General features: G+C 57.0%; 51 protein-coding genes and 2 tRNA genes (1 of these 53 cut by a window edge). 23 read left to right on the plus strand and 30 right to left on the minus strand.

The features are described from left to right. Nucleotides 1-212: the start of an NAD(P)/FAD-dependent oxidoreductase gene (locus tag GS636_RS11355; protein WP_171669525.1), read on the minus strand. It extends 1,105 nt beyond the left edge of the window; only the first 212 of its 1,317 coding nucleotides appear in the window; its start codon is at nt 210-212; its stop codon lies off the left edge, out of view. A gap of 65 nt (nt 213-277) precedes the next feature. On the opposite strand from GS636_RS11355, the gene GS636_RS11360 reads away from it, so the two are divergent. Further along, nucleotides 278-940 (plus strand): TetR/AcrR family transcriptional regulator, encoded by a 663-nt coding sequence (locus tag GS636_RS11360; RefSeq protein ID WP_171669526.1) that lies wholly within the window; start codon nt 278-280, stop codon nt 938-940. 215 nt (nt 941-1,155) lie between these two features. On the opposite strand, the gene GS636_RS11365 is transcribed toward GS636_RS11360, so the two are convergent. Continuing rightward, nucleotides 1,156-1,776, minus strand: coding sequence for a pyridoxamine 5'-phosphate oxidase family protein (locus GS636_RS11365; RefSeq protein ID WP_171669527.1), 621 nt, complete (start codon nt 1,774-1,776; stop codon nt 1,156-1,158). 11 nt (nt 1,777-1,787) lie between these two features. Further along, the gene (locus tag GS636_RS11370) at nt 1,788-2,252 is read right to left on the minus strand and encodes a nuclear transport factor 2 family protein (RefSeq protein ID WP_171091529.1); all 465 of its coding nucleotides are present in this window, start codon (nt 2,250-2,252) and stop codon (nt 1,788-1,790) included. Nucleotides 2,253-2,556: 304 nt separating this feature from the next. Here GS636_RS11370 and GS636_RS11375 point away from each other — a divergent pair, with 304 nt between their 5' ends. From GS636_RS11375 to GS636_RS11385, 3 genes are all read left to right on the plus strand, one after another. Then, nucleotides 2,557-3,120, plus strand: coding sequence for a TetR/AcrR family transcriptional regulator (locus GS636_RS11375; RefSeq protein WP_171186290.1), 564 nt, complete (start codon nt 2,557-2,559; stop codon nt 3,118-3,120). A 140-nt stretch (nt 3,121-3,260) separates the two neighbouring features. Continuing rightward, nucleotides 3,261-4,418: an acyl-CoA dehydrogenase family protein gene (locus tag GS636_RS11380; RefSeq protein WP_171091526.1), complete on the plus strand. Its 1,158-nt coding sequence runs from the start codon at nt 3,261-3,263 to the stop codon at nt 4,416-4,418. Between the two features lie 165 nt (nt 4,419-4,583). Then, nucleotides 4,584-5,855 carry an FAD-dependent oxidoreductase gene (locus tag GS636_RS11385; protein WP_171669528.1) on the plus strand — a complete coding sequence of 424 codons (1,272 nt, stop codon included), beginning with the start codon at nt 4,584-4,586 and terminating at the stop codon, nt 5,853-5,855. A gap of 2 nt (nt 5,856-5,857) precedes the next feature. Here the strand turns inward: GS636_RS11385 and GS636_RS11390 are convergent, their stop codons facing one another. Further along, nucleotides 5,858-6,559 carry an SDR family oxidoreductase gene (locus GS636_RS11390; protein ID WP_171669529.1) on the minus strand — a complete coding sequence of 234 codons (702 nt, stop codon included), beginning with the start codon at nt 6,557-6,559 and terminating at the stop codon, nt 5,858-5,860. A 103-nt stretch (nt 6,560-6,662) separates the two neighbouring features. Here GS636_RS11390 and GS636_RS11395 point away from each other — a divergent pair, with 103 nt between their 5' ends. Beyond that, the gene (locus GS636_RS11395; protein WP_171669530.1) at nt 6,663-7,514 is read left to right on the plus strand and encodes a LysR substrate-binding domain-containing protein; all 852 of its coding nucleotides are present in this window, start codon (nt 6,663-6,665) and stop codon (nt 7,512-7,514) included. Here the strand turns inward: GS636_RS11395 and GS636_RS11400 are convergent. Further along, nucleotides 7,505-8,407, minus strand: coding sequence for a LysR family transcriptional regulator (locus tag GS636_RS11400; RefSeq protein ID WP_171669531.1), 903 nt, complete (start codon nt 8,405-8,407; stop codon nt 7,505-7,507). The two genes, GS636_RS11395 and GS636_RS11400, sit on opposite strands and share 10 nt — an antisense overlap. 75 nt (nt 8,408-8,482) lie before the next feature. Between GS636_RS11400 and GS636_RS11405 the strand changes: the two genes are divergently transcribed. From GS636_RS11405 to GS636_RS11425, 5 genes are all read left to right on the plus strand, one after another. Then, a complete protein-coding gene (locus GS636_RS11405; protein WP_171669532.1) occupies nt 8,483-11,695 on the plus strand; it encodes a reductive dehalogenase in 3,213 nt (1,070 codons plus the stop codon). 125 nt (nt 11,696-11,820) lie between these two features. Then, nucleotides 11,821-12,687, plus strand: coding sequence for a xanthine dehydrogenase family protein subunit M (locus GS636_RS11410; RefSeq protein WP_171647826.1), 867 nt, complete (start codon nt 11,821-11,823; stop codon nt 12,685-12,687). Further along, complete coding sequence (locus GS636_RS11415) at nt 12,684-13,163, plus strand: (2Fe-2S)-binding protein (RefSeq protein WP_171091513.1); 480 nt, start codon at nt 12,684-12,686, stop codon at nt 13,161-13,163. The genes GS636_RS11410 and GS636_RS11415 overlap by 4 nt, the downstream gene beginning before the upstream one ends. Continuing rightward, entirely contained in the window at nt 13,163-15,418 is a 2,256-nt protein-coding gene (locus GS636_RS11420; protein WP_171669533.1) for a xanthine dehydrogenase family protein molybdopterin-binding subunit, read from the plus strand. The genes GS636_RS11415 and GS636_RS11420 overlap by 1 nt, the downstream gene beginning before the upstream one ends. Continuing rightward, nucleotides 15,411-15,656, plus strand: coding sequence for a MoaD/ThiS family protein (locus GS636_RS11425; RefSeq protein WP_171105585.1), 246 nt, complete (start codon nt 15,411-15,413; stop codon nt 15,654-15,656). The genes GS636_RS11420 and GS636_RS11425 overlap by 8 nt, the downstream gene beginning before the upstream one ends. Here the strand turns inward: GS636_RS11425 and GS636_RS11430 are convergent. Beyond that, entirely contained in the window at nt 15,653-16,357 is a 705-nt protein-coding gene (locus tag GS636_RS11430; RefSeq protein WP_171091507.1) for a DUF374 domain-containing protein, read from the minus strand. The genes GS636_RS11425 and GS636_RS11430 overlap by 4 nt on opposite strands. Nucleotides 16,358-16,499: 142 nt before the next feature. Here GS636_RS11430 and GS636_RS11435 point away from each other — a divergent pair. Continuing rightward, nucleotides 16,500-16,575 (plus strand) — tRNA-Trp (locus GS636_RS11435). 128 nt (nt 16,576-16,703) lie between these two features. Here GS636_RS11435 and GS636_RS11440 read toward each other — a convergent pair. Further along, a complete protein-coding gene (locus GS636_RS11440; protein WP_171669534.1) occupies nt 16,704-17,027 on the minus strand; it encodes a hypothetical protein in 324 nt (107 codons plus the stop codon). 58 nt (nt 17,028-17,085) lie between these two features. Further along, nucleotides 17,086-18,012 (minus strand): alpha/beta fold hydrolase, encoded by a 927-nt coding sequence (locus GS636_RS11445; RefSeq protein WP_171188489.1) that lies wholly within the window; start codon nt 18,010-18,012, stop codon nt 17,086-17,088. A 209-nt stretch (nt 18,013-18,221) separates the two neighbouring features. Between GS636_RS11445 and lptF the strand changes: the two genes are divergently transcribed. Next, nucleotides 18,222-19,361: an LPS export ABC transporter permease LptF gene (gene lptF, locus GS636_RS11450; protein ID WP_171669535.1), complete on the plus strand. Its 1,140-nt coding sequence runs from the start codon at nt 18,222-18,224 to the stop codon at nt 19,359-19,361. On the opposite strand, the gene GS636_RS11455 is transcribed toward lptF, so the two are convergent. After that, complete coding sequence (locus GS636_RS11455; RefSeq protein ID WP_171669536.1) at nt 19,358-20,191, minus strand: LysR family transcriptional regulator; 834 nt, start codon at nt 20,189-20,191, stop codon at nt 19,358-19,360. The two genes, lptF and GS636_RS11455, sit on opposite strands and share 4 nt — an antisense overlap. 101 nt (nt 20,192-20,292) lie before the next feature. On the opposite strand from GS636_RS11455, the gene GS636_RS11460 reads away from it, so the two are divergent. Then, complete coding sequence (locus GS636_RS11460; RefSeq protein WP_171669537.1) at nt 20,293-20,883, plus strand: HD domain-containing protein; 591 nt, start codon at nt 20,293-20,295, stop codon at nt 20,881-20,883. Here the strand turns inward: GS636_RS11460 and speB are convergent. The 10 genes from speB to GS636_RS11510 form a co-directional block, all read right to left on the minus strand. Then, nucleotides 20,880-21,722, minus strand: coding sequence for an agmatinase (speB, locus tag GS636_RS11465; RefSeq protein ID WP_171669538.1), 843 nt, complete (start codon nt 21,720-21,722; stop codon nt 20,880-20,882). The two genes, GS636_RS11460 and speB, sit on opposite strands and share 4 nt — an antisense overlap. Beyond that, nucleotides 21,719-22,888, minus strand: coding sequence for a carboxynorspermidine decarboxylase (gene nspC, locus GS636_RS11470; protein ID WP_171669539.1), 1,170 nt, complete (start codon nt 22,886-22,888; stop codon nt 21,719-21,721). The genes speB and nspC overlap by 4 nt, the downstream gene beginning before the upstream one ends. Before the next feature lie 75 nt (nt 22,889-22,963). After that, nucleotides 22,964-24,187 carry a saccharopine dehydrogenase family protein gene (locus GS636_RS11475; RefSeq protein WP_171669540.1) on the minus strand — a complete coding sequence of 408 codons (1,224 nt, stop codon included), beginning with the start codon at nt 24,185-24,187 and terminating at the stop codon, nt 22,964-22,966. Nucleotides 24,188-24,212: 25 nt separating this feature from the next. Continuing rightward, a complete protein-coding gene (gene speA, locus GS636_RS11480) occupies nt 24,213-26,102 on the minus strand; it encodes a biosynthetic arginine decarboxylase (RefSeq protein ID WP_171669541.1) in 1,890 nt (629 codons plus the stop codon). Between the two features lie 101 nt (nt 26,103-26,203). Beyond that, complete coding sequence (locus tag GS636_RS11485; protein ID WP_171669542.1) at nt 26,204-27,289, minus strand: DUF1513 domain-containing protein; 1,086 nt, start codon at nt 27,287-27,289, stop codon at nt 26,204-26,206. A 3-nt stretch (nt 27,290-27,292) separates the two neighbouring features. Next, nucleotides 27,293-28,303 (minus strand): imelysin family protein, encoded by a 1,011-nt coding sequence (locus tag GS636_RS11490; RefSeq protein WP_171669543.1) that lies wholly within the window; start codon nt 28,301-28,303, stop codon nt 27,293-27,295. A 3-nt stretch (nt 28,304-28,306) separates the two neighbouring features. Further along, nucleotides 28,307-29,800 carry a di-heme oxidoredictase family protein gene (locus GS636_RS11495; protein WP_171669571.1) on the minus strand — a complete coding sequence of 498 codons (1,494 nt, stop codon included), beginning with the start codon at nt 29,798-29,800 and terminating at the stop codon, nt 28,307-28,309. A gap of 13 nt (nt 29,801-29,813) precedes the next feature. Further along, a complete protein-coding gene (gene bfr, locus GS636_RS11500; protein WP_171669544.1) occupies nt 29,814-30,299 on the minus strand; it encodes a bacterioferritin in 486 nt (161 codons plus the stop codon). Then, complete coding sequence (locus GS636_RS11505) at nt 30,247-30,540, minus strand: bacterioferritin-associated ferredoxin (protein ID WP_171669545.1); 294 nt, start codon at nt 30,538-30,540, stop codon at nt 30,247-30,249. Before GS636_RS11505 ends, bfr begins: the two co-directional genes overlap by 53 nt. A 78-nt stretch (nt 30,541-30,618) precedes the next feature. Next, nucleotides 30,619-31,890: an imelysin family protein gene (locus GS636_RS11510; protein WP_171669546.1), complete on the minus strand. Its 1,272-nt coding sequence runs from the start codon at nt 31,888-31,890 to the stop codon at nt 30,619-30,621. Between the two features lie 234 nt (nt 31,891-32,124). Here GS636_RS11510 and GS636_RS11515 point away from each other — a divergent pair, with 234 nt between their 5' ends. Beyond that, entirely contained in the window at nt 32,125-32,664 is a 540-nt protein-coding gene (locus GS636_RS11515) for a DUF2796 domain-containing protein (RefSeq protein ID WP_171669547.1), read from the plus strand. A gap of 147 nt (nt 32,665-32,811) precedes the next feature. On the opposite strand, the gene GS636_RS11520 is transcribed toward GS636_RS11515, so the two are convergent. From GS636_RS11520 to GS636_RS11535, 4 genes are all read right to left on the minus strand, one after another. Further along, entirely contained in the window at nt 32,812-33,834 is a 1,023-nt protein-coding gene (locus GS636_RS11520) for a HupE/UreJ family protein (protein WP_171669548.1), read from the minus strand. Beyond that, a complete protein-coding gene (locus GS636_RS11525) occupies nt 33,834-34,658 on the minus strand; it encodes a peptidyl-prolyl cis-trans isomerase (protein WP_171669549.1) in 825 nt (274 codons plus the stop codon). Before GS636_RS11525 ends, GS636_RS11520 begins: the two co-directional genes overlap by 1 nt. A gap of 604 nt (nt 34,659-35,262) precedes the next feature. Beyond that, the gene (locus GS636_RS11530) at nt 35,263-35,727 is read right to left on the minus strand and encodes an NUDIX domain-containing protein (protein ID WP_171669550.1); all 465 of its coding nucleotides are present in this window, start codon (nt 35,725-35,727) and stop codon (nt 35,263-35,265) included. 232 nt (nt 35,728-35,959) lie between these two features. Then, nucleotides 35,960-37,159, minus strand: a complete 1,200-nt coding sequence (locus tag GS636_RS11535; protein ID WP_171669572.1) for an ROK family transcriptional regulator — start codon at nt 37,157-37,159, stop codon at nt 35,960-35,962. A 186-nt stretch (nt 37,160-37,345) separates the two neighbouring features. Between GS636_RS11535 and GS636_RS11540 the strand changes: the two genes are divergently transcribed. From GS636_RS11540 to GS636_RS11550, 3 genes are all read left to right on the plus strand, one after another. Then, on the plus strand, nt 37,346-38,365 hold the full coding sequence (locus tag GS636_RS11540; protein WP_171093906.1) for a sugar ABC transporter substrate-binding protein: 1,020 nt from the start codon (nt 37,346-37,348) through the stop codon (nt 38,363-38,365). Between the two features lie 116 nt (nt 38,366-38,481). Continuing rightward, complete coding sequence (locus GS636_RS11545; protein ID WP_171188454.1) at nt 38,482-39,552, plus strand: ABC transporter permease; 1,071 nt, start codon at nt 38,482-38,484, stop codon at nt 39,550-39,552. Further along, a complete protein-coding gene (locus GS636_RS11550) occupies nt 39,552-40,334 on the plus strand; it encodes an ATP-binding cassette domain-containing protein (RefSeq protein WP_171093903.1) in 783 nt (260 codons plus the stop codon). The genes GS636_RS11545 and GS636_RS11550 overlap by 1 nt, the downstream gene beginning before the upstream one ends. Nucleotides 40,335-40,697: 363 nt before the next feature. Here GS636_RS11550 and GS636_RS11555 read toward each other — a convergent pair. The 3 genes from GS636_RS11555 to GS636_RS11565 form a co-directional block, all read right to left on the minus strand. Further along, nucleotides 40,698-40,774: transfer RNA gene (locus GS636_RS11555), tRNA-Met, on the minus strand. Nucleotides 40,775-40,829: 55 nt separating this feature from the next. Next, on the minus strand, nt 40,830-41,831 hold the full coding sequence (locus tag GS636_RS11560) for an alpha/beta fold hydrolase (RefSeq protein WP_171669551.1): 1,002 nt from the start codon (nt 41,829-41,831) through the stop codon (nt 40,830-40,832). Continuing rightward, nucleotides 41,832-43,298: an NAD(P)/FAD-dependent oxidoreductase gene (locus tag GS636_RS11565; protein WP_171669552.1), complete on the minus strand. Its 1,467-nt coding sequence runs from the start codon at nt 43,296-43,298 to the stop codon at nt 41,832-41,834. A 229-nt stretch (nt 43,299-43,527) separates the two neighbouring features. Between GS636_RS11565 and GS636_RS11570 the strand changes: the two genes are divergently transcribed. The 4 genes from GS636_RS11570 (at nt 43,528) to GS636_RS11585 (ending at nt 47,726) form a co-directional block, all read left to right on the plus strand. Further along, nucleotides 43,528-45,075, plus strand: a complete 1,548-nt coding sequence (locus tag GS636_RS11570; RefSeq protein WP_171091364.1) for a trimethylamine methyltransferase family protein — start codon at nt 43,528-43,530, stop codon at nt 45,073-45,075. Nucleotides 45,076-45,145: 70 nt separating this feature from the next. Further along, on the plus strand, nt 45,146-46,249 hold the full coding sequence (locus tag GS636_RS11575; protein WP_171669553.1) for a mandelate racemase/muconate lactonizing enzyme family protein: 1,104 nt from the start codon (nt 45,146-45,148) through the stop codon (nt 46,247-46,249). A gap of 14 nt (nt 46,250-46,263) precedes the next feature. Continuing rightward, entirely contained in the window at nt 46,264-46,995 is a 732-nt protein-coding gene (locus GS636_RS11580) for an SDR family NAD(P)-dependent oxidoreductase (protein ID WP_171669554.1), read from the plus strand. Then, nucleotides 46,992-47,726, plus strand: a complete 735-nt coding sequence (locus tag GS636_RS11585) for an SDR family NAD(P)-dependent oxidoreductase (RefSeq protein WP_171669555.1) — start codon at nt 46,992-46,994, stop codon at nt 47,724-47,726. The genes GS636_RS11580 and GS636_RS11585 overlap by 4 nt, the downstream gene beginning before the upstream one ends. 10 nt (nt 47,727-47,736) lie before the next feature. Here GS636_RS11585 and GS636_RS11590 read toward each other — a convergent pair whose 3' ends face one another. Genes GS636_RS11590 through GS636_RS11605 form a run of 4 tightly spaced genes read right to left on the minus strand, consistent with a single transcriptional unit; the run spans nt 47,737 to nt 52,211 of the window. Further along, on the minus strand, nt 47,737-49,077 hold the full coding sequence (locus tag GS636_RS11590) for an FAD-binding oxidoreductase (RefSeq protein WP_171669556.1): 1,341 nt from the start codon (nt 49,075-49,077) through the stop codon (nt 47,737-47,739). Next, complete coding sequence (locus GS636_RS11595) at nt 49,074-50,570, minus strand: aldehyde dehydrogenase (RefSeq protein WP_171669557.1); 1,497 nt, start codon at nt 50,568-50,570, stop codon at nt 49,074-49,076. The genes GS636_RS11590 and GS636_RS11595 overlap by 4 nt, the downstream gene beginning before the upstream one ends. 5 nt (nt 50,571-50,575) lie before the next feature. Beyond that, complete coding sequence (locus GS636_RS11600; protein ID WP_171669558.1) at nt 50,576-51,493, minus strand: dihydrodipicolinate synthase family protein; 918 nt, start codon at nt 51,491-51,493, stop codon at nt 50,576-50,578. 7 nt (nt 51,494-51,500) lie between these two features. Further along, a complete protein-coding gene (locus GS636_RS11605) occupies nt 51,501-52,211 on the minus strand; it encodes a GntR family transcriptional regulator (RefSeq protein WP_171669559.1) in 711 nt (236 codons plus the stop codon). Nucleotides 52,212-52,373: 162 nt separating this feature from the next. On the opposite strand from GS636_RS11605, the gene GS636_RS11610 reads away from it, so the two are divergent. After that, complete coding sequence (locus GS636_RS11610) at nt 52,374-53,324, plus strand: GlxA family transcriptional regulator (protein WP_171669560.1); 951 nt, start codon at nt 52,374-52,376, stop codon at nt 53,322-53,324. A gap of 727 nt (nt 53,325-54,051) precedes the next feature. Next, the gene (locus GS636_RS22905; RefSeq protein WP_371808724.1) at nt 54,052-54,300 is read left to right on the plus strand and encodes a DUF6629 family protein; all 249 of its coding nucleotides are present in this window, start codon (nt 54,052-54,054) and stop codon (nt 54,298-54,300) included. Nucleotides 54,301-54,481: the final 181 nt, after the last annotated feature.

Below are 54,481 nucleotides of genomic sequence, written 5' to 3' on the forward strand. Positions count from 1 at the left end.
AAGTCTTCGAACTCGGTCATGCGCTTGGACGAGATCAGATGCGCTGTCTCGTACATGGTTGATCTGGGGGCGTCGATGTCCCACAGACCGCCCACATCCGAATGCAGCTCGAACCCTTGAAATGCGATGCCCTGTTCTTTCAGCACCTTGGCCGCGGCCAATCCCATCGGTCCCGCTCCGATCAGGGCGAATGCGTCGCGCGTTTCTTCCATGAACCCTCCCAAAGTTCGCGAAGCTTAACTTGAACGAACGACCAAAATAAGGCAAGGTGAAAATCATGAGTCTAAAAAACATAGAAAAACCAAGGCAAAGAGCGCCTTCCAAGCGGTCCTTGGAGACGCGGGCGCGGATCATGGATGCAGCGGAATTGGTCTTTGCCGAACGGGGATTCGAAGGTGCCTCGATCCGCGATATTGCCGCTTTGGCGGGTGTGCAGATCGGCCTGGTGCACCATCACGGCGGCGGAAAAGAAGAACTTTTCTATCGCACCGTCGCGCGCCGCGCGGATGAACTGGCGCAGTTACGGGTCGAGACGCTGAACAAAGCCAGGGCAGAGGGGTCGCTGACATTGCACAGCATTCTGGACAGCTTTATCCGCCCTTATGTAGAGCTGGCTGAAACGGGTGGTCCAGGCTGGATGGCCTATGGCCGACTGGTTGCGCATGTGTCCGTCGATCCACGGTGGAGCGACATTGCCGCCGAGTGTTTCGATCCGACAGCCCAGCACTTTATCGCAGAGATTGCTACGCTTTACCCCGATGTTGATCCGGCAGTGTTGGCCAGTGGTCAGGTGTACTCGGTTTCAGCCATGTTGGCGCATCTCAACAGCGGCTGGCGCGTTAGGGCGCTGTCGCAAGGTGGTAATCAGCCTGACATAGAGCCCTTGGTCGAGTTTTGCGCCGCAGGTATTGCAGCAATGGTCAAAGCCAGTCGAGGCTGATCGCCTTTCACTCCTGCTGCAGGTGATCAAATAGCATTGTGCTGAACACAGAAGGCGATGTGCGCACGGCGCTGGGTGACGCGAAAAACCCAAGCATCAGGATCAATAGTATCAAGGCCGCTGCCGCTACACAGGCTGCCGAGAGTTGAACGACTGAACGAACCATTGCGCAAATTCCTTTCCTGTAAATCGAAAACCCGGCATCGCCCGACGCGTTAGCCTGACTTGGCCAACTCTTGTTTCAGCCGCTCATTTTCTGCCTGCAACTGGGCTAGTTGCTGTCCAAGCGTGTTGAGATGGGGGCGCAACTCGGCCTCGGTGAAGCGAGGGGTGATGTGGCGCGGGCAGTTCCAGTCCAGTGCCTCGACGCGGATGATCACGGCACGTTCCGCCGGGGCCTCGGCCCCTTCGGGATACAAACTGGCTGCAGCGGCTTCGCCTTCTGTAAATTCGACACGCCCAAGGATCTTCAGGCGGCGCTGATTGGCGTAATCCATCAAGATCATCGCAATCCGATCATTCCCATCCAGATTGCCGCGCGAGATATACTGCTTGTTGCCGGAAAAATCCGCATAGCCGATGGTCTGCGGCCCCAGCACTTTCAAAAACCCAACAGGCCCACCGCGATACTGCACATAGGGCCAGCCGGTTTCAGACACCGTCGAATGATAGAACCCGTCACGTGCCTGAATGAACTCTTTTTCGGGCTCGCCGATCAAGTGGCCCTGCTGTGGCCCACTTTCGATGAACTTGGCATAGGTTTTTGCCGATCCCATCCGCTCTTGATGGGCGCGGACGGCTGGGGTGAAGGCGCGTTCGGAAAAGGCACGGGGCATGGTGATTCCTTTCAAAGACCTAAATCTGACAGTCCGGGATGATCTTCGGGGCGTTCACCTTGCGGCCAGTGAAACAGACGGTCCTCTTCGGTGATCGGCAGATCGTTCAGCGAGGCGTGGCGGTACGACATGCGCCCGTCTTCGGCAAATTCCCAGTTCTCGTTGCCATAAGAGCGGAACCACTGGCCGCTGTCGTCTCGCCATTCATAAGCATAGCGTACAGCAATGCGATGTCCGGCAAAGGCCCAGAGTTCCTTGATCAGGCGATAGTCCAGTTCCTTGCGCCATTTGCGCGTAAGGAAGGCGTGGATGTCGGCATGGCCTGACAGAAACTCAGCCCGGTTTCGCCATTGACTGTCCTCAGTGTAGGCGGGCGTCACCCGGTCGGGGTCGCGACTGTTCCAGGCGTTTTCCGCCATCCGCACTTTTTGAGTTGCGGTTTCGAACGTGAATGGGGGCAGAGGAGGGCGAGACATGAGGCAAGGGCTTTCAGGTGAGTGATGCGGCCAGAAGGGCCATGGTCAGAAGGAACGGAACGTACTGAGGTGGGAAAATGCTGGCGCGACGTTTCATCGGTCAAATCCTCTGGTGTACAGATCGGTTAACTTTCGAATTCAAAGTGTACCGATCTGTTAACTTTTGCAAGAGTAAACTTCGAAAAATTTCAGATCGAGACTGTTGGGTCTAATAAAATTTTTAAAATCAGGTATTTGATTTGGTGTTATTGTACTTCGCGTTTCGGGCTAATATGTACAGAACGGTACACTATGGAGCCGAATCATGCGCCCAAACAAACGGGACGAACTGGTGAGCAAGGCCCTGAAGGTCTTTTACCGCGATGGGTTTCACGCGACTGGCATGGACAAGCTGGTGGTGGAAACGGGTGTGTCCAAAACGTCGATGTACAAGCACTTCCGCACCAAGGAAGAGCTGATCCTTGCGGCTCTGCGTTTGCGGGACGAAAGCTTTCGTGATTGGTTTCTAAAGCGAATTGACGAGATGGCGGAAACGCCAGCCGAGCAAATCCTCGCCAGTTTCGATGCGCTGAAAGAATGGTTCGAAGAAGATGAGTTCCGGGGGTGCATGTTCATCAAGGCAGGCGCTGAATTCCAGGACCCGGATCACCCGATCCATGTACAGGCTGCCGAACACAAGCAATTCCTGCTGGACCATTTCACTTCGGTTGCCGAGCAAGCCGGTGCTTCAGACCCGCATAAACTGGCCTGTCAGATCGTACTGTTGCAAGAAGGGGCTATTGTCTCGGCCGTTCTGCTTCAACAATGCGATCCGGCGCAAGACGCCAAGGATGCAGCGGCAAATCTGCTGGATGCGGCATTGTCCTGAACCTGCTCAAGAAAAAGTGGTTCTTTCAGTTTTGGGCATGAGACGTTGCGTTGTTCGACGGCAGGACGCGGCGTCACATGCATTGGCGTGAATCAGGCGGAACGCTAGGCTTACTGGAAAGATTGTCTGGAGAGCGTTCGATGCCACTTTTCACTTCCACCGCAGCGTGGGTCACCGACGAACACCGCATGTTTGCGGATATGGCAGGCCGGTTCATGGATGATGAACTGTCGCCGAATATCGAAACCTGGGTCGAAAACGGCGTGGTGGATCGCGGCTTTTGGCGCAAGGCGGGTGAAACCGGGCTGATGGCGGGTGCAATCCCCGAAGAGTATGGTGGTGTCGGCGGCGGCATGGGGTTCGATGCAATCACCGCCTACGAACAGGGCGCGCGTGGCGATGCCGGTTGGGGCTATGGCATTCAGTCGATTGTGACGCATTACCTCACCGCCTATGGCAGCGAAGATCAAAAGCACAAATGGCTGCCGAAACTTGCTTCGGGCGAGATGGTTGGCGCGTTGGCGATGACGGAACCCAGCACCGGGTCAGACGTACAGGCGGTGCGGACGACGGCTGAAAAAGACGGAAACTCTTATCGGCTGAATGGATCCAAGATTTTCATCACAAATGGGCAGTCAGCTGACCTGATTATCGTAGCGGCCAAGACAGACAAATCCGAAGGCGCGCGTGGTGTGTCTTTGATCGTGGTCGAAACCGAAGGGGCCGATGGCTTTCGCCGGGGGCGGAACCTTAAAAAACTGGGCATGAAGGGCAACGATACGGCGGAGTTGTTCTTTGAAGATGTCAAAGTGCCGATGACCAACCTGCTGGGGGATGAAGAAGGGCAGGGCTTTTACCAGCTTATGAAACAACTGCCGTGGGAGCGGCTGAACATCGCGATCATGGCGCTGGGCGCGATTGATTTCGCCATCGCTGAAACGGTCAAATACGTGCAGGAGCGTAAAGCGTTTGGACAGCGGGTGATGGACTTCCAAAACACCCGGTTCAAGCTGGCGGAATGCAAGACCAAAGCCGAGGTTCTGCGCAGCTTCATCAACGATTGTGTTGCCAAGCTGGAAGCCGGCGAGCTGGACGCTGCCACCGCTTCGATGGCCAAATATTGGGGTTCAGAGGTGCAGAACGAGATCATGCATGAGTGTCTGCAGCTGTTCGGCGGCTACGGCTTCATGATGGAATACCCGATTGCGCGTCTTTATGCGGATGCGCGGGTTCAAATGATCTACGGTGGGACCAATGAAGTGATGAAAGAGTTGATCGCACGCTCGATCGACGTTTGAAAGTTTCCGGGCGGCGTCCCGCCCGTTTGCGTCATTTCTTAAAAAAGACCTCTTCGGTGCGTATGCATCAAGAGGTCTTTTTCGTTCCGACTGCACCTGAACAAGTCCGCTTGCAAAGCGTTGTTTTCGGTAAGATGATCCGCGCAAAAGACTCAGAGGCCAGATGTGAACGATCCCGAAAATGCTCTTTGGCGCAGCACCTGCTCCGAGACGGTCTCAGCCCTACCCCTGAACGCAGACACCGAAGTTGATCTGGCGGTCATTGGGGGCGGATATACCGGATGCTCAGCGGCATTGACGGCAGCCCGCAGTGGCGCGTCGGTATGTCTGCTTGAGGCACAAGAGATCGGCTTTGGCGGATCGGGTCGCAATGTCGGTTTGGCCAATGCTGGCCTCTGGCTTCCGCCTGAAGAAATCCGTGCTCATATCGGAAATGTGGCGGGTGACCGCCTTATTGATCTGCTGGCCCAAGCGCCCTCAGACGTGTTCGCGTTGATCGAGAAGCACGGCATCGCCTGTGAACCTGTGCGCAACGGAACCTTGCATTGCGCGCATTCCGCCGCCGGACTGAAAGACCTGCAAACGCGCCACGCACAGCTGAGCGCGTCAGGTGCGCCGGTTGAACTGCTGTCGGCGGATCAGGCACGGGAAAGAACCGGTAGTGATGCGTTCCATGGGGCTTTGTTCGATCCTCGCGCCGGAACCATACAGCCGCTGGCTTATGCGGTCGGGTTGGCGCGAGCGGCGGCGCAGACCGGGGCGCAGATACATGGGCAAAGCCCGGTGCAGACCATGCGCCATGAAAACGGCCAATGGGTGCTGAATACACCGAAAGGGGTGGTGCGGGCCAAGTCCCTCATTCAGGCGACCAACGCCTATCACCTTGGTTTGCCAAATACCGCGACCGCCTATGTGCCGGTTTATTACTTCCAATACGCGACCGCTCCGCTGTCGCATAACTTGCGCGCCAGTATTCTGCCGCAAGAAGAAGGGTGCTGGGATACCGGTTTGATCATGACGTCGTTTCGCCTGGATCAGGCAGGCCGCATGATTATTGGCGGCATGGGCGACCTTGGCAATGCAGGTCGGAGTGCACACACCGCCTGGGTCCGACGCAAACTGGCAGAGCTTTACCCTCAACTCGCCGACCAGCCGTTTGAGCAAGGATGGCACGGCCGGATCGCCATGACGTCCGACCATATCCCGAAGATCACGCAGATCGGCCCGAACGCTTTGGCCGCCCACGGGTACTCCGGTCGCGGCATCGGACCCGGCACGGTGTTTGGTCGCATGATGGCCGAAAGCCTTCTTGCCGAAGATCCCACACGTTTACCTGTGCCCGCCGTGCCCGAGCATCGCGAAAGCTGGACACGCGTGCGCCGCGCTTTTTTTGAATCCGGCGCGGCGCTGACACACCTGATAAAGGCACGGTTCTGAGGTCAGACAGACCGGGTGATGCCGCCATCCACCCGGATATTCTGCCCGGTGATGTAGCCGCCCCCTTCAGATGCCAAAAGGGCCACGACCGAAGCGATCTCGTCATAGCTGTGCCCATAACGCCCCATTGGAATGCGACTGCGGAATTCTTCTTTCTCGGGCAGACTGTCGATGAAGCCCGGCAGGACGTTGTTCATGCGGATGTTCTCGGAGGCATATTTGTCCGAGAACAGCTTGGTGAATGCGGCCAAACCAGCCCGCAACACACCCGAAGTTGGAAACACCGGATCAGGTTCGAATGCGGCAAAGGTTGAGATATTGATGATCGCCCCACTACCCTGCGCCTGCATGATCGGCGTCACCAGCCGGGTCGGACGGACCGCGTTCAGGAAATAGACATCCATGCCGGTGTGCCAATCCTCATCCGTCAGCTCAAGGATCGGGGCGCGGGGGCCGTGACCAGCGGAATTCACCAGTACGTCAATACGCCCCCAATGGGCCATCGCAGCATCGACAAGCTTTTGCAAATCCACGGTGGACTGGTTCGAGCCGGTCACACCGACGCCACCCAGCTCGTGGGCCAAGGCTTCGCCTTTGCCAGAGGCCGACAAAATACCAACCTTGAACCCATCTGCTGCCAGTCTGCGTGCGGAATCTGCACCCATGCCGCTACCGCCGGCTGTTATAAGAGCTACTTTTTCCATCTGACATCTCCGTTTTCATTTGATCCCAAGATGGCGATCAAGGCCTAGTTTGACCAATCAGTTATGCTGACTCTATGCTGTAGAAAATCTACAGGACCATTTCATGGTAGCTCTTCCTCCTCTGAATGCTTTGCGAGCCTTTGAAGCCTCTGCGCGACATTTGAATTTTCGACTGGCCGCCGAAGAACTGGGCGTGACGCAAGGCGCGGTTGCACAACAAGTGAGGGGGCTAGAGGCCAGGCTGGGTGATGTTCTGTTCGACCGCTTGCCGCGTGGTTTGCGGCTGACTGAAGCCGGACGCAAGTTTCATGCGCCTTTACGAAGGGCCTTCAGGTTAATTGAAGAGGCTGTAGAGGAGTTATCGCAGGACCGCCAGATCATATTGTCGGTCACGCCTAGCTTTGCCTCAAAATGGCTGGTGCCACGACTATCGGATTTCATCGACTCGTATCCGGATATCTCGGTTCAGGTGGACGCGCGCGAACGTCTGGCGGATTTCAAATCGGATGGCGTGGATCTGGCGGTCAGGCAGGGCAGGGCGCCCTTTGCGTCCGACCTGGATGCCGTGCCGTTGTTCTCAACAGAATTCGTCCCGGTGTGCAGCCCATCCATTGCCGGGCAAGTGACCCATCCCTCTGATCTGCTTGGGCAAGTATTGCTCAATGACACTCACGGGTTGTGGCCTTTGTTTCTTGATAGGGTGGGCGTAAGCGGCAAGCCACGGATGATGAGCTTCAGCCAGACCAGTCTTGCGATTGATGCCGCACTGTCCGGGCAAGGGATCGCACTTGCCAATGCGCCGCTGGTTGCGTCCGAGCTTGCTTCGGGCCGTCTTGTCCAGCCACTTGAGGATGTCTTGATCGAAGATCTGGGGTTTTACATTGTCGCGCCGCGCAAGCCACGGCAGCCGCAAATGGTTGAGATCATTCGCAACTGGCTGTTGTCTCAGGTCTGAAGGGTGGCTGCGATGGCTTCGATCCGGGCGCGCAGCCAACGGTGTGCGGGATCATTTGCGGATCGCTGATGCCAGACCATGTAGATGGACACAGGCGGGCATTCGAAAGGCAGCGGTGCGCAATCCAGCGCGGCAAGCGGCCCCTGTTTCATCAGCGCCGTATCGGTCGAGATCAGGTCGCTGCCCCGTACGAAGGCCGGAATTGCATTGAAGTGCGGCAAGGTCACAACGGCAGGTCTGATCTGGCTTTGATCGACGCCGCGCATGACAGCGCGGGCGTTGCGGCCATCGGCAAAGCGCACTTCGACGTGATCGCTGTCGCAATATGCCTGCCAACTGTCCGGCGGATTGCGTTGTGCGGCGTCGTAGAACATCATCAGCGGGCTGGTCATCAGGCGTTTCTGAAAGATATCCGGCCCATCGGGTGGCAGCGGGGTAAGCATCAACTGGCACCGGTCACTGCGCAGCAGGTCAGGATCTGGAACGCCCGAGGGGATGAATTCCAACTTCAGGCGCACTTTTTCGGCGCGGGTTTCGCGAAGGAGTGGCGGAAAGATCGACTCACGCGGCATGTCGTTGGTGGCGATGCGTATGTCGATCTGTTCGGACAAGGGGTTGAACGGTCTGCCCTCGGTCAGTGCGCGCATCCCGTCCAACACCCTTTGGGCCGGGTCTTTCAGGGACAGAGCGCGCTCGGTCGGAATCAGGCCCTGACCGGAACGGACAAACAGCGGATCACCCAACACCTGCCGCAGCTTGGCCAAGGTATGGCTGATCGCGGATTGTGTGACGCCCAGTCGGTCCGCAGCTTTCGAGACCGAGCTTTCCTCGAGTATGGTCAAAAATGTGCGCAGGACTTTGCCGTCGAGGTCTGTGAAATTGATTTTGCTCATACTGTTTATGATTATGCATGAATGGTTTTGCTGTCCATGTCGGGATAGGAGATGGTAAGCAACAGGAGGCGCATAATGGGAATCCGCTTTTTCTCGGATAAAAACCGGCCCGTTCACATGGGGCGTTACCCGCTGGAGCGTTTGGCCCGGACGGACGAAGGGCCGGACCTGTCGCTTGTTCCTTCGATGGCTGAACTGAGTTTTTACCGACCGGAACATCCAGGCAGCATCGTCAACGCGATGGGCGAATTTCAGGCGATGATGGACGCCATTCGCGACGGGCTGGTAAACCCGGTTGCGTCAGAGATACCTTCCGACCCGCAGGAACGTGCCAACCATCTGAAAGCGTTTGGGTATTTCAACGATGCGTCAATGATGGGCTGCGGGCCTTTGCCGTCGGCTGCTTTGCTGGCGCAGCCGCGCCGCAACCCGGATATTGACCGGCTTGCCCATGCGTTGCGCACACGCCAGACCAAGACCCTGGCCTCAGGGATCGACGTCATCATGGCGGATCTGAAAGACAGTATGGAGGCTGCGCCCAAGCCGATCGACAGCCACCGGAACAGCATTGTTTTTCTGTACGAATACAATCGCGACCCAGACCCATCAGAACCCGGCGCAGACTGGATCACAGATGCGCAGGATCATCGTGCCTGTCTGCTGGCCACCGAAAATGCCGTGGTCATCGCCAACTATATCCGTCTGCTGGGTTTTGACGCGCGGGCGCACAGCGTGATGTCGTCAGAAGTTGATTTGGGCAAGTTGGCCGTGGCCGCCGGGCTTGCCACGGTCGAAGACGGGGAACTGATTGCTCCGTGGCTGGGGACACGATTTGGTCTGGCTGCCGTCACGACCGAGATGCCCATTGCCCATGACCGACCGCTCAAGCCCATGGCGCAACAGCCCTGGTTTCACACACAAGGGCCGGCATGGTGGCTGGGAACTGGCTTTGCCAAAAATGCCCTGAACCGTGATCCGTATTCCAAACGGCGCTATGTGGACGGGGCGCATCCGTTCGAGAAACTCAAACGGGTCGAGACGCCGACCACGTATATCGACGAAGAAAACGTCGCCCGTGTACCCAAACGTGCCGACATGTTTGCCCGTGCTCAGTTCGGCGATATGGGCAAGTCGCTGCAGGACGCTGCGAAAGGCGGGTACTACGTTCGCAAGGCCGCGCCCAGCTTCGCGCAACGCCGCGCGTTGGGGGCCTTCGTCCTGTTACAGGATGGGGAAAGCGCTGAGGCTATAAAACCAACTGACGCCCAAAGGAATGCGGCGAATATAAAAGCGGCGACCTATTTCCTCGGGGTCGATGCGGTGGGCCTTAGCCGCTGCCCAGAATGGGCGTGGTATTCTCATGATGCGACGGGTGAAGAAATCGTACCGCCCCATGATCAGGCGATCAGCATGATCATCGATCAGGGCTATGAAACGATGGAAGGCGCCAGCGGTGATGACTGGATCAGCGTTGCCCAGTCCATGCGTGCCTATCTGCGCTTTTCGCTGCTGGGCGGCGTGATTGCACAGCAAATCCGCAACCTCGGCTACAAGGCCAAAGCGCATACGGTGATGGATGGCGAGGTGCTGCAACCTCCGTTGCTGTTGCTATCTGGTCTGGGTGAGGTCAGTCGGATCGGAGAAGTGATCCTGAACCCTTATCTCGGCCCGCGACTGAAGTCCGGGGCTGTGACCACCGATATGCCGATGGAACACGACAAACCGATTGATTTCGGCCTGCAGAGCTTTTGCGAGTCTTGCAACAAATGCGCGCGCGAATGTCCGTCGGGCGCGATCACGGCCGGGCCGAAGCTGATGTTCAACGGCTATGAAATCTGGAAATCCGACAGTCAGAAATGTGCGACCTATCGGGTAACAACACCAGGAGGGGCGATGTGCGGGCGGTGCATGAAAACATGCCCGTGGAACCTTGAAGGCATCTTCAAGGAACGCCCGTTCCGCTGGGCCGCGATGAACATCCCCTCTGCCGCGCCCGCACTGGCCAAGCTGGACGATGCGGTCGGCAATGGCGGTCTGAATGACATCAAGAAATGGTGGTGGGATATTGAGCTGCAGCCGGACGGTTCCTATCGCCCCACAACGCATCCGTTGAACCGGCGTGATCTGCAAACGGATCTGGACCTGAAATACGAAGATCAGACGCTGGCCGTCTATCCCGCCTATCTGGCCCCACACCCGTGGCCCTATCCCTTTGCCATGGATCGCGAGGCCGGGATTGCGGCCTACGAGGCCATGGTGACAGCCGATGAATACAAGTCCCGCAAGGCCAGCGGGGATATGTCGGTCATCCACCGCTATCAGATCGCCGGTGACGCACCGGTGATGCGGGTTGCCGTGACCAAGGTCGATAAGATGACCGCCGATGTAACGAAGTATGAATTCTCAACGCTGGACGGTGCGCCCCTGCCGGGATGGGCGGCGGGCGCACATCTGGACGTATTGGTCGCGCCGGAATTCTTGCGGCAATACTCCATGTCCGGCAACCCGTCAGACAGGTCGACCTATCAGATCGGTGTGCTGCGCGAAGATGAAGGGCGCGGTGGCTCGGCGCTTTTGCATCGCATCTTCAACGAGGGGCGCAAAGTCTTCATCTCGAAGCCGATCAACCATTTCGAACTGGATGAAACGGCAACCAAGACCTTCCTGATGGGCGGTGGTATCGGCATCACTCCGATGATAGCCTTTGCCCATCGCCTGCACGCCTTGGGTCGAGAGTTCGAGTTGCATTACTCGGCTAGCACGCGGGGCGGGGCCGGGTATCTGGCGGATCTGGCCGCGATGCCCTGGGCAGATCGCGTGCATTATCATTTCTCAGATGAAGATACCCGCGCCGATTTGGGTGCGATCCTGTCTGGCTATCAGGACGGATGGCATGTCTACACCTGCGGACCGGATCGCTACATGGACGGGGTGATGCAAGCGGCTGAGCGCCAAGGTTTCCCGGAAGAGACGCGACATTTGGAATATTTCTCGGTTCCCGAAACGCCCGAATACGAAAACCATCCATTTACAATCAAGCTTACCCGCTCGGGGAAAACGCTGTCTGTGCCCGCAGAAAAGGACGCCGCTCAGGTCTTGAATGAAGCTGGGTTTCACGTGGATGTGAAATGTGCTGACGGCATCTGCGGCGTGTGCAAATGCGGTGTCGTTTCAGGTACGGTCGAGCATCGGGATTTCGTTTTGTCCAAGAAACAGCGCGAAGGCGCGATGATCCTGTGCCAAAGCCGAGCGGCGGAACCCGACGGCGTGATTGAAATCGATCTCTGAACCCTTCCTAAAAGCGACATCTGGAATTTGAATTTTGGTCGCTCGGCCCATGGACGCCGGACGAGGGGTGAATTAACGTCGCCCCGAACCCAGATATCCCTGATCAACAGGTACGAGGTAGCTTCATGGATTATCACAGCCCCGCCAGCTTTGCCGAAGCTTCGGCTCTGGCTTCAAATGCGACGGGTATTACACGGTTTCTGGCGGGTGGCACCGATGTTTTGGTGCAGTTACGCTCGGAACTGGTGACACCCGATACGCTGATCGACATCAAGAAAATCAACGGTGTACACGACATCACCCGCAATGCCGATGGCAGCTGGACGCTTGGTGTGGCCGCAACCGGTGCCGAGATGAGCGAGCATCCTGATCTGGGCAAAGATTGGCCCGGCGTGGTTGAGGCGATGGACCTGATCGGATCCACCCAGGTGCAGGGGCGCGCAACTTTGACCGGCAATTTGTGCAACGGGTCTCCGGCGGCTGATTCCGTGCCAGCGATGGTTGCAGCGGGTGTGACGGTCACGGTCACCGGCCCGGATGGCACCCGTGAGGTTGCAGTCGAGGATATCCCCACTGGCCCTGGCAAAACCGCACTGACGAAGGGCGAGGTCATCTCGGCCGTCCATATTCCTGCTCGGGGCGACAGCGCAGGTGATGCCTATCTTCGATTCATCCCGCGTACGGAAATGGACATCGCCGTTGTTGGCGTCGGCGTAAGCTTGCGTCTGGACGGAGACACCATCGTCGAAGCTCGGGTGTCTTTGGGGGCGGTTGCCCCCACGGTTCTGCTGGTGGAAGATTGCGCGAAAGCCCTGATCGGCAGCACGCTGGACGATGCCGCGCTGGATGCGCTGGCTGCCGCCGCCTCTGCCGCCTGCAATCCGATCGACGACAAACGCGGCACGATCGCATTCCGAACCGAGGTGGCTGGCGTTCTGGCCAAGCGCGCCGCGAAAATCGCCTATACCCGCGCAAAGGGAGAAAACGCATGAGCAAGCTCCACGTATCCACTACCGTGAACGGGGACACGGTTGAATACCTTTGTGACCCGCGCGAAACTTTGCTGGATTGTCTGCGCGACAAGCTGAACCTGACCGGCGCGAAAGAGGGCTGCGGCACCGGGGATTGCGGTGCGTGTTCCGTCACCGTTGATGGCCGTCTGGTCTGTTCTTGCCTGATGCTGGGCGTCGAGGCCGAGGGTAGGCAAATCGAAACCGTCGAAGGCATTGCAGACGGCGACGTTCTGCATCCGCTGCAAAAGAAGATGATCGAATATGCTGCTTTGCAGTGTGGTATCTGTACTCCGGGTATTCTGGTGGCGGCCAAGTCGCTGCTGGAGAAAAACCCGAACCCGACCGAAGAGGAAACCCGGTATTGGCTGGCAGGCAACCTGTGCCGCTGCACCGGTTATGACAAGATCATTCGCGCCGTGATGGATACGGCGGCTGAGATGCGGGAGGCGTCGTAATGGCTCTGGACGATCGTAAATCAGGTTTCACATTTGTGGGCACTCGCCCAAACCGCCCTGACGGTCTGGACAAGGTTACAGGCCGTGCCAAGTTCGGCGCGGATATTTCGGCACCTGGAATGTTGCACGGCGCTGTTCTGCGCTCTCCTCACGCCCATGCACGGATTGTGAAGATCGATACGTCAAAGGCCGAGGCTCATAAGGATGTCAAAGCCGTTGTGACCCGTGCGGATTTTGCGGACGTGCCCTTCAAGCCGGGGCTGGAAGGCGAGTTCTGGAATGTTCTGGAAAACGTCATGGCTGGTGAGAAGGCGCTTTATGACGGTCACGCGGTAGCTGCCGTGGCGGCGACATCTGCGCTGGCGGCCCGTGATGCGCTCAAGCTGATCGAGGTCGAATACGAAGTACTGCCCCATGTCACCGACGTGGACAAGGCAATGGCTTCGGACGCACCTATCATCCGCGAAGGCGCGGCAGACTATTCCGTACCCGAAGGGATGCACCCCAACGTGGTCCGCTACCATGAAAGCGGTCACGGCGATGTCGAGGCCGGATTTGCCGAGGCCGATCTGGTGATCGAAGACAGCTTTGTGACCGAGGCGACCCACCAGGGTTATATCGAACCGCACGCTTGTCTGGGCATGTTGGGTAATGACGGCAAGGGCGAACTGTGGTGCACAACGCAAGGCCACTGGATTGCGCAGAAAACCTGTGCCGCGTTGCTGGGCATCGAAACCTCGCAACTGCGTGTAACCGCGTCTGAAATTGGCGGGGGGTTTGGTGGCAAAACCACAGTTTTCATTGAACCTGTTGCACTGGCGCTGAGCCGCAAGGCCAATCGTCCAGTTAAGATCGTCATGACGCGATCCGAGGTATTCCGAGCAACCGGTCCGACGTCTTCCGCATCGATGGACGTAAAGATCGGGATGAAGAAGGACGGTACGATTTCGGCAGCACAAGGCGTGTTCCGCCTGCAGGGTGGGGCGTTCCCCGGCGCACCGGGCGACATGACCGCTATGTGCGCCTTCGCGCCTTATAACCTGACCAACGTCAAGCAAATTGGCTATGACGTGATGTCGAACCGGCCCAAGCAGGCGGCCTACCGGGCACCGGGCGCGCCAATGGGGGCTTTTGCGGTTGAATCGGTCATCGATGAGCTGTGCAACAAGCTGGGTCTCGACCCCGTCGACGTGCGCCTGAAAAACGCCGCCCATGAGGGTACCAAGGCCAGCTATGGCCCGACCTATGAACGCATCGGTCTGGTCGAAACGCTTGAGGCTGCCAAGGCGCATCCGCATTACGCAGCACCGCTGAAACCGGGGCAGGGGCGGGGGATTTCCTGCGGGTTCTGGTTCAACCATGGTGGTGAGACCAGCGTATCCTTGGCCCTGTCCGAAGATGGCTCGGCCCAGCTGATGGTCGGAACGCCTGACATTGGCGGTTCGCGCGCGTCGATGGCGCTGATGGCGGCCGAGGTTCTGGGTATTGCCTATGAGAACATCCGTGTCACCGTCGCCGACACCGCGACACTGGGTTACAACGACGTGAGCCACGGCTCGCGCGTGACCTATGCAAGCGGTCTGGCGACGATCAAAGCCGCAAAACATGCGGTCGAGAAACTATGCGAACGCGCGGCGGCCAAGTGGGGCATCCCGGTTGATGCAGTGAAGTGGGAAGACGGCTGCGCGGTGCCTTCGGGCCCCAATGCAGGCGATTTCGATCCGATGCCGCTGGCCGACATCACTGCGGATATGGGGTCAACCGGCGGCCCGATCTCGGGCCACTTTGAAGCCACCCCGGAAGGTGCGGGCGTGTCTTTTGGCACTCATATTGTCGATGCCGAAGTCGATCCTGCAACCGGCAAGACCTCGATCACCCGTTACACGGTCATTCAGGACGCCGGTAAAGCGATCCACCCGACCTATGTTGAGGGTCAATTCCAGGGTGGAGCCGCCCAAGGCATCGGTTGGGCTCTGAACGAGGAATACATCTATGGCGAGGACGGGCGCTTGCAGAACTCGATCTTCCTCGACTATCGCATTCCCGTTGCCAGCGACCTGCCGATGATTGACACGGTGATTGTCGAAGTACCCAACCCCGGCCACCCATTTGGTGTGCGCGGCGTGGGTGAGACAGGCATCGTGCCGCCATTGGCTGCTATCGCGAACGCTGTGTCCAACGCGGCGGGCGTGCGGTTGAAGCAACTGCCCATGTCGCCACCGCGCATTCTGGCTGCGCTCAAGGACAATGGTTGAAGTCCACCTTTGGTCCGGCCTCCGGTCATTGACCGGGGGCCAACAAGTGGTGGAGGTTGAGGCCAAAACCACTGGCGAACTTTTGCGGGCGTTGGTTCAGGCCCACCCGCAATTGCAGGCCCCCATCGATGCGGGGGTCTCTATCGCGATTGACGGGCGCGTCATTGCCACCGGGCTTACGGAACCAATCCCCGAGGGCAGCGAAGTCTATTTGATGCAACGCCTCAGGGGCGGTTAGGCATCAGGCGACCAAGGCTCACGCCCCACCATTCGGTCGGCTTCGGCTGTGATATCGTTCATGTGCTGTTCAAGGCTCAGGCGCAGGGTCTCGAACTCTTCTTCACTGGCTTTGCGTGGCACCGTTTCCGTCCATTCGCGGCACAAAAACACACCTTCATTGCGCCAGGGGCGTGGCATCAGCAGGCGGTCCCATGTACCGGCCTCGCGCCCGTGTTTCGCAGAAAAGGTGATGCCAAATACCCGTTTGCCCGATGTACGCGCCCAGACCAGAGGTACAGTCGACAGCACCCGTTCTGGTCCGCGTGGCCCATCCGCAGCAATGCCGATGGAAATGCCCTGCTTCATCTTACCAAGCACTTCACGCGACAGGGCCACGTGCCGCTTGTGGCTGGACATGGCGATTGTGTCCATACCGAACTGTTCCTGCACCCGGCCCACCATGCTGCCGGCGCGGGCTGCGGACGTGATCGAACAGATCCTGCCTTTGTCCAGTGGAAAGAAATACGGGGACTGCGCCAACCGCTGGTGCCACAGTACAACGATTACCGGCTCTCCCTGTTCGGCCAATTGGTCCAGTTCTTCGTACCCGATGCGTTGCCAGCGCGTGTTGCGGTTAACCCATCTAATATAGCTGGCGATCCGTCGTGCCACCCAGTTCAGCACAACTTCGCTGTCTGCGATCTTCTTGCGGAGGTTCACACGGGCTTCCTTTTGCTGGCCGGACCTTGTCTTAGCGCACTGCACATTTTGCGCAACTTGTTTGTCGGATCAGATAGTGGTGTGGAATCTGAAAAAGCCTCTTGAGTCCGCCGCGCGGCTGGCATATCTGAGTGCTCACCACAGGGGTATAGCTCAGTTGGTAGAGCGACGGTCTCCAAAACCGTAGGTCGCGGGTTCGAACCCTGCTGCCCCTGCCATTTTAATCCCAAGCGAGAACCTGACCGGGATGTGTATGCAGCCCACGCGAGTTCTGTGCGCGTGACATAGGCATAAACACCGTCGGCGGTCTTGGGAGAGTTTCAGAACTTTTCCGCAGAGTTTGAAGTCAATCCGATTTCTCGGGCTGAGACACGACCCCCAGTTTCTCTTCCCAAATTTGCCGATAATCCTGAAACAAATCAGTTCTTTTCATATGAAGTGCCGCCAAGGCACACGCGGCCCACATTGCGATATCGTATTCCGCGTCGCTCTTCTTCAGTATATGGGCGTGTAGTGCCGCAGCTTCTGGTGTTGAAGGTTTATGCATGGGCGTCAATGCTCCGCTAGCAGTCAAAACCGTTTCGCAAAAGGACGTGGCAAGCGAATTGGCCACCTCCGCATAGAACATTATGCAGTGGCCATGTGAACGCGCAGCAAATATGTCGTTCATCTCCAGTTAACTTTGCGACAGCGCTTCAGCCCCAAAGAGAGGTTGGGCAACCGAGTGATCAGACCACCAATGCCTGATCTCCGATATTGGTCTTTTGCCGGGTTGGCATCGTTTTCGCCGGATGACCGTCGATCGTCAGGGCGAGGTCCTTATAAAACCCGTTGCTGTCGAACCACCAGCGATGAGATTTCATCAACTTGCGTTGACCTTTGGGAACCTCTCGCAAATATTGATGGTCGCAAAAAACATCCCAATGACCTTTCGAGGTCAGTTTGGGCATCCCGATGCGCCCCGCCCGCTGACGCCCGCCATGTACAATCCCCCCGGCCAGGGCCAGAACCTGGTCTTTGCCGCTGTAATAGTTGGTGAACCGCTTGCTGCGCTTCTTCAGAACCAGATCACCCCAGGCGCCTTTTTCTAACCACTTTTCATCGACATCACCAGACGCGAACACGACCTGATCCGCCGACCAGACCTTGTTTCCCGGTCCGGCGGCATCCCCGAAGTCCGAGAATGCGCGCAGGACAACCAAAGCCCCCATGGAATGCGCGATGAGGTGTACTTTAGGGCGAGGAGACATTCCCAGTAGCGGCAAAATCCCGTCCCCGACCAGATGTGGGGCTACAGCCTTGGCATCGTTACGATCCGAGTCGTAGGCGTGAACCGATCCGTCGCTGGGCCAGTCAAAGGCGACGACCGCCCCCTTATACCCGTCGGCCCTGAGATTGCTTTCAATTTTTGCCAGCCGGTCCAGCATACTCTTCTGGCTTGTATTGAACCCGTGGACATAGATCAGGACGTCAGTGTCTCCGCCTTCCTGGCGGACCAGATCCAGCCATTTGGCTTTTTTGATGATGCTGCCTTTGCGAATTTTACCCCCCGGGCTTTGTTGGGTGATGTGTACGTATCTGGTCTTTGCGGCAGGCTTTAAGGTGAATTTCTTCTTTTGTGCATTGTATGTACGGCGGGAAAAAAACAGGGCCATGCTTCAAACTCCATTCCAAGTAATCTGTGAAATCTGCCACGAAGTGTCATTTTTTCAAAATTCCTCGCCTTTCCAAAAGAAGGACAGTTGTCGCTGACAGTAAATTGCAACACGCGTATCCCGCGATGCAGGCTGCCGATCCCTGTTCCCTCTGCCGACGGAATGCCCTAGTGTCCGCTGCAATTACACAAACACATGCACGAGGGCCCATGTCGCGTTTTGACGGATATTTCCTGCGGCAATTGCTGATACTGTTCGGCTTTTTCACCCTTGTGCTGGTGGGCGTATTCTGGATCACCCGCTCTGTCAGCCTGTTCGACCGTGTGATCAGCGGTGGGCAATCGGCAATGGTCTTTCTCGAATTTACCGCACTGACGTTGCCAACTCTGATCCGCACGGTCATGCCCATGGCAGTGTTCGCCGCTGCCGTTTACGCCACCAACCGTCTTAGCCGCGAAAGTGAATTGGCGGTAATGCTTGCCACAGGCTCCAGCCCACGCAGGTTGGCGCGTGCCGTTGTGCTGTTTGGGGCGATTACCGGGCTTATGATGGCGGCCATCAGTGTTTTCCTGCGTCCTGCCTCGGTCGAGCAGTTGGAAATCCGACAGGCCGAAGTCGCGGGGGATGTGACGGCCCAGCTGTTGAACGAAGGCGAATTTCTGCACCCCGCTGAAGGTGTCACCGTATATATCGGTCAGATTGATCTGGACGGTACACTGCATGAGGTATTCGTTTCGGACCGACGTGACCTGGAAAACGCCGTCAGCTATTCCAGTGCCACAGCTTATCTGGTCAACAATGACACGGGCATTCATCTTGTTATGGTCGACGGCATAGCACTGCGCCTGACCAAAGAGGGGAGGCGGTTGTCTTCGACCCTGTTTCAGGATGCGTCTTATGACATATCAGAGTTAACCAACTCCAGCCCGATGGCCCAACGCAGCCTGGAAGCCATTCCAACGCATGAGCTTATCCAAAACCGGGCTGAGATTTCCGCCGCCGAAGGGTATAGCGAAGGCAAGTTGGTCGAAGAACTGCACCAGCGGTTTTCCTGGATTGCTATCTGTGTCGCCGTTGCCTTGGCTGGGTATTCAACACTGATGCTGGGCAGTTTTTCCCGGTTCGGGCTTTGGCCGCAAATCCTGGGTGCGTTCACCATTCTGGTGCTGCTTGAAGGTGTTCGCGGTTTTGTTTCACCGGTCGTCATAGATGATCCCAAGCTTTGGATTCTGCTCTATCTGCCCGCCATAATGGGGGTGCTGATTTCGGGCGTCTTCCTGCTGATTGCGGGGCGTCCTATTCTGCGCAAGCAAGCGCGTTCAGACAAAGCGATGTCGACACCCGCTTAGGCACGCAGATCCGCCAGACAACTGCGAAGTTCGTCAAACTCGGGCTGTTCACTGCGCGTAACCAGATACATCGGTAATGGCAAGGCGACGCTGTTTTTGACTAGTTCCAGTTCGCCTGAGATGAGGTGGTCCGAAATGACGTAGTCAGGGAAATAGCCACATCCCCCACGCTTCAGGACATACCGCAGCGCCATCATGCAATTGCCCAGAAACAGCGTTTGCCCAGACGCTCGTCGTGCGGCGGATCTCACGTGATCCTGATAAACCTCGCCCAGCTCAAGGTTGACGAAAACCAGGTCATCTTCAGCGTCGTCTTTCTTCGGCGTTTGTACCAATGACAAAACCTCAGGCTCCAATTCGCACCAAGTGACACGCCGGTCCGTGGGTTTTTCATGGGTGACGGTTGCATCCAACACATGAGTTGCAACTGCTTCAACCATGTCGAGATCGTGATCGTAGTTCAGCGTCAACAACAGTTTGTCAAAACGCTGTTCAAAGCGCACCACGAGGTCCACCAGCAATGGGTCCCAAATGCTGAGTTGCCCCCCCAAGCGCAGCGCCGGGCGGCTTTGCGCCTGCATCGGTAAATCGTGCGAAGCAAAAGCCCACAGAGAAAGCATCTGTTCCGCATAAGGTTTGAATTGCCGGCCGAATTCAGTCAGAGCCGTACCCCCGGCACCGCGTGTGAACAACGGCCTGCCGGTTTCTTCTTCGATCAGGCGAATGCGCGCGCTGACAGCTGTCTGAGTGACGTTCAACTTACGGGCCGCCGCATGGAAACCACCGGTTTCGGCAACACAGAGAAATGTCTCAAGAGCTTTGGTTTGCATATTGAAAGTATTTTTTCATCAAAGCGATAAAATCAATTCATTTTTTTGAACAGCAAAGCTGCGGTATTTGTTAGGTCAGGAAACACGTCGGAGGATCAGCCATGCTGGACAAAAGCCACAAACCCACCTGGACCAGTTTTGAAGAAGCGACCAAGGCCGACTGGGACGCCGTTATGGAGTATGAAGAGGCCTATAATGCCGCTTTGCCTGACCGCATCCTCGACGCTATTCGGTCGTTGGATGAGGAATGGACACCCTATCCCGTGAACCGGTATCAACACAGCCTGCAGGCTGCAACGCGTGCGTATGAGGACGGAGCAGATGAAGAATTGGTGGTCGCGGCCCTGATCCATGACACCGGCGATATTCTGTCGCCGTACAACCATGGTGAGCTGTCGGCGGCGATGATGAAGCCCTATGTCAGCGAGCGGACCTACTGGATTCTCAAGCATCACTGCGTGTTTCAGGGGTATTACTACAACCATCACCTTGGCGGTGATCGCAACGCGCGCGATAAATACCGCGACAGCCCCTATTGGGAGGACTGCCGCTATTTCTGTCACGAATACGATCAGAAAGCGTTCGACCCGGATTATCCGACCAAACCGCTGGAGTTTTTCGAGCCCATGCTGCGCCGTGTCCTGAACAAAGGCGAAGGGCATATGGAGTTGAACGAAACGTCCGAGGGTTAACAGGCAGCCATCAGGCGATAGACGATCTGCGCGGCGGTAAAGTCCCAGGCGGCATTGCCGTCCGGGGCCAGTTCGACCACGTCGAAGCCCATGCATCTGCGGCCTTTCAATGCGTGTTCGACCAGACGCAAGGCTTGATAGTACCCCAAACCTCCAGGCACGGGCGTTCCTGTTGCGGGCATCTGGGACGGGTCAAGACCGTCGACGTCAAAGCTGACGTAAACCAGTTCGGGGAAATCCTCGGGCAGGTCGACTGCGTGGATGTTTCCGGTGACCAGTTCCTCGGCATCCACGTGGAAAACGTGGTTCTTCAGACGGCTCTTGGCCTCTTCGGTGGAAAAGGCACGGACGCCGAACTGAGCCAGCCGGACGCCTTCTTCGGCCAGCAGGTGCATGACTGAGGCGTGGGAGTGTTTTTCACCCTGATAGGCGTTGCGCAAGTCGGCGTGGGCGTCGATCTGGACGATTCCGATTGGCTGACCCAAAGCGCGCGCTACACCCATGACTGCGCCGTAGCTGAGCGAATGCTCTCCACCCAAGGTCACAGGCACTTTGCCCGCACGAACAGCAGCTTCGGTGCACTGGGCGAGGCGTTCCATGACATCGGGCAGGGGGCCGTCGCAGTTCAGTGGTTCTTCGGTGAAGATGCCCTCGACACAAGGTTCGGCATGGCCAGTGATGCGTTCCAACTCGTTGCTGGCCTCGATGATCGCTTCGGGGCCTTTGGCAGTACCCGAGCCGTAGGACACAGTGCGTTCCAGCGGCACCGGTATAACGCGAAATCGGGCATCTTCGGTGCGCTCGGCTTCGGTCAGTTCACTGTCGAGGAAAATGCTCATGAGAGGCGGTCCTTAAAGTCGTCATAGCCGAACTGCTTGATGATTTTCAGTTCGTCCGTTTCGCTGTTCCACAGGGCGATGGTGGGCAGGGGAACACCGTTGAAAGTATTGGTCTTGACCATGGAATAATGGGCCTGATCGAGAAAAGCGAACCGCTGGCCGATTTCCAGCGGTTTGTCCCATGTGTAGTCCCCGATCACGTCACCGGCCAGACAAGACGGACCACCCAGCCGGTAGGTATGACCTGCCTCGGCCTCGTCCATCAGGGCGGGGCGATAGGGCGCTTCGATCACATCGGGCATGTGGCAGGTGGCCGAGATATCGGTGATCGCAAGGTTCATGCCGTTTGTCGGAAGGTCGAGGATTTCTCCGACCAGAATACCGGCATCCAGCGCGACGGCTTCACCGGGTTCGAGATAGACATCCACATCGTAGGTCTTGCGAATGTCCTTGATGAGTTTCACCAGACCCACGCGGTCATAGTCGTCACGCGTGATGTGATGACCGCCACCGAAGTTGAGCCATTTGAGCTGACCCAGAAAGGGTTTGAGTTTAGGTTCAACGGCCTCCCACGTTCGTTGCAGTGGCCCAAATCCCTGTTCGCAGAGGGTGTGCATGTGCAGCCCGTCCACACCGGTCATGGTTTCGGCGGTTAGTTGGCTGACCGGAGTGCCAAGACGTGAACATGGGGCGCAGGGATCGTATTTTGGAATCTCGCCTTCGGAGTGTTCCGGGTTGATCCGCAAGCCGACTTGAACGCCCGCAGCCTGCGCCTTGGAGAGGAACCGATCTTTCTGAGCCGGAGAGTTGAAGATGATGTGGTCGGACAGTGACAGGATTTCGTAAATATCGCTGTCCTTGTACCCGGCGCAGAAGGTTGCGACCTCGCCACCGTATTCTTCGCGGCCCAGACGGGCCTCATAAATGCCGGACGCGCAGGTGCCGCCGAGGTGCTCTCGCACCAGTGGGGCCAGCGAGAACATCGAAAACGCCTTGAGCGCGCTAAGGACATGCGCGCCGGATTGCTTGCCAATGTCGGAGAGGATGGTCAGGTTGCGCTCGACGGCTTTTTCGTCGACCACAAAGCAGGGCGTGGGGACGCGGGTGAGGTCGAATTTGCGGAACGCGCCGGCGTCTCCGGCTTGTGTGGTCATCATGTCGGACATAACCGGCGTCTCCGTGTTGTGGAGAGGCCGGGGGCGCTGCCCCCGGACCCCCGGAGTATTTAGGAAAAGATGAAGTTAAAACTCGACCGGGCCGTCGAGTTCGTGGACCTGCCATGGCAGACCGTGGGTGTTCAGCATGTCCATGAAATCATCCGGGTCCAGCTGTTCCATGTTCCAAACACCCGGCTCGGACCAATTGCCTTTCAGCACCTGCGCCGCGCCGATCATCGCAGGCACGCCGGTTGTGTAGCTGACAGCTTGGCTGCCGACCTCTGCATAGCATTCCTCGTGGTCGCAGATGTTGTAGATGTAGTAGGTCTTTTCGCCCGAACCATCCTTGGCATGCCCCGTAGCGATGTCGCCAATGCAGGCTTTGCCTTTGGTCTCGGCGCCCAGATCGCCGGGATCGGGCAGCAGGGTTTTCAGGAACTGGATCGGAATGATTTCCTTGCCGTCATGCATAACCGGGTCGATGCGGGTCATGCCGACGTTTTCCAGCACTTTTGCGTGGGTAATGTAGGCGTCGCCAAAGGTCATCCAGAAGCGGGCGCGTTCGATCTCGGGGAAGTGGGTCGACAACGATTCCAGTTCCTCGTGATACATCAGGTACATGTTTTTGGGGCCGATGGCGGGGAAGTCAAACTCGACCTTGTGAGTCATGGCGGGGGAGTGTTTCCATTCTCCACCTTCCCAGTGGCGGACTTCGGCCAGCACTTCGCGCAGGTTGATCTCGGGGTTGAAGTTGGTGGCAAATTCCTGATCGTTCGAACCGCCATTGGCATCCAGCACGTCGATCTGGCGGATTGTGTCCAGTTTGTGTTTCTTGAGCCATTTGGCAAACACGCTGGTCACGCCCGGATCGAAGCCTGAACCGAGGATGGCGGTCAGGCCAGCCGCTTTGAAGCGTTCCTGATAGGCCCATTGCCAGTGGTATTCGAACTTGGCCTCATCCTCGGGCTCGTAGTTCGCGGTGTCGAGGTAGTGGATGCCAGCCTCAAGACACGCGTCCATCAGCACCAGATCCTGATAGGGCAGGGCGAGGTTCACGAGGATTTCCGCACCGGTTTCCTTGATTAGCTTGACCGTGTCTTCAACCTTATAGGCGTCCAGTTCAGCGGTTGCGATATCAACGCCCACACGCTCTTTCACTGCTTTGGCGATGGCGTCGCATTTCGATTTCGTGCGGCTGGCCAGAGTGATTTCGGTGAAGATGTCCGAGTTCATCGCCATCTTGTGCACTGCTGCGTGGGATACGCCGCCTGCGCCAACAACCAGTGTTTTGCCACTAAGTGAACCCATGGGGGTGATCTCCTCTCATAGGGGGTTATTCGTAATAGGTGTAGCCGTTGATCGAGTCGCGATAGGCGCTCATCAGGGTTTTGCGGTCTTTGGCTTTCAGAGTACCGGTCGAGATTGCCTCGTCCACCATTTTGCGGAAAGCGGCGACGCAATCGGTCGGATCGAATTCGACGTAAGACAGGACCTGACTGATGGTGTCGCCCTCTTGTTCGTGCAGCAGGTCAAAGCCACCATCGGCGCGCAGGTCGATGGTGACGACGTTGGTGTCGCCGAACAAGTTGTGCAGATCGCCCAGTGTTTCCTGGTAGGCGCCGACGAAGAAAACTCCCATGAAATATTCGTCGTCTTCAGGCAGCGAATGCACCGGCAGGCTGGGTGAGACGCCGTCGGCCAGGATGAAGCGGTCGATCTTGCCGTCGCTGTCACAAGTAATGTCGGACAGGACTGCGCGGCGGTCGGGTGTCTGGTTCAGGCCCTGAAGCGGTACGATGGGATGGAGTTGGTCGATGGCCCAGACGTCTGGAAGGGATTGGAACAGCGAGAAGTTGCAGTGGTATATATCGGCAACTTTCTCAAGCTGCTCGTCCACATCCGTGTCCAGATCGTCACTGGCGGCCAGCGCCTTGAGGCGGGCCATCAGCGACAGGTAGATACGTTCGGCACGGGCCATTTGGCGCAGGTCAACATAGCCACGGCGAAACAGGGCGCGCAGTTCATTGCGGTAGAAGGTTGCGTCGTTCCAGCATTCCTGCAGGCGATCGCTGGACAAATAGCCATGCACGGCAGCGAGGTCCGAGACCAGATGGTGATCGTCCGCTTCGACCTCGGGGCCGTTGGGCGCGTCATAGAGCGTGCTTTCGAGCACGTTGAACACTAGCATCGAGGACGTCGCAACAACCGCACGCCCGCTTTCAGTGACCAGCGTGGGGTGGGCAATCTCGGCCTCATCCATCGCGTAGGCCACGGTTTCGACGACGTTGGCGCAGTATTCTTCGACCGTGTAGTTGATTGAGTTTTCAGCGGCCTTCTTCTCACCGGTGTAGTCCACGCCCATACCGCCGCCCAGGTCGAGATGGGTCAGCGGCACGCCTTCGCGGGTGAGTTCGGTGTAGTATCGGCAGGCTTCGCCCACAGCACGACGGACATCGTTGACGTCCTGCACCTGGCTGCCCAGATGCGAGTGCTGTAGTTTCAAGCAGTGCAACAATCCGGCTTCTTTCAGCTTGTCCACCGTAGCGACCAGTTGATCCGTATTCATGCCAAAGGCAGATCGGTCACCCGAGCTTTCTTCCCATTTGCCGCTGATCTGGTTAGTCAGTTTGACCCGGACACCGATCAGGGGTTCTATGCCCAGTTCGTTGTAGACCTTGATCACCGTGTCTGCCTCTTTAGGGCTTTCCAAAACGATGACTGTGTTGAAACCAATCTTACGAGACAGGATCGCCAGCTGGATGAACTCGGCATCCTTGACACCGTTGCAGACGATCAGCGCTTCAGACGCCAGTCGATGCGCAAGGGCTACCACCAGTTCAGGCTTGGACCCGGCCTCGAGGCCATAGTTGTACTTCTTACCGAACTCGACGATTCGGTCGACCACCTGCGCTTGCTGGTTTACCTTGATCGGGAAGACACCGCGATAGGACCCCGTGTACCCCACGCGTGCGATGGCATCGTGGAAACTTTCGTTCAGATGCGCGATTTCATGTTCCAGATAAGAGGTCACCCGCAGAACCATCGGCGCTTTGATGCCCCGGTCATCCAGATCGCTCAGGATGCCCGGCAGGCTGATTGCTTCAGCTTCGGGTGCCATTGGATTGCGCAGACCGATCTCGCCCTGCTTCGTCACCTCAATGAGGCCTTTGCCCCATTTCTCAACCCCGTAGATGGAATGCGGTGCGTCGGGCGTCTGTTTCAATCAAGTCGGTCCTTAACGTAGGGGTGCCAGTTTCGCGCCCGCCAATACGGCAGCAGTTTGATTCTTCCAAGTGTAAACTATGTGACAGTGAAAACCGAGTTTTACGCGATGCGGCGGATCGGGATCAAATGATTGTCCCACTGGCACTTCTTATGGGCGCGGATCGCAGGCGAAGTACCGTTCAATACGCCAAACAGGCCAGTTCCGGTGGTAAAGACCAACCCGTTCGTCCCTGCGCCCAAGCCGCACACATCCTCTAACGCAAAGGCGTTCGTCAAGGCCCCGCTGACCGTGTCGAACTGATGCAATGTGTTGCCGCGCGGGCAAGTGATGGCAATGGTCGCACCATCTGACGCAAACGCGATGCTGCCCGCATAGCCTTGCAGCGCGCTTTGATCCTTGTCAGGGGCTGTCAGTAGACGAGGATTTTCACCCCGACGGTGCAGGCCCAGCAGGGGCGGATGCTTGGCGCTGCTGCCTTGCCACTGCATCGCAAAACCTACAAGCCCGTCATGCCGAACAGCCAGATGACGGATCGAGTTCTTATGCAGATCTTGAGGCAGCGAAACCTGATCCAAAACAGTGCCGGACAGGCTCAGATAGGTCAGGTTAGGGGCCATTACCGGCAGGTTCAGCTTTGTACGCCCGGTTTCGGGATGTGTTTCGATCCCACCATTGGCGATCACAAGAGTTTGCCCATCGGGCATCAGGCGTATGTCGTGCGGACCGATGCCGCCTGAGGAGAATTCACCTATACGTTCATAGCTTCCCGCATCCCAGATGCTGATGCGGCCTGCCCCGGCCTCATAGTCGTTCTCGGTCGCGAAAAAAACCGTGCCGTCCGCCGAGAATGTGCCGTGGCCATAGAAATGGCGACCTTCTGGGGCGGTAAGCTGTGCCATCTGCGCGCCGGTGGCGCAGTCAACGACTATGGCAAATGTTCCGGGGCGGCGGGCAAAGGCGACAGCCTGCGCCTTGAACGGATGCGCTGCGGCTGCGTGTCCGCGAGCGGGCAGGGGCACAGTAAACAGGGTTTCGCCTTGTTCATCCAAACCCGCCAACCGGTACGAGCCATCGGGAAAAAGCCCTGCGGCCAGAAAGTCAGGAGCACCGACACTCGCCCATCCCTGGATCGGAGACAGGGTGGTCGCGGCCAGACCGGCTAGAAAATGGCGTCGTGAGTGCACAGATCAATCCCCGTCCAGCGAATTGAAACCTGCGCTGATCCCAAGGGTTGGACCCAGTTCGGTGGAAGCAATACCGCGAATTTCCCGAATGGATTGTTGCAGGGCCTCGATGCGAAACCGGGCCTGCGGGTCAGCGACACCGGCCAGCGCCGGATCGTCAATGGATTGGGCGTTCTCGATTGCGCGGGCAAAGGCGGCGTCCAGATCGGATGCGATTTCGGGATAATCGAAGGACAAACGCGCCGCCAGATCGCGCAGGGCGATCAGAGACAGTTCCACGTGACGCAAGGAGCGCTCGGATCGGCGGGCTTCGGCCCGGTTGGGACGCGGCCGTTCGAACGTGCCCAAGGGGCGGCCCAGTCGTGTATCGGCGGTAAACTCAAGCCCTGCAGACAGGGCTTTGAACAGCTCTTGCAGGGCTTCGTCCTGTGTCCGATACGGGCTGTTGTCTCCGGGTTGAGTCAGGCTGGGCGCGTAGCTTTGCCAGCCTTCTGTTATGGCTTGGGCGTTGGCGTCTATGTCCGCCGTGATCGCCTGAATAAGATCGCAGCGGTATTCTGCACTGCCCTGATCGGCAAACGCGGGATCGTACAACATCCGTTCCAACGCAAGGAAGCCGCGCCCCGCGATGGACGTCTCGGAATAAGCTTCGGGGCTTTGCACTGCTTCATCTTCGGTCGCGATATGCTGAGAAAGCGCTTTCGCGGTGAACCCTTTCGTGTCAGGCCAGAAAGCCAGCGCAAATGCGCGGTCATCGACCTCGGTTGGGCCAAATCGCAGATGGCTGGCGGAAATCCAGCTGTCAAAGGCGTCATCATATGCGGCACGCAAGGCGGGCGAGGTCGGGGTGCAATCTACCAAGGCGGCACTGACGAGTGCGCCGGTTGTCTCGGGCAACTTGTCGAAGCGGGGCAGGATATGCGTTTCGGTCACATCCATCAGGATTGGGGCGCGATCCTGCGCCTGTGCAGCGGCGGGTATGATCAAAGCAGCGATGAGGGGCAAATAACGCATGGGTCAAAGGCTTTCCAGAAAACGGATCAAGGCATCACGGTCTGACTTGGGCATCGAAACAACGGTGTCGCGCGCAGCCTGTGCCTCACCGCCATGCCACAAGATCGCCTCTAGCAGATTACGCGCCCGTCCGTCATGCAGGAATTGTGTGTGGCCCGATACACGCTGGGTCAGACCAATGCCCCACAAAGGCGGCGTGCGCCATTCGCGACCCGTTGCGCGGGCCTCGGGGCCGTTGTCTGCCAGACCGTCGCCCATGTCATGCAACAACAGGTCGGTATACGGCCAGATCAGCTGAAAACTGTGTTCGGGCCGGTCTTCCATGCGATGGGTGACATGCGACGGCGTATGGCAGGACGCGCAGCCCGTGGTGTGGAACACTTCTTTCCCACGCAGCACTTCGGGGCTGTTTACATCCCGGCGACCGGGCACGCCCAGATTGCGGCTGTAGAAGGCGACCAGATCCATGCCTTGCTGATCAATCTCGAATCCGCGTACGTCACTGTCGCCATGTGGAGCTTCAACGCAGTTCAGTTGCAACTTGGTGCAATCGCCTTGCGGGGCAGGATAAAGCGGGCTGGAAATTCCAATATCTCCGGCAAATGCCGCAGCCGATTGTTCCATGATTGTCGGCATTCCCGCCTTGTGCCCGAACCGACCCATCATTGGTGCCCCATATTCGACGGACCAGACGATATTTGGGCGCCCTGAAATACCATCGCCATCCATGTCGTCAGGATCAGCCTGTGCCAACAGATCTTGAACCGGGATCGCCTCTAACAGACCTAGCCCGATCATCTGAGGTGCGACCCGAGGGCTCAGCATCGCATCGGGGTGCAACGGCCCATAGCCCAGATTTGCAGCCCCATAGGTCGGGTGGCGCAGTGATGCGGTTTCACCCTCTGATAACTCTACAGGGATTTCCTTGTACGCGATATCCAGTCGGTATTCTGCCGGATGCCCTGCCAACGCAAAGTCCTGCATCTGCCCGCCATAGTTGGGATCCGGCAGGGTTGCGATGTAGTCTTCGATCTCGGCAGGACCATCTTCTGGCGCTCCGGGGATCGAGATCCGAAGGAACATGGAAATCGCCTTGTCTTCAGGTCCGTTCGGGGTATGCCCGCGCCCATCCTTGATATGGCAGCGTTGGCAGGATCGTGCGTTGAACAGCGGCCCCAACCCGTCAGAGGCCAGCGTGGAGGACGGCGACGAGACCCAGATTTTTTTGAACAACCCATTGCCGACCTTGAAGTCCAGCTCTTGATCGAAACTCAGATTGCCGGAGGGCTGTGAAAACGCATCTGCGTTATTACACACGCGTACAGTCGCGGCTCCGGCAGAGAGCTCTTCAAACGGCTGCGGCGCGCTGAAGTCCTGCGGTGGGGCCGTGACGACAGCGATGCGGGCGCGTTCATCCGTGGTTCGGGGGGTGATGTTCAGATGCAGATCCTTCAGATCCGCAGACTGGGCAGGGGCGGCCGCAAAAGCGGCCACCATCAAGGCAAAAAGGCTACTCGCCTTCGTCCATTTTTGACGCGTTGAGTTGCGCATAATTTGCTTCACCGATCCTTTCGTACAGGTCGAGCTGCGTTTCGAGGAAGTCGATGTGGCCTTCTTCATCCGCTATCAATCCTTCGAACAGCGACATTGAGACATAGTCGCCCACTTCGCGGCAATGATCGCGTGCCTCGGCATAAAGCGCGCGCGCGTCCAGTTCGGTAGCAAGGTCACATTCCAGTGTTTCCTTGGGCGTTTGCCCAATGCGCAGCGGGTCCAGTTTCTGCAGGTTGGGGTGGCCTTCCAAAAAGATGATCCGCTCGATCAGCTTGTCCGCGTGCTGCATCTCTTCGATGCTTTCCTCGCGGCTTTTCTTGGCCATATGGCCAAGGCCCCAATCCTCTTGCAGCCGGTAATGCAACCAGTACTGACTGACTGCGGTCAGCTCATGCCGCAGAGATTTGTTGAGATATTCGATGACCTTTGGATCGCCCTTCATCTGCTTTCTCCTGAGTTACTGCTGCGCGTAAGGCACGCAGTTGCATGGGGACTTCCAGACTATCGCTTGACCGCATCGTGTCTAGGAAAAGGGGCATACACCCGCCGCAATCCGCCGACTTTCCAAGAGCATGGTAGATTTTGCCGGGGGTGATAATGGTCTGTGGATCTGCCGTGCGCATCCAGTCGATGGCGGCGCGGATATCATGATCAGAGATGTTGGTGCAGTGGCAGACAATCATTGTCGTTGGCTCGGGTTTTTTCAGGTGATCAGGTGGGTATATGGGCCGGGAAACAGATATTCCCGGCCCGCTCGGGGGTTATTGGAAAACGGCGTTGGGGTTATCCAGGCTGTCGGACCCTTCAAACGCGATCCCGTCCAGTTCAAGTGCTGTTACGATGCGTTCGATGGTTTTGGTTTGATCGACCAGACCGTTGACGCCACCCATGATCAGGGCCTCGCCACCTTCATTGCCGCGCTCCAGCATCTGGTCATAAGCAAACCCTGCTTCCGCAGTCGATTTGATCTTGCCCAAGGCTTGCATGGTTGCGGCCATTTTCGCCTTCATCTCGGTGTCCAGCGCCGGGTCGGTTGCGATAACCAGATCCGACAAGGACGCGCCCGAAACCGGGGTGCCGTCGATGCGAGTGTAACTGCCCAGATAGACGTTCTGAATGCCCAGACCATCATAGTAATGGCTGTTGTGTGTATTGTCCGAGAAGCAGTCATGCTCTTCTTCGGGATCGTTCAGCATAAGCCCCAGACGCATCCGTTCACCTGCCTGCTCACCGTAAGACAGTGAGCCCATGCCCGTCAGGATTGCACTGACGCCAGCGGCCTCGTTCTCCATCAGGGCGGCACGGGCTGCTCCGCCTTCCTTCCACTGATCTGCCATCCAGGCCAGGTCACTGACCAACAGGTTGGTCGCAGCACTCAGATATTGGGCGCGACGGTCACAATTGCCGCCAGTGCAGTCATCGCCCTGCACATAGTCGGTGGCCGGGCGGTTGCCTGCACCTGCGCCGTGGCCGTTCATGTCCTGCCCCCACAACAGGAACTCGATCGCGTGATAGCCTGTGGCCACGTTGGCTTCGATTCCATCTGCCTCGTGCAGCGTTTCGCTCAACAGTTCGGGGGTGATTTCGCCGGCGTCAATGGACGCGCCTGACAACTCGAAACTCGGGTTGGCGATGACGTTCAATACGGCAAATTCGTTCTCGTCAGTGGCACCGCCATAGGCTGCGTCGACATAATCGATCAGACCTTCGTCCAGCGGCCATGCATTCACCTTACCTTCCCACTCATCAACGATGGCGTTGCCAAAGCGGTAAACCTCGGTCTGTTGATAGGGCACGCGTGCAGCGATCCAGGCGGCGCGGGCTGCGTTCAATGTGGCCTCCGAAGGATCTGCGATCAGCGCATCAACGGCTGTTTGGAGGCGTTTGGCTGCGATCAGGCTGTCATCAAATTTTGCTTCAGCAATATTGGCGTAGTTTTCCAGTACATCTGCCTTGGCGGGCGCGTCACCGGCGAACGCGGCGGTCGCTGCGCAAAGTGTCAGAGCGCTGGCGGCTAAAAACAATTTGGTCATGGAATTGGTACTTTCTTGTCTGATTGTGCCGGGATGTACCGCTGGCATTGCGCCTGAATAACTGAGTGAATTACTCAGTAAAGTCAACCTGAGTTTTATTGTCGGAAATAAATTCTAAGCGCAGCGCAGCTAAACTCCCCATATCTGGTGGGGTCGGAACAGGCCGTTGCAATTGCACCGCGGTTGATTGGCGCTAGAATCAGCGTTGTGATTCTGTTTGTGGCGGTTTGGTTAATGAAGTGTGCAGTCCTGGCCATGTTCCTGTTTCCTGCAGCTCTTGCAGCGCAAGCAACGCAGGTGACAACGCCGCATCAACATGGCACAGGTCAGTTGGACGTCGTCCTGACTGAGACAGGGTTTTCGTTGAAGCTCAGTGTGCCCAGCGTGGACATCGTGGGATTTGAAGCTCCGGTGTCCAATGATGACGAACGTACGCAAGTCGCTATCGCGATTTCTGAATTGTCCGAGCCCTTGGACCTGTTTGTTGTCCCGGAAGAAGCAGGATGTTTCACCGCATCCGCCAATGTCATCCTCACACACGACATTGCGGATCAGGTCGATGTGGCCTCTGGAAAATCCGCCAGCGAGGGTCACGCGGAGTTTCAGGCGGACTATGTTGTCCAATGTCAGGACATGAGCTTGCTGGACAGAATTGATTTTGCCTATTTCGAAAAATTCAGTGGGACGGAAAAACTGTCAGTCCGTGTCGAAGCGGGCGGGGTTACGCAAACTCATCAAGCGACCCGCGTAAACCGCAGCATAACCTTGCCGTAAATTGGATGATAGCAGCACTTGGTGCTTGTTATGGCGGTGGTTGGCTTCTGCGTGGTGACGGCTGAGATTTGTCTTGGACACTAAAGCCACAGATTAACCCACGGCAAAATTGGGTCCCGAAATTGACGGGCTGCTGTGTTCCATTGTCTACGTCCAAAATCCTACAACACGCTCCACTAGCCAATAAGATGCGATTGCACCAATCGCGTAGCTGACAATCGTATCAGCCAAGCCCTTCTGTTCGGTTTGGATGCGGCCTGCCGCAGGAATAAGCCGTGTGAACACAACGCCAAGCGTCAAGACAACACCAACAAACAGCAATTGGCCAATCTCGACACCGATATTGAAGCCAAGGAGTGCCACAAAAATATCACCTTGAGGCAGACCAATCTCGCTAAGAGCACCTGCAAAGCCCAGACCGTGCAACAGCCCGAACGAGAATGACACGATCCAGGGCCATCGTTCAGACAGGCGCAGTGTGTCGTGGTTTCGCTTGGCGATTTCGACCGCCAGAAACACGATCGACAATGCAATGACGGCTTCAACTGGCGGAGCAGGCACGTGAAGCAACCCAAGCGACGCCAAGGCCAGTGTGATGCTATGGGCAACTGTAAATGCGGTGATTGCTCCGATCAGACGCCAGACGTCCCGGATCAGAAAAAGCAGGGCGAAAACGAATAACAGGTGATCGAACCCTTCAAGGATATGTTCTGTCCCCAATTCCACATAGGTCACCAGCACCGACAGGCGGGTGGTTTCGGCAGGGATGAGGAATGTGGTTTCTGTCGGCGTCAGGCGTGCGCTGGTCGCGAGCGACTCCAACAGGTGCACCCGTACCAATACATCCGTTTGCGTGTGTTCAAGGCCGGGAATTGCAAGGTTCGCCCCAGCGATCCCGTCGCCGCAAGTGGTCTCCCAACTCGACACCCAGGCCGCGCCATCGAAATACGGGGCAGGGGGATGGGCAACTTCGCATTGCTCGGGCAAGCTGACGTCAATCGCCATCGGTTGTCCCTGCACATCCGGTTTTCGCCAGAATATGCGATAGCTTTCTGGGCCGGTTTCGGTGATCTCAAGATAACCCGGTTCAAGAGCGTGGGCATGTACAGCTGTTGCCTGAAAGATGGTCAGCACGCCAAGACCCAGAATGAACGCAATGTGGCGCAGCATCAGTTGACCGCCCGCAGGTCATTATTGACAGTGATCTGGTACTTGTCCTGCAATCCCTGCACGAACGCGTCTCTGACCTCTGACTGGTTAATTTCCCGCCACTTGGCCAGCACTTTGTCTTCAACATCTGCCAGATCGGGAAGTTCGGCTGGCGTTCTGTCAGTCACCCGCACCAGGTGCAGCCCATAGCCGGATTGTACCGGACCTGCCCAAAGGCCATCCGGAAGCTGTTCCAGCGCTGTCGCAAATCCAGTTCCGAACACGCCGTCTATACGAACAGTCGGAGCGAGCGGTACTTCTGAGGGCAGGAGGGTCAGATTCCTCAACCCCTCAGGCTTGCGTCCATCATTCAGCGCGATCAAAGTGGTTTCGGCCTGCGCAGCAAATGCGGGATCAAGAACCACCTGTTCAAACGCAATCTGAGACGGAGTTCGAAACTCCTCCGAATGGGCGCGATATACCTCCTGCAGATCCTCTTGTGTTGGCGATGCCGCACCTGCGGCCGAAGTTGCAATAAACTCCATCTTCTGACGCAGGCGATTGCGGACGATCGGGTCTTGTTCGTCCATACGCAAGGCGCGCGCCTCGCGCACCAGGACTTCTTCAAGGACCAGATTGGTAATCAGCGCATCCAACTCTTCGCCGTCGGGCTTGCGCCTCCAAATGGCTTCAAACTGCCGTTCCAAAGCTTCGATATCGGTTTGGGTGATATCAATCGCTTCGGAGTCAGGTTCGTTGCTTCCGACCAGTGCGAACAGCACGAAGATTCCCGCACCCATCAGAAGGAAATGAAGAAACGGTTCTCGAAGAACGCGGTATGCCATTGAGTTGTACCTCTTGGCCAATATCGTTGATGAACTCTGAGTATCTTTCCGTCATCTAAACATAAAAATAAATCGATATGTGCTGTGAATTGGGATTCGGACTTCGCGCGCACAGAGAAAGTAGCGCTTTTTCGCTGGCGACACCGGCGTTTGGAAGGCGTATCAGACCAAAGCGTATGTCGAATGCCGGGCCAGCCTGCTTTCCCTAAATGGCGCTTGAAACACAAAGCGGCCGGAATGATGGTGGGAAGAACGCAAGAACAGCTGTGATTTTTCTTCAAAATCAGCTTTTTGTGTTGAGGGATTTGGTGGCGGAGGTCCGTTTGGGCACAAACCCCACACAACAACTCTCTGTAAAAAACGGGTTCCGCGATCCGCAAGGCGAAAGGGACATGGTTGAATCTCGCGGTGACCTTCAGGTCAAAGGCGGGATCTTGGACGTCGTCGAACGTCATTTTTCCCGGCGGTACCGATGTAACTGAGGCCGCTTTGTAGAATTCCAAACGTGATGAACGGCAGGAATGAGCCAAAGGGGGCAGAGCGGCACCAACGTGGATCTTGGCGAAAGTCAGCTCCGAGCACATTGGGCCGCGTCGAACTTGCTTTAGATGCCTGTAATCAGAAGGTGTTTACTCGGGGTTTGTTTGACGAACTCGTTTTCTATCCAGCGAAGAACGCGCCGTTGCCCACCAAATGCCACCATCTCAATCGCTTCTTGGAAACTAACCCACCGGTAATCACTGTGCTCATGATTCAGTACCACCGTCGCTGAAGCAGCCACGAATGCGACAAATACGGGCGCCACGGTAATTGCATCGCGATCTGGTTCATAAAATTGCTCGCATATATCGCCTGAATACAGAGCGTTAGGCTTCAATCCTGTCTCTTCGAAAAGCTCTCGCACAGCCGTTTGCCAGGCCGATTCACCATCTTCGATACCTCCTGCCACTTGGCACCACTCGCCTATCAGTGACTGTGTTCTTTTTAAGAGTAGAACTTCATACCGCGTATCTATTTCTCGAACAGCTACAAGCGATACAAGGAACGACCTGATCGGAATTTCTGCCACGAGCCAGTCTCCGTACCCAGTGATTTGCAGTCCTGTGTAGGCGATTTACGTTACATGGCATAGTTTCGCTTTGTCTCGCGTTTTGGTAATTTGTATCGGCCGGCGGTTGTTGTTTAGCTTCCCGTATAGCCGTCTGACGTCCGCACCAATAGGACAGTTTGGGTCGATTTGATAAGAGAGGGTTTCTGGCTCGTCGTGACTGCCAAAGGGGTTTGACCCGGACGAGTTGCGGCTACATTCCAGAGAGCCCGGCATTAGTATTCAGCAAAAACTGGCGAAAAATTGGGCTGCTAGCCGCACCAATGCCACGTGCGTTTTCCCCGACCGCGGCGGCTTCCACAACTGGAGGTATCAAACCGCGTTTGTCTTGGTTAATTAGGTATCTGCGAACCCGCGAGACCAGCTCTTCCCTCACTTCAGGCGGGAAGGCGCCATCAATGAAAATCGCTTCAAAGTCGATGACAGCGCAAATTGAAAGAGCGGCCTTGGCCAATTCTTGCGCCGTTGTGCCAATCCATGGCTCGACATAGCGAGAGATGCTGCTCCAATCCTGCGGCTTTTTCCATAGAATCCCCGGGTCGACACCCGCTTCGATCAATCTATCCTCGAGCAAAAACAGCGACGCCGTGTCGATCAGTTGCTGGCTCTCACCCAATGGGCCCGTCGTGCGCATGGCGCCCAATGCGCCGGCATTGCCTTGGTTGCCCTCGAACACGGTTCCGTTCAGCGCAACACCGCCCCCGATCATTGAGCCAATAAAGAAGTAGAAGTAGTCACGGTATTCTGCCCCACGCCCATAGAGATGTTCTGCGTGACATGCAGCTGTTGCGTCGTTGACCACAAAAACCGGCAGATCGCTGAACTTGGCAACCTCGGAAAAGAAGTTCACGTTTCTCCAGGACCGGAATTTTTTTGCGGCAAGCCCAGACAGATCGTGCCATTTCCAAAGTTCGAATGGGGTCCCGATCCCGATCCCACAAACACGATCACGAAGCCTCTGCGGCTCGTGGGACAAAAGCGTGTCCAAACCAGTTTCCAAAAACCCGAAAATGACCTCTGGTAGCGGATAGTCATAAGTCGTGGAAAGTTGGCGGCGTGGTGTACCTGTAAAGTCGATCAAGAGCAGGTCGGCGCTACGCCGCCCGATCTTCATCCCAACCGACAAGATACCTTCCGGGTTCAATTCCATTGGGATCGAGGGCTTTCCAACTTTCCCGCGCAGTGGGGTTCCACGCTTAAGAATCGCATCCTTTTCAAGCTTGCGCAGAATAATTGATACAGTCTGAGGAGAAAGGCCCGTCAATCTCGCGACGTCGGCGCCAGCGGTGGGGCCATGTCGTTGTAAAACTGTCAAAATCAGACGTTCGTTGTGATCGCGAACCCCGCTTTGACTTACCCCGCCGGTCAGTGTTCTGAGCGCCTCTTTCTCCATAATCCTGAACATAAACACCTTGTTTTCTTATGAAAAGGCGTCTGGGTAAATTAATAAATAAACTTTATTTATTTATTGACAGGAAGGCTAGAATCACTTTTTCTTGAAAAAGACCTTCATTAGAGGATGAGGGCGAGCCTCGTTGGCGGGCCATGCGGGGCAACAACAATTTTCTGGGAGGACAACATGAAAAATCTATTCAAGATTGCCGCGTCTGCTACCGCGCTTACAGTGGCTGCGGCGTCTGCACACGCGGCCGGAGAAACCGTTTGCCTGATCACTAAGACAGATACCAATCCATTCTTTGTAAAGATGAAAGAAGGCGCAACGGCCAAAGCTGAAGAGCTTGGAATGACCCTTAAGGCGTTTGCAGGTAAGGTGGACGGCGACCATGAAACGCAGGTGCAAGCCATTGAAACCTGCATTCTCGACGGCGCAAAAGGCATCCTGCTTACTGCGTCGGACACAAGCTCGATTGTCCCTGCGGTTCAGCAGGCGCGGGATGCCGGTCTTTTGGTGATCGCGTTGGACACACCGCTAAGCCCGATTGACTCTGCCGATGCTACATTTGCCACGGACAACTACAAGGCAGGCCTGCTTATTGGACAGTGGGCGAAGGCCAAGATGGGCGATGCAGCCGCGGATGCAAAGATTGCAACGCTTGATCTGAACGTTAGCCAGCCCACCGTAGACGTCTTGCGCAATCAGGGTTTCCTCGACGGCTTCGGGGTGGAATTGGCAGATCCTAACGTCATCGGAGACGAAACCGACGCACGACTGGTTGGCAGTGACGTGACGGACGGCAACGAAGAAGGCGGGCGTCGCGCGATGGAGAACCTGCTGGCCAAGGACTCGTCCATCAACGTTGTACACACGATCAACGAACCGGCAGCAGCCGGTGCCTACGAGGCGCTTAAATCCATTGGACGCGAAAATGACGTACTGATCGTCTCGGTCGATGGCGGCTGCCCCGGGGTCCAGAATGTGGAAGCTGGTGTTATCGGGGCCACCAGCCAACAATATCCACTGTTGATGGCGTCACTTGGCGTTGAAGCCATCAAGAAATGGGCCGACGAAGGCGTGAAGCCGGAAAACACTCCTGGCAAGGACTTCTACGATACGGGCGTTGCTCTGATCACCGATCAACCGGTTGATGGGGTGGAATCCATCTCAGTCGCAGAAGGTCTGGAGCTCTGCTGGGGCTAAGCAAAAACCTTATGGATGAGGCGCACCTGAGCGCCTCATCATTCCATTCACCATAAAACTGAAACTTCCTGTAAGCTGACCTCGTGGGACAACGCGATCCACGAAAAGGGGGAGAGATGTCCGAAGCAAACCAAGGCACCCAGGAATTCGAAACTGCGGCCAGTCGAACAGAAACTGTTGCAGAGTTCGAAGACCATCGGCGCGGCGTTCTAGGGAAGTTGCAGCATCTTCTCCACGTCAACCCATCTTTCGTGCCTCTGATCGTTCTGGTCGGTGCAATCCTGATCTTCGGGCTGCTTTTGGGCTCCAAGTTTTTCTCGCCCTTCGCGATGACTCTGATCCTGCAGCAGGTCCAGATTGTCGGCATTGTGGCGGCAGCACAGAGCCTTGTCATTCTGACCGCAGGCATCGACCTGAGCGTCGGTGCGATCATGGTGTTCTCGTCCGTGATCATGGGGCAGTTCACCTTTCGATATGGCATCCCCGTGCCTGTCGCGGTCTTTTGCGGCCTCGCCGTCGGCACCGCAATCGGAGCGATCAACGGCTGGCTTGTCAGTCGCGTTAAACTGCCCCCGTTCATCGTGACGCTGGGCATGTGGCAAATCGTTCTGGCCACCAATTTCTTGTATTCCGCAAACGAAACCATCCGCAGTCAGGATATTGAGGCCAACGCCCCCTTCCTGCAATTCTTTGGCACCAAGTTCAGCATCGGCGGCGCCACATTCACCGTTGGCGTGATGTTCATGCTGATACTGATTTTCGTGCTGGCCTATGCGCTGAAACACACCGCATGGGGCAGGCATGTCTACGCGGTCGGGGATGACCCCGAGGCCGCCGAGCTGTCCGGTGTCAACGTCCACAGAACCCTTATGTCCGTCTACATGCTGTCTGGTCTAATCTGCGCCTTCGCGGGTTGGGCCCTGATCGGGCGCATCGGATCTGTTTCGCCAACGTCCGGCCAATTGGCCAACATTGAAAGTATCACAGCGGTTGTGATCGGCGGCATCTCTCTGTTCGGTGGGCGGGGCTCGATTCTGGGGTCGCTGTTCGGAGCGCTGATCGTCGGTGTGTTCACCCTTGGGCTGAGGCTATTGGGTGCAGATGCGCAGTGGACCTTCCTGCTCATCGGTCTTCTCATCATCGCAGCGGTCGCCGTTGACCAGTGGATCAGAAAGGTATCGGGCTAATGTCAGACGCAACTCCAGTCGTCCAAGGACGTGGGATCGTAAAGCGCTATGGCCACGTGACCGCCATCGATCACTCCGATTTTGAACTGCGGCAAGGAGAAATTCTGGCGGTGATCGGGGACAACGGCGCGGGCAAGTCTTCCATCGTAAAGGCAATCTGCGGCGCCACGATCCCGGATGAAGGCGAGATTCTGATTGAAGGAAAGAAGGTAAACTTTACCTCTCCAATCGACGCCCGGAATATGGGTATCGAAATCGTCTATCAGCAACTTGCCATGTCTCCTGCCCTGTCGATTGCGGACAACATGTTCATGGGGCGAGAGATCCGCAAACCGGGTTTCATGGGCAAGTACATGCGTCAGCTCGACCGCCCCGCCATGGAGAAGTTCGCACGGGACAAACTGACCGAGCTTGGCCTGATGACCGTCCAGTCGATCAATCAGGCGGTTGAGACGCTGTCCGGTGGCCAGCGACAGGGCGTGGCCGTTGCGCGCGCAGCGGCCTTTGCGACCAAGTTCATCATCATGGACGAACCGACGGCTGCGTTGGGCGTGAAAGAAAGCCGCAAAGTACTTGAACTGATCCAAGATGTGCGGGCTCGCGGCATTCCGATCATCCTGATCAGTCACAACATGCCGCATGTCTTCGAGGTCGCTGACCGCATTCACGTGCACCGGCTGGGCAAAAGACTCTGCACGATTGACCCCAAGGATTACACGATGTCTGACGCTGTGGCCTTTATGACCGGAGCCAAGGAACCACCAAAAGAAGACGCCGCCTGATTGAGCAGGATGCAAGGCGCGTGTGCGACTTGATCACCTTCCGGAGGCAGGGCGGGGGTTCGGACGATTGTCGCAATCGCCAGCCCCCCTGCATCAGGAAAATCGACCCTGGCGGAAACCGTTGTGCAATTGCTGAGCGCATAACAGAGCTCGACGGTTCCGTTGGCTATCCGCGCTGTTCAGGGTCTTGCGGCCTCAACGGTTAATCGTGCTTAAAAACCAGACGCCAAGGCGCAGGGTAACATCAGATACCTGGTTTCTGAAATCGTTGTGTCTCCGATGGAAAACGACGTTATTCCGATTGAGGTTAAGGGACGCATAAGCGCCTTCGTCTCGAACCAAGAATCTAGAGTGGGGGGGTGATGGTAGCGGAGGAGGGACTTGAACCCCCGACACGCGGATTATGATTCCGCTGCTCTAACCAACTGAGCTACTCCGCCTTGAGTGAGAGGCGATGTAAGCGAGGGGCCGGGGAGGGTCAAGAGGGAAATCACCCTAACCGGGGATTTCTTTCAAGGCTTCGGGCACCGCATTCTGCATGGACGTACGAGGGACTGTCGTTGTTTCTACAATCCTGCGGATAAACGCAGCGCATGTTTCCGGTTCTGTAATCAGAATCATATGACCCAGCCCGTCCAGTTCTTCGTAACTCAGGCCATATTTGGTCATCGGAGGGCCGTGAAACGCCGGAGACAGGAGCGCGTCCTGACGACCGTAGAGGATACCCCCCGGCACAGACAGCTCGGGATACCTGGCCACCTGTGCATCGCAGCTGGCATCCAATCCTATGACATCCTGCGAGGCGGTGACAAATGCCGAAGGACGCAGCCCAAGCGCGCCACCTGCACGGTCCAGAAAGTCATCCGGTGGGGTTTCCGGCCCAAAGGCCACGCCCAGACTGTGTGGTGCTGTTTTTGAGGCCATGGGCACAGCGATCGTGTTGGCGATCAGGCTACGCAGCCATTCTGTCCGGATCTCGAGCGGTTTGAAGATCACCGGCGTTTCAGGCAGCCTATGCGTCAGCGGGGCCAACAAAGCCAGGCCGGACACCCGCTGGGGATGATCCAAAGCCAGTGCCAGTGACACCGCGCCTCCCAGCGAGTGTCCCACCAGTACGGCTTGATCCACGCCTTTAGTCTCCAGAAATTCGGCAATCATTGCGGCTTGTTGCGGTAAATGTGCCAGTTCTGCCTTGTCTCGTGTCGAGTACCCGCATCCGGGCCGATCCAGCGCTATGACGTGATATTCCTCTGACAGTTGATCCACCAGCGCATACGTGAAGTGCTGTAACTGACCGGCGAGGCCGTGAATCATGACAATGGTTTGTGCGTTGGGATCGCCCTTTTCCACAAAGTGAATGCTGCCGCCCTGAACGGGCACAATCTGACCCAGCTGTGGCACGGTTTTCAGACCCTGACGCATTATCTTTCGGGTCCACAAAGCCATGGCCAGAAGAAAGGCGATAAAAGCTGCGATCAGACTTAGAACAATTGTCATTTAGCTATCTCCGGGTCCAACGGGAATGTATTGCTCCAGCCCTGACTGTGCCATGCGTTTTTGAAATTCGCCAACAGTTCCCGGCCAAAGAGTCGTGTTCCTACCGTCCGCGTCAATGTACCACGAGGTGCAACCCCCGGACTGCCAGACGCTGTCGGCATGACGATCCGCCATTTCCTGCGTAAAGCCCGCCTGTTTCGTTTTGTCAGGTGTGATAGCGGAAAACCCTTTGTGCTTCATCTCGCTAAGGAGTCGACCGATGTGCTCGACCTGCGCTTCGATCATCAACACGACCGAGTTGTGGCCCAAACCTGTATGCGGACCCAGCAAAACAAAGAAATTGGGAAATCCTGCGACCGATGTGCCCAGATGAGCGTTCATGCCGTTTGCCCATGCCTTGCGCAGTGTCAGTCCGTCAGAGCCCGTGATGTCCAGCCGCTCAACCACATTGGTCACGTGAAAGCCGGTGCCCCAGATCAGCACATCAGCCCGGACCTCAGTCCTGTCCGCTGCCATGATTTTATCCCCGGCGATACGGGCCACACCCTGCGGTATGACGCTGACATTGTCGCGGGCGAGCGTAGGGTACCAGTCATTCGAGCTGAGAATGCGTTTGCAGCCGATCTGGTAGTCAGGTGTCAGAACGCGCCGTTCCTCTGGGTCGGTGATCGCGGTTTCCAGCGATTTTCGCCACATCTTCAGAGCAAAATTCATCGCCCGCTCTTCGCCCCGGAACACGCGGTGACGGAACTCAAAAAACATGAAAATCAGCTTGCGTCTGATACGTGGCAACAAAGGAATGCGGGCGTATAGCTTGCGTACCCACGGCGCGATCGGGCCATCCGGACGCGGCATCACGTATGGCGCGCTGCGCTGAAAGATGGTGACATGGCGTGCGAGTTTGACAATTTCAGGCACGAATTGCACAGCCGACGCCCCGGTGCCTACAACTGCAATCTCTTTGTCCGTCAGATCCACTTGGTGGTCCCATTGGGCCGAGTGAAAACTGGGGCCGGGAAAACTTTCTGCGCCCGGAAGATTCGGAATACTCGGATGATGCAAGGCCCCAATTGCAGATACCAGAAACCGGGCCGACCATAGATCCCCATCGACGGTTTCAACGTGCCAGCGGCCGCCATTCCATCTGGCCGACTTCAGTTCACGCCCGAAATGGCACAGATCATAAAGCCCCTCTTGTCGCGCGACGTCTTTCAGGTAGGCCTGAATTTCGGCACCCCCGGCATAAGCACGGCTCCAGTGCGGGTTCGGATGGGTGGCCATGGAATAAAGGTGCGAGGGCACATCACAGGCCACGCCGGGATAGGTATTTTCGCGCCACGTGCCACCGATATCATCGGCCTTTTCCAGAATCGCAATATCGGAGAGGCCACGTTTGCGGGCCTCAAGCGCCATGGTCAGCCCTGAAAAACCGGCGCCGATGATCAGCATTTCCGTCGTTTGGTGCATTTCTGCGCCCCTCCTGAAACAACCATACGGGTACGTGTTGCAGATGTATGCACCTGTTTGACAGTGAAGCAGGTTACTTAACGAAAGGTAACCAAAGGTTCACTTGCGCTGCGTGCGCACGAAAATCCTGGGATGTGGCACGTGTCGCTTCCTGCAAGCACATATCGCAATCAGAGAGGTGACGGCTCTGCGAATCCGCCAGTTTGTGTGAAAATTGGAGGATTGCCCTTTGACTACTCGCACAGCTGCACGGTCCGGTGGACGCTCTGCCCGCCGCGCCCAACGTACCGCTCCAAACTTTGCCATGCTGCCGGGCCTGACCCGAGGCATTCCCGTTTGCGAAGTCATGGACGGAAGTCAGGTCGAACGCATCGACAACGCCGCAATGGACATTCTGGAAAACGTCGGCGTTCAGTTCCGCGACCCTATCGCTCTGGAAGATTGGAAGAAAGCCGGTGCCAAGGTTGTCGGAGAGTTGGTCTATCTGGACCGCAACATGGTGCGCGAGCTGATCTCGACGATCCCGGCGCAGTTCACCTATCATGCGCGCGACCCGCAAAAGAACCTTGCGCTGGGTGGCAAGCATTCGATCTTTGTTCCGATGACCGGCGCGCCTTTCCTGCGCGATCTGGATGACGTGCGGCGGAACCCGACGCTGGATGATCTGGCGATGTTCCATAAGCTTTCGCACATGATGCCTGCGCTGCACAGCTCGGCTCACCATATTGTCGAGCCTTATGATCACCCGATCAGCCAGCGGCATCTGCGCATCACCTATTCGTCGATGAAGTACTCGGACAAGACATTCATGGGCATGACCACCTCGCCCAAGAATGCCGAGGATGTGATGGATATGTGCGATATCCTGTTCGGTGAAGGCTTTATCGACGACCATCCTGTCACCACCGGCAACTGCAACGGCAACAGCCCTCTGGTGTGGGATGAAACCATGCTGGGCGCGATGCGTGCCTTTAGCCGACGCAACCAGCCGGTTTTGTGCTCGCCCTTCGTTTTGGGTGGTGCGAACACACCCGCGTCGGTGCCCGCGACCGTAGCGCAGCTGACAGCCGAGGCGTTGTCGGCGCTGGCCTACACACAGGTGATCCGCAAGGGTGCACCTGCGATCTGGGGGCACTACCTGTCGACCGTGTCGATGAAATCCGGTGCGCCCATGGCGGGAACGCCAGAAATCAGCTTGATGAATTTCATGATCGGTCAGATGGCGCGGTATTACGACGTGCCGTGGCGCACTTCGAACACGTTGGGCGGGGCTAAGACGTTTGACGCGCAAGCGGGATACGAATCCGCCACAACGCTCAGCGCTGTTATCCACGCCGGAGCCAACTATATCTGGCATTCGGCAGGCTGGAATGAGGCGGGCATGCACTGTTCAGTCGCCAAGTTCGTGGTGGATGCCGAACAATGCGCGATGGCTTACCGCATGGCGGAAGGCCCGAAGTGGCACGATTTTGATCAGGCGCTTGCGGCGGTTCCCGATGTAGGCCCTGGTGGTCACTACCTTGGCCATCCGCACACGCAGGACAATTTCCAGACGGCGTTCTTTATGCCTGAACTCTTTGACAACAACTCGATCGAACAATGGGTGGCTGAGGGCGAAGTGGAAATCACCGAACGCGCCTTGAAGCACGCACGAAAACTGCTGGCCGAGTACCAAGAGCCAAAACTGGACGAAGCCAAAAACGAGGCGCTTCTCGACTATATCGCGCGCCGCGAAAGGGAAATCCCGGCGGCGGATGAGTTGAACCAGACCTACTGATACAATTTCCCCGTACTGGCCCGCCCGCAATCCGGGTGGGCCCTTTTTCGTTCAGGACAAGCAGAGAAACATGAAGATCGCCGAACTCCATATCTACAGCTACGACCTGCCGGTTAAAAACGGACCCTACACTATGGCCAACGCACAGGTTTGGTCGCTGGATACTACTCTGGTCAAAGTTGTTGCGGATAATGGTCTGGTGGGTTGGGGCGAAACTTGCCCGGTTGGCCCGACATATGCTGAGGCACACGCAAAAGGCGCCCGCGCTGCATTGCTCGAAATGGCCCCCGGCCTGATCGGAACCGAAGCACTTCCGCTAACCTTGCATCGCCAGATGGATGGGCTGCTGAACGGGCACGCTTATGCCAAAGCAGCAATCGATATCGCAGTTCATGATGTGTTGGGCAAACATCTGGGCGTTCCTGTCTGCGATCTGCTGGGCGGAGCAACCACAGACACGGTGCCGTCCTATTATGCCACTGGCGTTGGTGCGCCGGACGATATTGCCCGTCTGGCCGCCGAAAAGATGGCCGAAGGCTACCCGCGTTTACAGATCAAGGTCGGGGGCCGCCCGGTTGAGATCGACATCGAAACCATCCGCAAGGTCTGGGACGTTGTCAAAGGGTCGGGTACACGTCTGGCTGTGGATGGCAATCGGGGCTGGACCACGCGCGACGCTTTGCGCGTCAGCCGCGAATGCCCTGAAATTCCGTTCATCATGGAACAGCCCTGCAACACCATGGAGGATTTGCAGAAGATCCGGCCTCAGGTCACGCACGGCATTTACATGGACGAAAACAGCACCAGTCTGAACACTGTGATCTCGGCAGCAGGGATCGGTCTGGTCGATGGGTTCGGGATGAAAGTCACTCGGATCGGCGGGTTGAACCCCATGCGCGCTTTCCGCGACATTTGCGAAGCCCGAAACCTTCCGCACACCTGCGATGACAGCTGGGGTGGGGATATCATCGCTGCGGCCTGCACTCATGTCGGTGCAACGGTTCGGCCCGATCTGTTGGAAGGCGTCTGGCTTGCCGCGCCTTATATCGAAGGCAACTATGATCCTGAAAATGGAATCCAGATCAAAGGCGGACATGTGGCGTTACCAAACGGGCCGGGGCTGGGTGTGGTGCCTGATGAAGGTCAATTCGGCACCCCTATTGCGTCGTTCTAACTGTGGATGATCTCATGAACCTGAATGGAAAATCGGCTTTGGTCACTGGTGCGGCAGGAGGCATCGGGGCGTCAATCGTTGAGCGTTTGCGCGAAGCTGGTGCGCGGGTCGCGGTTGCGGACCGGTCGATCGATGGCATTGAGGCCGAGGCGCATCTGCCCGGCGATCTGCTTGATCCAGACTATGCCGACCAATTGCCCCAGGCCGCGGCGGCTGCGCTGGGCGGGCTCGATATCGTGATCAACAACGCAGGTGTCATCACACGCGGGTCTGTCACTGACACGTCGGATGCGGATTGGTCGTTGTCACTGGGCGTCAATGTCGAAGCCCCGTTTCGTATCTGTCGCGCGGCGATCCCGATCATGGCTGAAACAGGAGGGGGCGCTATCGTTAACACCGCGTCTTGTTGGGGGCTGCGCCCCGGTCCCAATCACGCCGTTTATTGCATGACCAAAGCGGCCATTGCGTCCCTGACCCAATGTATGGGTATGGACCATGCCCATCAGGGTATCCGCATCAACGCTGTGTGCCCGAATGAGGTGAATACGCCTATGCTGCGCTCAGGTTTTGAAAAGCGCGGCTTTGATCCAGATACGGCCGTGGCCGAGCTGGGCCAGACCGTGCCGCTGGGCCGCATCGCCGAGCCCGAGGATATTGCAGACGTCATCATGTTCCTCGTCTCGGACGCGTCGCGTTATGTTTGCGGTACGCTGGTTGAGGTCAACGGAGGAAAGCCCGTTTCATGAAGCGGTTCGAGGGAAAAGTGGCGCTGGTCACAGGCGGGCGCAGCGGTATCGGTCAGGCCATTGCCCGTAGGTTGCGGGATGAAGGCGCGCAGGTCTTTACCGCGCAACGAGGAGAAGACAGCCAGTTTCAAGGCATCGCAGCGGATTTCAACGACCCCGCCAGCCCTGCACAGGTAGTCAATGAAGTGGTCTCTGATGCTGGGCGCCTGGATGTATTGATCAACAACGCGGGTATAATGCAGGAAGCCTTGGTCGAAGACATGAGCCTTGAGGATTGGCATCGCAATCTCACGGTCAACCTGACCGCACCGTTCCTGATGATCAAAGCCGCGCTGCCGCATCTGCGTCAAACCCGTGGCAGCATCGTCAACACCGGGTCTATTGAAGGTTTGGGCAGCAATCCCGGTCACGCGGCTTATTGTGCGTCCAAAGCGGGTCTGCATGGTCTGACCCGCGCCGTCGCCGTGGATCACGGGGCCGAAGGTATCCGCTGCAACGCGGTGGCACCCGGATGGATCGATACCGATCTGAACGAGGATTTCATTGAATCCATGCCCGATCCCGCTGCATTTCGTCGTGACGTTGCCAAAATCCACCCTGTGGCCCGGACCGGGCAACCCGAAGAGGTTGCAGCGCTCGTCGCCTTTCTGGCGTCAGCAGATGCGGGTTTTATTACCGGGCAGGTTTACACGGTGGATGGCGGGCGTATGGCCAAGCTCAGCTTGCCCTGACGCCGACACATCATTCCTTGCCGGATCGCCATTCTTTCCAGAACAGGTAGCTGTTTGCCCCAAGCGATGCGAATGGCTCGGGCGGCAGGCGCGGAAGGTCCGGCTGCGCCAGAAAGTGATCCGCGATTTCCGACCCGCCCTGCATCACCAGTTCCGCGATACCCATGCCCTGCAGGGTCCCTCGGGCGATGCCAAGACCATTTTGACAGCAGGCAGAAAATACGCCGTTTTCAAGCTCACCAAACGCTGCGGACCCATTTCGGCTAAGGCAGAGCATTCCGGCCCAGCGGTGCTCCATCTTGACGCCTGGCAGGTGCGGGAAGCGTTCCTTGAACTTGCGGTCATGTACCCGGCCAGCATTGCGCATCCGCGTCGCGCTGGTTTCGATCGTTGGATGAAAGCTGGAACCGGTGCGGATCAGGATGCGATCGCCGTAGCTGCCGGAAATGCGCCGTACCGATGTGCCCATCGGATCGGCCGGTGTTACCGACCAGCGCGATTGACCGCCTAGCGTCTTGATCTGTGCCTCGGTCAGCGGGGCCGAGATCGAGGCGTAAAGGCAGATATGCATCAATTGTCGTTGGTAGAATCCAAAGCTTTCGAGATGGCCGTTATTTGCCAGAATGATCCGCCCGGTGCTGACCCTGGCTTTGGCAGTGTTGACCACCCAGCCTGCGCCCTGCTTTTCGAAACTGGTGACGGGCGAGTTCTCGAACACGTCAATCCGTTCAGCCAATTGGGCTGAAAGCGCCCGCACATAGGCTGCGGGCTGGATCATCACTGTACCCGGCGCGTAAAGCCCCGAGGTGTAGTGTGGGCTGCCCGTGATCTCTTGCATCTGCTGCTGGTCATAGAGCGTATGCGGCTCGCCCAGTTTCGTCAGGTGCTGAGCGAATTCGCGGTTATGCGCGTCGCCCGCCCTGGTGGCAGCGGCATTGTACTTACCGCAAGGGTCGAACATCTCTTGCGGCAGAGCACGTTCCGAGGCTACGTCGGTCGCAAAAGCTATGGCCTTGCGGTTCAACGCAATGGCAGCACGATCCGCCTCTAACGCATCGCCCGCATAGTTGTCCGAGGCCAGATCATGGGGCAGGTCGATCATGAAGCCCGAATTCCGCCCCGCAGAGCCATCCGCAAATCGGCCCGCTTCCAGCAGAACGATCTTGAGTGACGGATCCAGTTGATGCAGACGCCGCGCGGTGCTGAGCCCGGCAAACCCACCGCCGACAATGGTGATTTCGGCGGTCAGGTCCTTGTCCAGCTCCGGCAGAGGTGTCTGAGGCGGCAGGATGGCATTCCATCCCGCCGGACCTGTCTGCCGGGGTAGTCTTTTGGCCTCGAACCGCGTCAATCCACGGCCTCGTCTGCGTCATCGGCCAGATCGATCCAGATGGTTTTCAACTGGGTGTACTGATCATGGGCGTGGACCGAATTGTCGCGACCGCCAAAGCCAGACTGCTTGTAGCCGCCAAACGGCGTGGTGATGTCGCCTTCGCCAAAACTGTTAACCGTCACAGTGCCCGCCCGAATGGCCCGCGCACCGCGTATGGCATGCTTGGCATTGGCCGTGAAGATCGAGGCACACAGGCCATAATCGGTGTCATTGGCGATCTTGATGGCTTCGTCAAAGCCTGACACTTCGATCACCGACAGAACCGGGCCGAAGATCTCTTCCCGCGCCAGAGTTGCATCATTGCCGGGTACTTCGACCACCGTAGCCTCGACAAAGCCTTTGTCGGCTTTACCGCCGATCACCACGCTCTCGGCCTGATCCAGATAACCGCAGACCTTGTTGTAATGCCCTTCGCTTACCAGCGCGCCCATGCGGGTTTCCGGGTCCAGCGGGTCGCCGATATTCCACTGTTTGGCATGATGCGCGATACGCTCCAGCAACTCGGCCTTCACATCCTTGTGCACGATCAGTCGGGAAGAGGCCGAGCAGTTCTCGCCCATGTTCCAGAACGCGCCGTTGACGACATGCGCGGCCACTCGGTCGAGGTTTTCAGCGTCATCCATGACGATGGCCGGGTTTTTACCGCCCATCTCCAGCACCACCTCTTTGGCGTTACTTTCGGCGGAATAGGTCAGGAACCGTTTGCCGGTCACGGTCGAGCCTGTGAAGGAGACCATGTCGATGTCCATATGCCGCCCGATGGGTTCACCAACCTCTGCGCCGCCGCCCGGAACGATGTTCAGAACGCCGCGCGGCAGGCCAGCCTCCATCGCCAGCTCAGCCATTCGCAGGGCGGTCAGCGTTGTCTCAGTCGCGGGTTTCACCACGACCGAACAGCCCGCCGCCAGAGCAGGCCCGATTTTCCACGCCAGCATCAGCAGCGGGAAGTTCCAGGGCAGCACCAGGCCGACAACGCCAATTGGTTCGCGCACCACCATGGCGATGTGATCGTCGCTGGCGGGCGAGACTTGATCGTAAATCTTGTCAATCGCCTCGGCGTGCCATTTCAGGCAGTGGATCGTCTCGGGCACGTCCACGGTTTCGCAATCAAAGATGGTCTTACCGCTGTCGATGCTTTCCATCACCGCCAGTTCGCGCGCATTGCGGGTCATCAGTTTGCACAACCGGATCAGCACATCTTTGCGTTCGCTCGGATGAAGCTTGGACCAACGGCCATCGTCAAACGCCTCGCGCGCCTTTTCGACAGCAAAGTCCACATCCGCCGCGCCGCAAGACGCGATATCCGCCAGTTTGGCACCAGTGGCTGGGTTCACTGTCTCAAAGGTCTCACCCGAAATCGCAGGACGGAATGCACCGTCGATGAAAGCGCCTGTGGGCAGCGTCAAGCCTGCGGCGATGGATTTGTATTCGTCCTGTGTCAGCAGATCCATGTCTCTTACCCCTCAGCCACAATGTCAGCGATTGTCTTCTTGAGCACACGCGTCACCTGTTCCAACGCGCGTTTGTCGTCTTTGTTCAGACCCTTCAGCGGAGGCCGCATGGCGCCCGCATCGATCCCGTTCATAGTCACGCCATGCTTGATGGTCTGGATGAACTTTCCTCCCTGTTCCAACACCCGCATCAGCGGCATCATGGCCGACATGATCCGCCGACCTTTGGAGAAATTCCCCTCAATCACGCAGGCATTGTAAAGCGCCACATGCTCGGCAGGCAGGAAGTTCGACCCGCCACAGACCCAGAACGGTGCGCCCCAGGCGAAGAACTCTAGCGCCTGGTCGTCCATTCCGCAGCCCAGCTGGATGTGAGGATAGTCCCGCGCCAACAGGTGCACCCTGTTAATATCGCCCGAGCTTTCCTTGATGCCGCAGAAGTTTCGGCTGCGGCCTACACGGTCAAGGAACTCCTCTCCCATCATCGTGCCGGTGCGGTGGGGATAGTTGTAAAGCATTACGGGCAGATCGGCGGCCTTGTCGATGGCTAACGCGTTCAGCGCATTTTCCCGGTCGGTCGGCACCGAGTAGGGTGGGCTGGCCAGCAGGATCGCATCTGCGCCAATCTCACGTGCGCCCGATGCCAAAGCAATCGAGTCCGACGTTAGCATCGCGCCTGTGCCAACCACCAACGGCAGTCTGCCGTTCAGCTTCTCATGAGTGAATTTGGCCAGCTCCAGCCGTTCTTCCACGGTCTGGGCATAGTTTTCACCGGTCGATCCGCCGGAGATCAGACCATGCACGCCGTTCTCGATCAGGTATTCGATCACGTCGGACAGGGCGTCCCAGTTCACGCTGCTATCGTCGTGATAGGGCGTGACCACAGGGGTATAGATACCCTCAAACTTGAAAATCGGGTTCATTCCGTCCTCATACAGGTTTCGAAAGGGGCGGGACGCCCATTGGGACATCCAGCGCGTCAGGCATCACGAATATTTCAATTTGATCGCGTGACAGGTTCCAGTGATCTTCGGCTAGCTTCGCAGCAGCGACTTCATCCCGCGCTTCGATGGCTGCGATGATCGCGTCGTGCTGTTGGCTGGCAAGAGACAGGTTTTCCGACATTTCACCGCTTTGCGGGCGGTAAAACGTCATGCCGATCCTTGCGTGATCGATCAGCAGTCGGTTGAACGACGGCAGAAGGTAGACATTTCCGGACATTTCGCCGGTCACATCGTGAAAACGGTTGTTGGCCAGTGCTCGGTCTTCGCCAGAGCCCTTGCGCAGCGCCGTTTTGAACGCTTGCTGTGCGTCTTTAAGGGCTTCGATTTGCGCAGGGCGAGCGTTCACCGCCGCCAGACGCAGGATTGCGCCGTACACCATTGGGGCAGCGAGGAAGAAATCACGCAGCGTGGTATACGACATCTCGGATACCCGTGCGCTGCGGTTTGTTCGCAGGTCAAGATAGCCTTCTCCGGCCAATTGCCTGAAGACCTCGCGCAGCGGTGTGCGTGACAGACCAAATTCGTCGGACAAATGCGCTTCGTCCAGATCTGTGCCTGGCTGCAGGCGCAGCGTCAGGATGGATGTTTTCAGATGCTCTTGTAACGCGGCTTTACGCGATTTGGCTTCGTCTTTCATTCCCTGAATCCGTTCTTTTTGCGCTGCGCTCGAATCGTGCGCGGTGGCTGTTATGTATTCTAACAAAATACAACTTGTATACAAAAAATTTTCGTGCAGCATGGGCGCCTGCAAAATAGACTCACATTTGGGCGCTGCCCCAATTTCAAAACGGTACAACTCATGCCAAAAACGCGGCACATCACATTTGTCTTGGTTGAAGAGTTCTCGCACCTCGCATTCTCATGCGCGGTCGAACCGCTGCGCATTGCAAACCTTGTAAGCGGGGAAGACCTTTATAGCTGGAACTTCGTGTCCGAGCAGGGCGAACAAGCGGTGTGTTCCAACGGGTCAGTCACATTGGTGCATTCCGGACTGGAAAAACTGACCAAATGTGATCAGCTTTTTGTTCTGTCGGGTATCCGTATGCGCAAGCATGTCACGCGCCCTTTGCTGGCTACCCTGCGACGCGAACGCGCCCGCGGCACACCGATCGGGGCCCTTTGCTCGGGTGCCTGGGTATTGGCCGAGGCCGGTTTTCTGGACGGTATGCAGGCCGCGATCCACTGGGAATACCATGACGCTTTCATGGAAGCGTTTCCCGAAGTTAATCTGGTCCGCAGCGTGTTTGTGGCTGACGAAAAGCACATTACCGCGTCCGGCGGTACTGCAACGGCAGACTTGATGCTTCACCTGATCGAGCGTGACCATGGCGAAGAGCTGGCAATCGATGTGGCCGATCAGATGGTTTACAATGCGGTGCGCAATGCAACGGCGAAACAGCGGGTATCGCTGCAATCACGCAATGGCATGCGTAACGCGCATCTCGCCAAGGCGATCAACATCATGCAGGACAGTATAGAAACCCCCGTCTCACCGTCTTTCATTGCCGAAGAGCTTGGAATTTCCACTCGGCAGCTTGAAAGGTTGTTCGGGAAGTATCTGAATACGTCACCCAAGAAGTATTTTATGGAGATGCGGTTGGAGCGGGCTCAGAAGCTGCTGCTGCAAACCGAGGCCTCGGTCACTGAGATCGCAATTGCCTGCGGGTTCGAAAACCCCGGCCATTTTTCGCGTGTGTACCGGTCCAGCTTTGGCGTCACACCGCACGCGCAGCGCAACAAGATCGACTGAGTACCGTTTACGTAAGAATTCTGCTGTCCGATACGGCAGGGGATGCCGCACTTACCCGGTCCAAAACGGACCAGAGCGGGCATCCCCCTAACCCTGCCGAGATACCCCCTCATTAAAACCGGACTAGTCAACAGATCGGCAGGATGATGCAGTAATAGATAGCGATATTGGCATAACTATTACCAGAACTTGTCATCGATGAGTTTCTTGTGCCCACATTCCTTAATCTTTGCCTTAATTTCGATCTTCGGATCTCTCATGAGAGGTCGTGAGCCTGCAGGAAAACACAGGTTTCACCGCGCTCAATCACTCGTAAAAACCCTTTTGAACAATGGTGTGAATACGGTCTTTGCAAAAACTCAAGGCCGGAGCGATTTCGTTGGTCAAGACAAACAGCATGGGGAAGAAGGTCAAAAGACGAGCCCGAAAATCCGCGTGGTGCAGGCTATCGGCATTCCTTGGTATGTCGGAAGAAAACATAGAGACACTTAACTTTTTAACCAACTTCTTCGCAGTGTCGCTGAGATCGTCGGTGCAGAACGACAAACATTCCGCTGGTTGGTCCGATTTGACTGGTCCGGATTTACCTGACAGCACCGTTTCCTAAATAGTTGGCCAGACAACAGACAATGCCGCCTTTAGCCAGCACAAGCTAGTACTTCGGAATGAAAAGTTTTCTTTGCTTCAACGTACTTCAGCTATTTAAAACGGTAAAGGTGGTCTAAGCTTGTGTTTCTCATCACAAGCCAGTTTTGTAGCCGGTGCAGCAATCATAGCCTGCAGTGGTCTTACGATACGTTTGGCGTTGCAAATGAGCGAACGATTTCTTCCGCTAGCCAGCTTTCCACTTTTCTTTGGAATTCAGCAATTGTCCGAAGGCTTTTTGTGGGTTTCCATTGATAACCCGTCGGCGAACCCTTCTTCGGCAGCTGCGTTGACGTTTCTCTTCTTTGCCTATTTCTTTTGGCCGTTTTGAGTTCCACTGTCCGCGGCTTCGATTGAAAGTGACCGGCGTCGCAGGCTCATATTCCAAGGGATTTGCGGAATTGGTTTTTGTCTTGGCTTGTTGCTTTACTTGCCAGTGTTGTTGTCACCAGCAAACCTAGGGTCAGGACTCATAGCCAATAGATAACGAGTGCTGCGAGGGCGATTGCTGA

Source organism: Ruegeria sp. HKCCD4884 (assembly GCF_013110855.1).
Classification (GTDB): Bacteria; Pseudomonadota; Alphaproteobacteria; order Rhodobacterales; family Rhodobacteraceae; genus Ruegeria.

Coding starts and splice junctions, on each gene's coding strand:
- GS636_RS11360 (WP_171669526.1), top strand. CDS start 278: ATGAGTCTAAAAAACATAGAAAAACCAAGGCAAAGAGCGCCTTCCAAG.
- GS636_RS11365 (WP_171669527.1), bottom strand. CDS start 1,776: ATGCCCCGTGCCTTTTCCGAACGCGCCTTCACCCCAGCCGTCCGCGCC.
- GS636_RS11370 (WP_171091529.1), bottom strand. CDS start 2,252: ATGTCTCGCCCTCCTCTGCCCCCATTCACGTTCGAAACCGCAACTCAA.
- GS636_RS11375 (WP_171186290.1), top strand. CDS start 2,557: ATGCGCCCAAACAAACGGGACGAACTGGTGAGCAAGGCCCTGAAGGTC.
- GS636_RS11380 (WP_171091526.1), top strand. CDS start 3,261: ATGCCACTTTTCACTTCCACCGCAGCGTGGGTCACCGACGAACACCGC.
- GS636_RS11390 (WP_171669529.1), bottom strand. CDS start 6,559: ATGGAAAAAGTAGCTCTTATAACAGCCGGCGGTAGCGGCATGGGTGCA.
- GS636_RS11395 (WP_171669530.1), top strand. CDS start 6,663: ATGGTAGCTCTTCCTCCTCTGAATGCTTTGCGAGCCTTTGAAGCCTCT.
- GS636_RS11400 (WP_171669531.1), bottom strand. CDS start 8,407: ATGAGCAAAATCAATTTCACAGACCTCGACGGCAAAGTCCTGCGCACA.
- GS636_RS11405 (WP_171669532.1), top strand. CDS start 8,483: ATGGGAATCCGCTTTTTCTCGGATAAAAACCGGCCCGTTCACATGGGG.
- GS636_RS11410 (WP_171647826.1), top strand. CDS start 11,821: ATGGATTATCACAGCCCCGCCAGCTTTGCCGAAGCTTCGGCTCTGGCT.
- GS636_RS11415 (WP_171091513.1), top strand. CDS start 12,684: ATGAGCAAGCTCCACGTATCCACTACCGTGAACGGGGACACGGTTGAA.
- GS636_RS11420 (WP_171669533.1), top strand. CDS start 13,163: ATGGCTCTGGACGATCGTAAATCAGGTTTCACATTTGTGGGCACTCGC.
- GS636_RS11425 (WP_171105585.1), top strand. CDS start 15,411: ATGGTTGAAGTCCACCTTTGGTCCGGCCTCCGGTCATTGACCGGGGGC.
- GS636_RS11440 (WP_171669534.1), bottom strand. CDS start 17,027: ATGAACGACATATTTGCTGCGCGTTCACATGGCCACTGCATAATGTTC.
- GS636_RS11445 (WP_171188489.1), bottom strand. CDS start 18,012: ATGGCCCTGTTTTTTTCCCGCCGTACATACAATGCACAAAAGAAGAAA.
- lptF (WP_171669535.1), top strand. CDS start 18,222: ATGTCGCGTTTTGACGGATATTTCCTGCGGCAATTGCTGATACTGTTC.
- GS636_RS11455 (WP_171669536.1), bottom strand. CDS start 20,191: ATGCAAACCAAAGCTCTTGAGACATTTCTCTGTGTTGCCGAAACCGGT.
- GS636_RS11460 (WP_171669537.1), top strand. CDS start 20,293: ATGCTGGACAAAAGCCACAAACCCACCTGGACCAGTTTTGAAGAAGCG.
- speB (WP_171669538.1), bottom strand. CDS start 21,722: ATGAGCATTTTCCTCGACAGTGAACTGACCGAAGCCGAGCGCACCGAA.
- nspC (WP_171669539.1), bottom strand. CDS start 22,888: ATGTCCGACATGATGACCACACAAGCCGGAGACGCCGGCGCGTTCCGC.
- GS636_RS11475 (WP_171669540.1), bottom strand. CDS start 24,187: ATGGGTTCACTTAGTGGCAAAACACTGGTTGTTGGCGCAGGCGGCGTA.
- GS636_RS11490 (WP_171669543.1), bottom strand. CDS start 28,303: ATGCGTTATTTGCCCCTCATCGCTGCTTTGATCATACCCGCCGCTGCA.
- GS636_RS11495 (WP_171669571.1), bottom strand. CDS start 29,800: ATGGTGGCCGCTTTTGCGGCCGCCCCTGCCCAGTCTGCGGATCTGAAG.
- bfr (WP_171669544.1), bottom strand. CDS start 30,299: ATGAAGGGCGATCCAAAGGTCATCGAATATCTCAACAAATCTCTGCGG.
- GS636_RS11505 (WP_171669545.1), bottom strand. CDS start 30,540: ATGATTGTCTGCCACTGCACCAACATCTCTGATCATGATATCCGCGCC.
- GS636_RS11510 (WP_171669546.1), bottom strand. CDS start 31,890: ATGACCAAATTGTTTTTAGCCGCCAGCGCTCTGACACTTTGCGCAGCG.
- GS636_RS11515 (WP_171669547.1), top strand. CDS start 32,125: ATGAAGTGTGCAGTCCTGGCCATGTTCCTGTTTCCTGCAGCTCTTGCA.
- GS636_RS11520 (WP_171669548.1), bottom strand. CDS start 33,834: ATGCTGCGCCACATTGCGTTCATTCTGGGTCTTGGCGTGCTGACCATC.
- GS636_RS11525 (WP_171669549.1), bottom strand. CDS start 34,658: ATGGCATACCGCGTTCTTCGAGAACCGTTTCTTCATTTCCTTCTGATG.
- GS636_RS11535 (WP_171669572.1), bottom strand. CDS start 37,159: ATGGAGAAAGAGGCGCTCAGAACACTGACCGGCGGGGTAAGTCAAAGC.
- GS636_RS11540 (WP_171093906.1), top strand. CDS start 37,346: ATGAAAAATCTATTCAAGATTGCCGCGTCTGCTACCGCGCTTACAGTG.
- GS636_RS11545 (WP_171188454.1), top strand. CDS start 38,482: ATGTCCGAAGCAAACCAAGGCACCCAGGAATTCGAAACTGCGGCCAGT.
- GS636_RS11550 (WP_171093903.1), top strand. CDS start 39,552: ATGTCAGACGCAACTCCAGTCGTCCAAGGACGTGGGATCGTAAAGCGC.
- GS636_RS11560 (WP_171669551.1), bottom strand. CDS start 41,831: ATGACAATTGTTCTAAGTCTGATCGCAGCTTTTATCGCCTTTCTTCTG.
- GS636_RS11565 (WP_171669552.1), bottom strand. CDS start 43,298: ATGCACCAAACGACGGAAATGCTGATCATCGGCGCCGGTTTTTCAGGG.
- GS636_RS11575 (WP_171669553.1), top strand. CDS start 45,146: ATGAAGATCGCCGAACTCCATATCTACAGCTACGACCTGCCGGTTAAA.
- GS636_RS11580 (WP_171669554.1), top strand. CDS start 46,264: ATGAACCTGAATGGAAAATCGGCTTTGGTCACTGGTGCGGCAGGAGGC.
- GS636_RS11585 (WP_171669555.1), top strand. CDS start 46,992: ATGAAGCGGTTCGAGGGAAAAGTGGCGCTGGTCACAGGCGGGCGCAGC.
- GS636_RS11595 (WP_171669557.1), bottom strand. CDS start 50,570: ATGGATCTGCTGACACAGGACGAATACAAATCCATCGCCGCAGGCTTG.
- GS636_RS11600 (WP_171669558.1), bottom strand. CDS start 51,493: ATGAACCCGATTTTCAAGTTTGAGGGTATCTATACCCCTGTGGTCACG.
- GS636_RS11605 (WP_171669559.1), bottom strand. CDS start 52,211: ATGAAAGACGAAGCCAAATCGCGTAAAGCCGCGTTACAAGAGCATCTG.
- GS636_RS11610 (WP_171669560.1), top strand. CDS start 52,374: ATGCCAAAAACGCGGCACATCACATTTGTCTTGGTTGAAGAGTTCTCG.